At 40.3% G+C, this 57,671-nt stretch carries 43 protein-coding genes and 1 pseudogene (1 of these 44 running past the window's edge); 22 read left to right on the top strand and 22 right to left on the bottom strand.

Features of this window, described 5'->3' with window-relative positions:
- Positions 1 to 265 precede the first annotated feature (265 nt).
- Together O3603_RS07050 and O3603_RS07055 are read right to left on the bottom strand one after the other, a co-directional pair.
- Positions 266 to 628: a DUF1304 domain-containing protein gene (locus O3603_RS07050; RefSeq protein WP_371521791.1), complete on the bottom strand. Its 363-nt coding sequence runs from the start codon at positions 626 to 628 to the stop codon at positions 266 to 268.
- A gap of 241 nt (positions 629 to 869) precedes the next feature.
- Positions 870 to 1,730, bottom strand: coding sequence for an OmpA family protein (locus O3603_RS07055; protein ID WP_287315404.1), 861 nt, complete (start codon positions 1,728 to 1,730; stop codon positions 870 to 872).
- Positions 1,731 to 2,201: 471 nt separating this feature from the next.
- Between O3603_RS07055 and purL the strand changes: the two genes are divergently transcribed.
- On the top strand, positions 2,202 to 5,948 hold the full coding sequence (gene purL, locus O3603_RS07060; protein WP_371521793.1) for a phosphoribosylformylglycinamidine synthase: 3,747 nt from the start codon (positions 2,202 to 2,204) through the stop codon (positions 5,946 to 5,948).
- 198 nt (positions 5,949 to 6,146) lie between these two features.
- Here the strand turns inward: purL and O3603_RS07065 are convergent, their stop codons facing one another.
- From O3603_RS07065 to tsaB, 9 genes are all read right to left on the bottom strand, one after another.
- Positions 6,147 to 6,611 carry a DNA-binding protein gene (locus O3603_RS07065; RefSeq protein WP_371521795.1) on the bottom strand — a complete coding sequence of 155 codons (465 nt, stop codon included), beginning with the start codon at positions 6,609 to 6,611 and terminating at the stop codon, positions 6,147 to 6,149.
- A gap of 233 nt (positions 6,612 to 6,844) precedes the next feature.
- The gene (locus O3603_RS07070; protein WP_371521797.1) at positions 6,845 to 8,449 is read right to left on the bottom strand and encodes a hypothetical protein; all 1,605 of its coding nucleotides are present in this window, start codon (positions 8,447 to 8,449) and stop codon (positions 6,845 to 6,847) included.
- 33 nt (positions 8,450 to 8,482) lie between these two features.
- Positions 8,483 to 8,689: a hypothetical protein gene (locus tag O3603_RS07075; protein ID WP_371521799.1), complete on the bottom strand. Its 207-nt coding sequence runs from the start codon at positions 8,687 to 8,689 to the stop codon at positions 8,483 to 8,485.
- 559 nt (positions 8,690 to 9,248) lie between these two features.
- Positions 9,249 to 10,649, bottom strand: a complete 1,401-nt coding sequence (rseP, locus tag O3603_RS07080; RefSeq protein ID WP_371521801.1) for an RIP metalloprotease RseP — start codon at positions 10,647 to 10,649, stop codon at positions 9,249 to 9,251.
- A 13-nt stretch (positions 10,650 to 10,662) separates the two neighbouring features.
- Positions 10,663 to 11,820, bottom strand: a complete 1,158-nt coding sequence (locus O3603_RS07085; protein ID WP_371521803.1) for a 1-deoxy-D-xylulose-5-phosphate reductoisomerase — start codon at positions 11,818 to 11,820, stop codon at positions 10,663 to 10,665.
- A 23-nt stretch (positions 11,821 to 11,843) separates the two neighbouring features.
- Positions 11,844 to 12,365, bottom strand: coding sequence for a ribosome maturation factor RimM (gene rimM, locus O3603_RS07090; RefSeq protein WP_371521805.1), 522 nt, complete (start codon positions 12,363 to 12,365; stop codon positions 11,844 to 11,846).
- A gap of 183 nt (positions 12,366 to 12,548) precedes the next feature.
- Positions 12,549 to 13,862: a UDP-N-acetylglucosamine 1-carboxyvinyltransferase gene (gene murA / locus O3603_RS07095; RefSeq protein ID WP_273540556.1), complete on the bottom strand. Its 1,314-nt coding sequence runs from the start codon at positions 13,860 to 13,862 to the stop codon at positions 12,549 to 12,551.
- Between the two features lie 3 nt (positions 13,863 to 13,865).
- Entirely contained in the window at positions 13,866 to 14,465 is a 600-nt protein-coding gene (locus O3603_RS07100; RefSeq protein WP_371521807.1) for a DUF4290 domain-containing protein, read from the bottom strand.
- Positions 14,466 to 14,539: 74 nt separating this feature from the next.
- Positions 14,540 to 15,232, bottom strand: coding sequence for a tRNA (adenosine(37)-N6)-threonylcarbamoyltransferase complex dimerization subunit type 1 TsaB (gene tsaB, locus O3603_RS07105; protein ID WP_371521809.1), 693 nt, complete (start codon positions 15,230 to 15,232; stop codon positions 14,540 to 14,542).
- 87 nt (positions 15,233 to 15,319) lie between these two features.
- Here tsaB and O3603_RS07110 point away from each other — a divergent pair, with 87 nt between their 5' ends.
- From O3603_RS07110 to nadD, 3 genes are all read left to right on the top strand, one after another.
- Positions 15,320 to 16,198: a YicC/YloC family endoribonuclease gene (locus O3603_RS07110; protein ID WP_371521811.1), complete on the top strand. Its 879-nt coding sequence runs from the start codon at positions 15,320 to 15,322 to the stop codon at positions 16,196 to 16,198.
- 70 nt (positions 16,199 to 16,268) lie between these two features.
- The gene (gmk, locus tag O3603_RS07115; protein ID WP_371521813.1) at positions 16,269 to 16,886 is read left to right on the top strand and encodes a guanylate kinase; all 618 of its coding nucleotides are present in this window, start codon (positions 16,269 to 16,271) and stop codon (positions 16,884 to 16,886) included.
- On the top strand, positions 16,887 to 17,543 hold the full coding sequence (nadD, locus tag O3603_RS07120) for a nicotinate (nicotinamide) nucleotide adenylyltransferase (RefSeq protein ID WP_371521815.1): 657 nt from the start codon (positions 16,887 to 16,889) through the stop codon (positions 17,541 to 17,543).
- Here the strand turns inward: nadD and O3603_RS07125 are convergent.
- Positions 17,534 to 18,529 carry a helix-turn-helix domain-containing protein gene (locus tag O3603_RS07125; protein WP_371521817.1) on the bottom strand — a complete coding sequence of 332 codons (996 nt, stop codon included), beginning with the start codon at positions 18,527 to 18,529 and terminating at the stop codon, positions 17,534 to 17,536. The genes nadD and O3603_RS07125 overlap by 10 nt on opposite strands.
- Positions 18,530 to 18,894: 365 nt before the next feature.
- On the opposite strand from O3603_RS07125, the gene O3603_RS07130 reads away from it, so the two are divergent.
- On the top strand, positions 18,895 to 20,337 hold the full coding sequence (locus tag O3603_RS07130; protein WP_371521819.1) for a lipopolysaccharide biosynthesis protein: 1,443 nt from the start codon (positions 18,895 to 18,897) through the stop codon (positions 20,335 to 20,337).
- Positions 20,338 to 20,348: 11 nt separating this feature from the next.
- On the opposite strand, the gene O3603_RS07135 is transcribed toward O3603_RS07130, so the two are convergent.
- The 9 genes from O3603_RS07135 to O3603_RS07175 form a co-directional block, all read right to left on the bottom strand.
- On the bottom strand, positions 20,349 to 21,311 hold the full coding sequence (locus tag O3603_RS07135) for a glycosyltransferase (RefSeq protein ID WP_371521821.1): 963 nt from the start codon (positions 21,309 to 21,311) through the stop codon (positions 20,349 to 20,351).
- 7 nt (positions 21,312 to 21,318) lie between these two features.
- On the bottom strand, positions 21,319 to 22,743 hold the full coding sequence (locus O3603_RS07140; protein ID WP_371521823.1) for a DUF6080 domain-containing protein: 1,425 nt from the start codon (positions 22,741 to 22,743) through the stop codon (positions 21,319 to 21,321).
- Position 22,744: 1 nt separating this feature from the next.
- Positions 22,745 to 24,094 carry a DUF6080 domain-containing protein gene (locus O3603_RS07145; RefSeq protein WP_371521825.1) on the bottom strand — a complete coding sequence of 450 codons (1,350 nt, stop codon included), beginning with the start codon at positions 24,092 to 24,094 and terminating at the stop codon, positions 22,745 to 22,747.
- Positions 24,095 to 24,166: 72 nt separating this feature from the next.
- Positions 24,167 to 24,553 (bottom strand): GtrA family protein, encoded by a 387-nt coding sequence (locus O3603_RS07150; protein WP_287315392.1) that lies wholly within the window; start codon positions 24,551 to 24,553, stop codon positions 24,167 to 24,169.
- Position 24,554: 1 nt separating this feature from the next.
- Entirely contained in the window at positions 24,555 to 25,166 is a 612-nt protein-coding gene (locus O3603_RS07155; protein WP_371521827.1) for an HAD family hydrolase, read from the bottom strand.
- A gap of 12 nt (positions 25,167 to 25,178) precedes the next feature.
- Complete coding sequence (locus tag O3603_RS07160) at positions 25,179 to 26,057, bottom strand: decaprenyl-phosphate phosphoribosyltransferase (RefSeq protein ID WP_371521829.1); 879 nt, start codon at positions 26,055 to 26,057, stop codon at positions 25,179 to 25,181.
- On the bottom strand, positions 26,057 to 27,082 hold the full coding sequence (locus O3603_RS07165) for an acyltransferase family protein (protein WP_371521831.1): 1,026 nt from the start codon (positions 27,080 to 27,082) through the stop codon (positions 26,057 to 26,059). Before O3603_RS07165 ends, O3603_RS07160 begins: the two co-directional genes overlap by 1 nt.
- A gap of 29 nt (positions 27,083 to 27,111) precedes the next feature.
- A complete protein-coding gene (locus O3603_RS07170; RefSeq protein ID WP_371521833.1) occupies positions 27,112 to 28,230 on the bottom strand; it encodes an acyltransferase family protein in 1,119 nt (372 codons plus the stop codon).
- Complete coding sequence (locus O3603_RS07175) at positions 28,227 to 30,062, bottom strand: sulfatase-like hydrolase/transferase (RefSeq protein ID WP_371521835.1); 1,836 nt, start codon at positions 30,060 to 30,062, stop codon at positions 28,227 to 28,229. Before O3603_RS07175 ends, O3603_RS07170 begins: the two co-directional genes overlap by 4 nt.
- A 501-nt stretch (positions 30,063 to 30,563) precedes the next feature.
- Here O3603_RS07175 and O3603_RS07180 point away from each other — a divergent pair.
- From O3603_RS07180 to O3603_RS07260, 17 genes and pseudogenes are all read left to right on the top strand, one after another.
- Positions 30,564 to 33,935, top strand: coding sequence for a leucine-rich repeat protein (locus O3603_RS07180; protein WP_371521837.1), 3,372 nt, complete (start codon positions 30,564 to 30,566; stop codon positions 33,933 to 33,935).
- An 81-nt stretch (positions 33,936 to 34,016) separates the two neighbouring features.
- Positions 34,017 to 34,217, top strand: a complete 201-nt coding sequence (locus O3603_RS07185; protein ID WP_371521839.1) for a hypothetical protein — start codon at positions 34,017 to 34,019, stop codon at positions 34,215 to 34,217.
- A gap of 1,015 nt (positions 34,218 to 35,232) precedes the next feature.
- Positions 35,233 to 35,576 (top strand): annotated as a pseudogene (locus tag O3603_RS07190) (transposase); the annotation flags it as partial.
- A 346-nt stretch (positions 35,577 to 35,922) separates the two neighbouring features.
- A complete protein-coding gene (locus O3603_RS07195) occupies positions 35,923 to 39,375 on the top strand; it encodes a leucine-rich repeat protein (protein ID WP_371521841.1) in 3,453 nt (1,150 codons plus the stop codon).
- A 149-nt stretch (positions 39,376 to 39,524) separates the two neighbouring features.
- Entirely contained in the window at positions 39,525 to 39,752 is a 228-nt protein-coding gene (locus tag O3603_RS07200; RefSeq protein ID WP_287315384.1) for a hypothetical protein, read from the top strand.
- Positions 39,753 to 40,390: 638 nt separating this feature from the next.
- Entirely contained in the window at positions 40,391 to 41,221 is an 831-nt protein-coding gene (locus tag O3603_RS07205) for a phosphorylcholine transferase LicD (RefSeq protein WP_371521843.1), read from the top strand.
- Between the two features lie 36 nt (positions 41,222 to 41,257).
- On the top strand, positions 41,258 to 41,992 hold the full coding sequence (locus tag O3603_RS07210; RefSeq protein WP_371521845.1) for a 2-C-methyl-D-erythritol 4-phosphate cytidylyltransferase: 735 nt from the start codon (positions 41,258 to 41,260) through the stop codon (positions 41,990 to 41,992).
- Between the two features lie 14 nt (positions 41,993 to 42,006).
- Complete coding sequence (locus tag O3603_RS07215) at positions 42,007 to 43,047, top strand: NAD-dependent epimerase/dehydratase family protein (RefSeq protein ID WP_371521847.1); 1,041 nt, start codon at positions 42,007 to 42,009, stop codon at positions 43,045 to 43,047.
- 2 nt (positions 43,048 to 43,049) lie between these two features.
- On the top strand, positions 43,050 to 43,955 hold the full coding sequence (locus O3603_RS07220; RefSeq protein WP_371521849.1) for a hypothetical protein: 906 nt from the start codon (positions 43,050 to 43,052) through the stop codon (positions 43,953 to 43,955).
- A 185-nt stretch (positions 43,956 to 44,140) separates the two neighbouring features.
- Entirely contained in the window at positions 44,141 to 46,168 is a 2,028-nt protein-coding gene (locus O3603_RS07225) for a M13 family metallopeptidase (protein WP_371521851.1), read from the top strand.
- Positions 46,169 to 46,509: 341 nt separating this feature from the next.
- Positions 46,510 to 47,397 (top strand): diaminopimelate epimerase, encoded by an 888-nt coding sequence (dapF, locus tag O3603_RS07230; protein WP_371521853.1) that lies wholly within the window; start codon positions 46,510 to 46,512, stop codon positions 47,395 to 47,397.
- 14 nt (positions 47,398 to 47,411) lie between these two features.
- A complete protein-coding gene (locus O3603_RS07235) occupies positions 47,412 to 48,644 on the top strand; it encodes an LL-diaminopimelate aminotransferase (RefSeq protein WP_371521855.1) in 1,233 nt (410 codons plus the stop codon).
- Positions 48,645 to 48,851: 207 nt separating this feature from the next.
- Positions 48,852 to 49,310: a thioredoxin-dependent thiol peroxidase gene (gene bcp, locus O3603_RS07240; RefSeq protein WP_009434778.1), complete on the top strand. Its 459-nt coding sequence runs from the start codon at positions 48,852 to 48,854 to the stop codon at positions 49,308 to 49,310.
- Positions 49,311 to 49,351: 41 nt separating this feature from the next.
- Positions 49,352 to 50,128 carry a TIGR02757 family protein gene (locus tag O3603_RS07245; RefSeq protein ID WP_371521857.1) on the top strand — a complete coding sequence of 259 codons (777 nt, stop codon included), beginning with the start codon at positions 49,352 to 49,354 and terminating at the stop codon, positions 50,126 to 50,128.
- A 430-nt stretch (positions 50,129 to 50,558) separates the two neighbouring features.
- A complete protein-coding gene (locus O3603_RS07250; protein WP_371521860.1) occupies positions 50,559 to 52,712 on the top strand; it encodes a helix-turn-helix domain-containing protein in 2,154 nt (717 codons plus the stop codon).
- Between the two features lie 193 nt (positions 52,713 to 52,905).
- Complete coding sequence (locus O3603_RS07255; RefSeq protein ID WP_234422921.1) at positions 52,906 to 53,883, top strand: AraC family transcriptional regulator; 978 nt, start codon at positions 52,906 to 52,908, stop codon at positions 53,881 to 53,883.
- 580 nt (positions 53,884 to 54,463) lie between these two features.
- On the top strand, positions 54,464 to 56,653 hold the full coding sequence (locus O3603_RS07260; protein WP_009434770.1) for a glutamine synthetase III: 2,190 nt from the start codon (positions 54,464 to 54,466) through the stop codon (positions 56,651 to 56,653).
- A 492-nt stretch (positions 56,654 to 57,145) separates the two neighbouring features.
- Here O3603_RS07260 and O3603_RS07265 read toward each other — a convergent pair whose 3' ends face one another.
- On the bottom strand, positions 57,146 to 57,671 hold the 3' portion of the coding sequence (locus O3603_RS07265) for a GNAT family N-acetyltransferase (protein WP_371521874.1). It continues 464 nt past the right edge of the window; 526 of the gene's 990 nt are visible here — the last part of the coding sequence; its start codon lies beyond the right edge, outside the window; it ends in the stop codon at positions 57,146 to 57,148.

Consider the following 57,671-nt stretch of genomic DNA (forward strand, 5'->3'; position numbering starts at 1 on the left):
ATGGCTTATTTCGTAAAAGCGAATGCAAAGGTATACAGAATTTCCGTTCCTTCCAAATGTTTTGAAGATTATTTTTCAAAAAACTTAAAAATCACTCAAAACCTTGACACAAATCAACCAAAACAACACCCAAAACACCTCTACCACGCTCCTAGAAGCTATAAAAACTAAAATAGCGTTAAAAAAACCACAAAGCAAGAAATAGCCCCTTAAAAGCAAAATCGAAAACAAAGGAAGTTTCAATTTTAGCAAAAAAAACAAATACCTATAATAGAACAAAACTATATATTAATGCTACCAAAGCAGGCGTGCCCTGCTTTAAAATAATAGCTGGACTACTTGTAAAACCGCCATAAATAGCCACCAATGCTACATACGTCAAAAGACAACGCACCCAAAACAAATTATTCGTTACCCAAACAGCTATTAAAATCAGCACTGCCAATAAAAGGTTATAGACACCTTGATTTTTAAATAACGTAGATACAGATGGGCGACTTAATTCCTCCACATCCATATTAAAAGTACGCGCAGTTGTTCTCGATTTAGTAAATATCGTTTCAAGACACATTATATATATGTGTTCGACAGCTACCAATGTAGCTAAAATCATAAAAGTAATATCCATATACAAGCCTTATATTATTATAAAGGAAAAATCTACACCTTGCCAATATTAAATAGACAAGATGCAGATTTATATTTATCAACATTTTCTGTTCTATCAATGTAATAAATACCACAATGCTTCTCCGAAACACTTTCCACAGAAATAAATCATATATACAGAAAATACAGCCAAAATCCACCTATACCTCCGTGAACATCGCTGGAGAATCAAGGACAGAACGTCATTATTCATAATCAAATTACTTTGTAGCCTTAGTCTCTGGAGCCTCACCAATGAGATCCATAAACTGATCAAGCTTTGGAGTAATGATAATCTGTGTACGACGGTTACGCTGCTTACCCAACTCAGTATCGTTAGTTGCAAGTGGGTTATACTCACCACGACCACCAGCTGTCAAACGCTTAGGATTAACATTGAAATGATCTTGCAGATATTGTACTACAGATGCTGCACGCAAACAAGAGAGATCCCAGTTATTGCGGATATTCTTCATCTTGTCATTTGCGGTATTGATTGGCACATTATCAGTATTACCTTCGATTAGAACATCATAATCTTTATAATCGGTAATAATCTTTGAAATCTTACTTAAAGTCTGCTCAGCACGATCGTTAATCTCATAAGAACCACTCTTATAAAGCATATTATCAGCTAAGGAGATATACACAACACCCTTCAGAACTTGTACATCAACTTCCTTCAACTCCTCACGACTCAACGAGCGAGTCAGGTTATTCGTCAGCACCATATTCAATGAGTCACTCTTCGACTTCACCTCTACTAAATGGCGAATATACTGATTACTCTCATTGATTTGATCAACAAGCTTCGAAATATTTATGTTGTTCGAATTAGCATTTCTCAAACTATTGTCAAGACTTCCTTGTAATGCGGCAGCACTTTCTCTTGCCTGAGCCAACTGATCCTCCAAGCTCTTAATGCGAGCATTATTGGCTGCAATTGTTTCCTTCGCACTCTGATAGTCTTCCGTAAGTTTACTATTCTCTGTACGACAATTCTCCAAATCCTTTTTGCTGGCACAGCTACTGAAAGCAAGCGCACCAACGAATAAAGCACCTATAAAAAGACCTTTTTTCATAATAGTATAATCGTATTTGTTTGTATTCTGCTACAAAGATATATCATAAACTAGTCCAAAGCAAGTGATTAGACGTATGCTTTAGTTATTTTAACTTTCATCTGTTGTATTCATGATACAATTTGATAAAATTATACAGAACTTGTTGCAAGAGAATAAAAGAGCACATATTACGATTCAAAAGGGCATCTTCTTGAGGCTAGAAGAGCACCTTTTCAAATCAAAAAGGGTATCTCTTTGTCTGCCTATAAACTTACCCCCAATTCCACTTACTATCTCCGCTGATGAAAAACTCATATTTAAGAAAAATAACCCCTTCGTCATCAAAGCACATAGAAGATAAGTGTAAGAATACAAAAAACACACGCTAACATCATTCCATACACCAAAAAAGCCACAACAAGCTACCATATATCCAAAGTAATTAGTACCTTTGCAAGCATAAGTTACACCAATTTTTATATAAAGACTATGATTCTTTTCTTCAGAACTCAGTCCAAGAGCGTGATTGCTACAGAAGTAGATCATGCTTTGTCTAACGCAGAAATCAACGAACTTTGCTGGCTTTACGGCGACGCAACCTACTTGCAGAATGAAGAATCATTGCAAGGTTACTATGTAGGGCCACGTCGTGAAATGATAACTCCATGGAGTACAAATGCCGTCGAGATTACTCAAAACATGAGTCTTGACGGCATTTTGCGTATAGAGGAGTACTTCCCTGTGAAGAGCAAAGAGGCTGATTATGACCCAATGTTACAACGTATGTATGATGGATTAGACCAATCCATCTTCACTGTTAACCATGAGCCAGAGCCCATCAAACATGTGGACGACTTAGAGAAGTTCAATGAAGAAGAAGGTCTTGCGCTCTCACCCGAAGAGATGGAATACCTTCATAAGATTGAAAAGCAAAATGGTCGCCCTCTAACAGACTCTGAGATATTTGGTTTCGCACAGATTAACTCCGAGCATTGTAGGCATAAGATCTTTGGCGGAGAGTTTATCATTGATGGCAAAGTAATGGAGAGTAGTCTCTTTAGCCTCATTAAGAAGACAACTAAAGAGAACCCGGGAAAGATTCTGTCAGCCTATAAGGACAATGTCGCCTTTGCACAAGGACCTGAGATAGAACAGTTTGCTCCAGCCAATCAAAGTGTATCCGATTACTTCCGCGTAAAGCCTATTGAGAGTGTTATCTCTCTGAAAGCCGAGACTCACAACTTCCCTACTACGGTTGAACCATTCAATGGTGCCGCAACAGGAACAGGTGGTGAAATACGCGACCGCATGGGTGGCGGTGTTGGATCATGGCCTATCGCAGGTACTGCAGTATATATGACTGCCTACCCACGACTTAAAGAGGACGATAATTCTACACCAGCTCTTAGAGATTGGGAAGACATATTGCCCGTTCGTCAATGGCTCTATCAGACACCAGAACAAATCCTCATCAAGGCATCAAATGGTGCTAGCGACTTCGGTAACAAGTTCGGTCAACCATTGATTACGGGTTCGCTCCTCACCTTTGAACACCAAGAGAATGGCGAGAAATATGCTTATGATAAGGTCATCATGTTGGCAGGCGGTGTAGGTTATGGTACCAAACGTGACTGCCTAAAGGGCGAGCCACAGGCAGGGAATAAGGTTGTTGTTGTAGGTGGCGATAACTATCGTATCGGTTTAGGTGGCGGTTCTGTTTCATCTGTTGATACGGGTCGTTACTCTAATGGTATCGAATTGAATGCCGTACAACGTGCTAACCCTGAAATGCAGAAACGTGCTTATAACCTTGTACGTGCATTGGTTGAAGAAGACACCAACCCCGTTGTTTCCATCCATGACCACGGTTCTGCAGGTCACTTAAACTGCTTGAGTGAGTTAGTAGAAGATTGTGGTGGCAAGATAGATATGACCCAACTTCCTATCGGCGACAAGACACTTAGTGCGAAAGAGATTATAGCCAATGAGTCGCAAGAGCGCATGGGCTTACTCATTGATGAGAAGCATCTTGAGCACGTAAAGAAGATTGCTGAGCGTGAGCGTGCACCGATGTATGTTGTTGGTGAGACCACTGGCGATGCTCACTTCTCATTCGTTCAGGGTGATGGTGTTAAGCCTTTCGACCTCGACGTAGCGCAGATGTTCGGTCATTCTCCTAAGACAATTATGAAGGATGAGACCGTCGTTCGCAAATATGAAGACGCCTCTTATAATATAAATAAGGTGGAAGAGTACATCCAACGTGTGCTCCAACTGGAAGCCGTTGCATGTAAGGACTGGTTGACAAACAAGGTCGACCGCTCTGTTACGGGTAAGGTTGCAAGACAGCAATGCCAGGGTGAGATACAACTCCCACTATCGGATTGTGGTGTCGTAGCATTGGACTATCGGGGGCATAAGGGTATAGCCACTGCACTCGGTCATGCGCCTCAGGCAGGTCTTGCATCACCAGAGGCAGGCTCCGTACTATCCGTTGCTGAATCATTGACGAACATCGTTTGGGCACCATTGGCTGACGGCATGGACAGCCTCAGCTTATCGGCTAACTGGATGTGGCCTTGTCGGTCACAGAAGGGTGAAGACGCACGCCTTTACAGCGCAGTTAAGGCGCTATCCGACTTCTGTTGTGCTATCGGTGTGAACGTTCCAACAGGTAAGGACTCACTTTCTCTGACCCAGCAATATCCTAATGGAGACAAGATTATCTCTCCAGGAACGGTCATCGTGACGAGCGGTGGCGAGGTGAGTGATGTTCGTCAGGTGGTTTCTCCAGTACTTGTGAACGATGAGAAGAGCCACATCTATCATATCGACTTCAGTTTTGATGAGCAACGTTTAGGAGGTTCCGCATTCGCCCAAAGCCTCGGCAAGATAGGTAGTGACGTTCCAACTATCAAAGAGCCACAATACTTCTGCGATTGTTTCGATGCCATTCAAGAGCTTATCCGTCGTGGATGGATACTCGCTGGACATGATATCTCGGCTGGTGGTTTGATTACAACCCTACTTGAGATGACCTTTGCCAACACAGAAGGTGGATTGCATATTGACCTTCAGAACATCCAAGGCAATGATGTTATCAAGAAGTTGTTCGCTGAGAATCCAGGTGTAGTCATACAGGTTGCGGATGAGCATAAGGACGATGTACAAGCATTCTTACAGGAGAATTGCATTGGATTCGCATGTATCGGTGCTCCACGAATCAATCAACGTGTACTTAACATAGCTGATGGCGAATGGAAAGTAGAACTCGATATTGAAGCTCTACGTGACACATGGTATAAGACCTCTTACTTGCTCGATCGTAAGCAGAGCATGAATGGTATGGCGAAGAAGCGTTACACGAACTATAAGAAGCAGCCTATAGAAATGAAATTCAACGCTGACTTCACTGGAACGCTCAAACAATATGGATTGGATGCTGACCGATGGAAGTCATCAGAACCTGCCACGAACCATGCAACGCCAAAGGCTGCTATTATCCGTGAAAAGGGTACTAACGGTGAAAGAGAGATGGCTTATGCACTTTACTTAGCTGGATTCGAGGTGAAAGATGTCACTATGACCGACCTTATCAGCGGTCGTGAGACGTTGGAAGAGGTGAATATGATAGTCTTCTGCGGCGGTTTCTCCAACTCTGACGTGCTCGGTTCTGCTAAGGGATGGGCTGGAGCATTCCTCTATAACCCTAAGGCTAAGCAAGCACTCGACCGCTTCTATGCACGTGAGGATACCCTTTCACTCGGTATCTGCAATGGTTGTCAGTTGATGGTGGAACTGAACCTCATCAATCCAGAGCATAAGCATCGTGCACATCTATGCCATAATACAAGTAAGAAGTTCGAGAGCACCTTCCTCAATGTAGCCATTCCACAGAACAATAGTGTGATGTTTGGTTCATTAAGTGGTGATAAACTCGGTATATGGGTAGCACACGGAGAGGGACGCTTCTATCTCCCAGAGGCAGAAGACAAGTACAACATTGTTGCGAAATACAACTATGCAGAGTATCCAGGCAACCCTAACGGCTCCGATTATAACGTCGCAGGAATCTGCTCACAGGATGGTCGTCACCTCGCAATGATGCCTCACTTGGAGCGATCTATATTCCCTTGGCAGCAGGCTTACTATCCTCGTGAGCGTCGAAAAGACGAGATAACGCCATGGATTGAAGCCTTCGTCAATGCACGTAAGTGGGTTGAGAGTAAGTTGTAAGGAGCCTCACCCCCACCCTCTCTACTGCCTCTCCCCCGCCCCCTCTCCGAACCAACGGTCACTGACCGAAGGGAAGTAATGGAGAGGGGCTTGGGATGAGACCTGGGAAGGCTTTCCGTAGGACGTTCCCTAACTAGCCCCCGTAGGCACATCCCCTCCTCCGGAGGGGCTTGGGGAGGCCTTTTGGGGAGGTTGTTTTTACCCTACCTGTGGCCCAGGGTTCTCTTCACTCCCCCCTCCTTTTGGCTCGGGGGCGGGACCTTTTGCCTTCTTCCGCGCAGGATTATCCACATCCACCTGCAACTCCTTTAACGCCTTGCGCACCGGATTCTTCCAGGTCAATGTCAACCTCGGAGCTTTGAGGCTCTTAGCACACACATCCCTTTCGTTTTCCTCCATCTTTGAGGGCACGTTGACACGCAAAGAGAAGATGTCGCCGAGGTCTAAGCCTGTTCCCATACGTGCACAGTCCGAGATAATGTTACGCAATGTGATAATCACATTCCGTGCATCTCCCTCCGTCAATGAGGTTTCACGAACAATACGTTCCAACACCATTTCGGGTGAGATCTTTTGTTGACCTTTCGGTACCGCGATATACACCGTCTTACCCTTCATTTTTCCCATTGTCGCCTTACGAGGCGCAACTTTAAATACAATCATTGTGAATCAGATTTAAATTAAACATTATATTCATAATAACATCATTTTGATGTCCTTTTTCATGTATTTTATACCCAGCGGTTGGGTCGTCTTGTACCCAGCTGCTGGGTAGCATCGTACCCTGCCCGTTGGGTAGACTCCTACCCATTCGCTGGGTACGATCGTACTTCTTCGCTGGGTACAACTCTACCCATTCGTTGGGTACAAAAACAGACCACGAACAACTGCAAGGACTACTCGAATGTTGGCTCGACTCTGGCCCCGAGGAGGCGGCCGTAGCCGCCGCCATTCACGATGACGTTACCACTGGAGAAGCTCAGGTGGTACGCGTCGTAGCTGGTCTGCGGGAGAGCACTAGACGACCAATAGTCGCCATCGTCGCCAATGCTGTACAGCAGACCATAGGTGTAGTAACCCAAGGCGGGCAGGTAAAAGTAGTTGCCTGCGTCAGCAGCGGAAGGAAGGCCAGAGTAGTTGATACTACTGTTGCTGTTGCTGTAGCTCCTCTCTGTTGTACGCATATCGGTTGTACCGTCGGCAGATTTCTCGGTGTCGTAATGCCCCTCGCCTTGCAGCACAGACTTCTTCTTAAACCACATGCCACCTTTATATAAATGACCCATAGTTGTCCATAATTCGTCACCATCCCAACGGGGATCGCCAAACATGCAGTACCAAGACATCTCGTTCACGTTGGGAAGGTCTTTACATGGTGTGTGAGTAGCGGGGTTATCTACGCCAGAAGTAAATGCTTCGTTACAGTAACGGGAGTCGCTGTTGTTCCGGGGGTAGTTGCCTCTTGGCTGAGTACCAAGTGTTGGCTGACCTACACCTGCTCCCAAGTTCTTTGTCCATTCGTAACCGTACCAATATTGTTTCTGGGCGTCCCACATATAATAATGGTCACCATCGTAATTAGTTACGTCAAGGTTAGCAGTAATGTTATAATATTTATTCTGGTCGTAGGTAGCTGATGCTAATGTCTTGGTTATAGTTCCCTCTACGTGTGTTGCAACGTCCTTCACCCAATAACGTATCTTGAGTGTATGGGTGCCCGGCTTTATAACAACGTAAGCACCATTGGTGGCTGCGCTTGCTGTGCTATTGGTCAAAGGGAAGCCATTGTAGTTGCTACTGCCCCATGTTGGGTCTTTTGTGGTTAAGACTATCTGTTTGCCTGTACCTGTACCTGTTAGTTTGCCTGTTGCTGGGTCAAGGGTGTAAGTATCGGTAATATCATTGTCAGAGTTTACCTCTACCTTAGTTAAGTAACAATCATGCAGAATAGTGTTGCTGGTACGTGGCAAGAAGAGGAGATAAGCTGCCTTATGGTCTAAGGTGAAAGCGAACTGCTGTTTACCTGTCACTTTAGTTGCCGTTGCCATTCCACAATCGCCTGCTGCACCGAAGTGAGTGGTTGTGTTTGGCTCTGCTTGACTTTGGCTGGCAGCGATAACAGCTTGGTCATTGCTACCGCCTTGACCTGGATAATAAACCTCGTATGACGTGTGGGCTGTGTAAGTGCCGGGCACTTTGAACTTAAAGTTATCTGTCTTGCCTGTTGGCGAGTTGCTACTTGCGTGCCATGCACCGTTATCGTCCTTTACGTAAATCTTATCGCCTGCTTCCCAAAAGAACTTACCATCGCTCTCCATTGAGGTGCGGGTGGTGGGAGTGCCTGCTGCAAAGGTGGTCAAATTCTTATCGTCGTTAGGGATTGTTGGGTTCTGTGCTACGTCATCATTCGCGCAAGAACCGATTGTCAAAGCCATGCTGCATAATGCCATCAATGACAGAAGCCTTGACTTAAAAGAATGTCTTTTCATTGTTTTCTTCATTTTTACTTTGTTCTCTTTGTTAATAACTCTCTGTTAGTCTTCCCATGATGGGTTTTCGTCTTCGTCTTCACTTTCAGACAACCACCCTGGTGCTTGCTTTGCATCACCCATACCTCCACCTGGCTGTGCTGGATGGTGCTGACTTGGGAAAGACGTGTCCATCAAATTCGTGGTTTCGCTTACTTGGATTATCATGCAACGAGGTGCAGAATAATCCTTCTTAGTTTGTTCTTTTCTCATAACTTTATTGATTAAAATAGCTGTTATTTTGTTCTTATTTTGCTTTAAACGGAGTTCGCAAAAGGGCATAAAAAAGCGAACAAAGGAAACTCCTAGAAGTCCTTTGTTTACAGGGGTTACGGCACGCTTCGCGCGCGCGTATGCGAGAAGAAAAAATGTGTTATTAGACGCTAGGTGCGAATGTGTGTGTGTGTGTTAGCAAATTATTTGGATTGACCAAAGATAAAGTGCAAAAAGATGCAAAGAATCGAATAATTCTTTGCAGTACGTCATTGCCTTGATATGTCATTGCTAACTGTTTCACGGCGGCAAAGGTAAGAAGAATAAATTAACTAGCCAAATAAATTAGGAAAAAAGAAGCCCTCAACAATCGCCCCAACCAGCCTCACCCCCGCCCCCTCTCCGAATGGAGAGGGGAGTAAATAGTAGTATTAACTGAGGTTAGAACCTTTATAGATAATGCTTATTTACAGCACTGTTCACGCCCCTCTCCATTCGGAGAGGGGACGGGGGTGAGGCTTTCTCTTCCCCTTTCGTAGGGCTTTGTGGAGGCTTTTTATCACATCACATGCAGCCAGCGAAGGATGTCATTAAGGTTGGCAAACACCATTAATATAATGAGAATCGTTATACCAGCATACTCTGCCCAAACCATAAACTTCTCTGATGGCTTGCGACGTGTAATCATCTCATAAAGCAAGAATACCACGTGACCACCATCTAACGCAGGGATAGGAAGGATGTTCATAAAGGCTAGAATAATGCTCAAGAAGGCTGTCATCGACCAGAACATATACCAGTCCCAATAAGGAGGGAAGAGGCTACCAATCGATCCGAAGCCGCCAATACTCTTTGCTCCATCTGCCGAAGCAAGGTAACGGAAGTTGCCAACATAGCCTCGTAGAACGTTCCAACCATGCTTTGCACCAGCGGGGAAGCTCTCAAGGAAACTATATTGAACCTGCACTGGCTTATAGAAAGAGGCTAAGCTCGACTGATAAACGCCTAGTTTCAAGTCGGGAGTCATAACCATTCGCATGGTATCGAGCTTTGTTGCGCCCTTATGCTGCACCGTTAAGACAACGGAACGAGCTGCAAGTGAATCCTTATGGGTGTTCTTCACTGCCATAACATCATCTAAGACGCCTGTCTGATAATTCATGTCTGACCACGTCTCAACAGCTTTTCCATTGATAGACTTGATAACATCGCCTGCCTTCATACCTGCTTTAGCGGCTGGAGAACCACTCATAACGCTGTCAATCTGTGCTGGAATAAATGGCTCAACGAAGTAAGGACGGGTCTTAATCATGGATAACATATCCATATCTCCTGGTAGCTTAATGCTCTGTTTCTTACCATTACGCAGCACATCAACACGCTTTGCCTGTGCAATCTGGCGGAAGAAATCGCCATTGACATTAGCGAACTCACGGAAAGCACCCTGGTCAGTACCCAACATAACGTCATGGTCTTTGAATCCCAAAGCCTTGGCATCAGCATTGAAACGCATTCCCATGGTCATATCAGATACCTTGAAGTAGCTGTCTCCCCATGTGAACATAATCATCGAATAGATGAATAATGCGAGGACGAAGTTGACTAACACGCCACCAATCATTATTAAGAGTCGTTGCCATGCTGGTTTAGTACGGAACTCCCATGGCTGTGGGTCCTTCTTCATCTGTTCCCTATCAAGGCTCTCATCTATCATTCCCGATATCTTACAGTAGCCACCAAGTGGCAACCAACCCATTCCATATTCGGTATCGTCCTTCTTCGGCTTCCAACTGAAGAGTTTACCTGACCACTTACCGATATTTACATCGAAGAATACAAAGAACTTCTCCACGCGAACTCCAAAGAGTTTCGCAAAGAACATATGTCCGCCTTCATGTAGCAAGACAAGTAAAGAGATTGCCAGAACGAACTGAAGCAATCTGATTAGAAATGTTTCCATTGTTATATAACCATTATTTATTGTTCATAATTGATTGTGCCACACGACGCGCCTCAGCGTCTGTTTGCACATAGATATCGTAATCAGGATTCTTATCAAAGGCTACACGCTGCATCGTCTGTTCGATGATGTCGCCCATAGCAAGGAATGAGCACGCACCTTGACGAAACCCAGCATTGACAATCTCATTGGCTGCATTAACGATACACGGCATATTGCCACCTTTATTAATAGCCTCATACGCCATTGCTAAACACTTGAACTTCTCCACATCGGGCTCGAAGAACTCTAAGGGATGAGAGAAGAGATTCAAACGGTCGCCATTGAGCGGCAATCGCTTAGGGAATGAGAAGGCATATTGTATAGGAAGGCGCATGTCGGGCACTCCTAATTGTGCCTTCACACCGCCATCCACGAATTGTACAGCACTATGGACTATTGATTGCGGATGTATCAATACCTGGATTTTATCTGCAGGAACGCCAAAGAGCCACTTAGCTTCTATCACTTCAAAGCCCTTATTCATCAATGAGGCGGAGTCGATGGTAATCTTTGCTCCCATCTCCCACGTGGGATGTTTAAGTGCGTCAGCAGCTGTGACAGACTTCAACTGTTCGTGCGTGAAGGTACGGAAAGGGCCTCCTGAACAGGTGAGAAGTATCTTCTCTATCTCGTTATTATCTTCTCCCACCAGGCTTTGGAAGATAGCACTATGTTCGCTGTCGACTGGTAAGATGGGTGTGTGATATTGCTGAGCAAGCTGCAAGATAAGCTCTCCCGCCACCACTAATGTCTCCTTATTAGCCAAGCAAATCTTCTTCTTTGCCTTGATAGCATGTATAGTTGGAGCTAGTCCCGAATAGCCTACCATCGCTGTAAGTACCATATCAATAGATGGCGACTCGACGATTTCTTCCAATGCTTTCGCACCAGCATATACCTTTATATCGGGCATATCGGATAGCGCAGAAGACAGCGATTCGTAATAGTTCTCATCGGCTATGACCACAGCAGATGGATGGAACCTGCGGGCTTGGTCAGCCAGTTCTTTCCAACGCTTATTAGCTGTTAGCACATAAGCCTCATAGAGGTCGGGGTGCTGACTAATGACATCAAGCGCCTGTGTACCGATGCTACCAGTGGAACCTAATATACAGATTTGTTGTTTCATTTGTATTTCCTTTATACGATGAGTTATAGGTCGAGCAGTCCAGCAGGAATGCGCATGGTTATCGTCTGACCTACTGTATCAGCCTTAACGATTAAGTCGTTGCTTGCAGGAATTAGAACATCATTCCCCTCAGACGTAACCACTTCGAAGAGCGTATTTACTGTTGTCTCATCAACGGCAGTAATCTTTCCGATGGTTCTCTTTGTTTGCTCGTCTATTAATGAGTAGCCCACAATCTGCGCCCAAGACACATCTTCGGTTCGCTCTGCCGCCAACTTGCGCGGAAAGAAAACATCATAACCAGTAAGTTCACGTGCTTGTGCCTCCGTATCAATATCACAGAATTTCATAAGCGCTATCTCATCCGAACGGAAACGATACTCTTCCATAAAGAAGGGAACAAGTATTCCATCAATATCCAATACTAGGTAATCGGCATCAACAGCATCAAAAACGTCATCGGAGAACTGCAGTTGCAACTCTCCGTGTACGCCATGAGGTTTCCCTATGCGCCCTATCTTATAGACTTCTTCCTTCTTTATCATCTCTTTATCATATATCAGCAACGCTGATAAAACTATAGCTTACTTCAATACTAAATGGCGTGTTCTATAAAAGGGTAGACCTTTTTATGAAAAAGGGTAGACCTTTTTGAGAAAAAGGGTAGACCCTTTTTGTTTAAAGCTAACACCTATTTTCCTCAAAGGGTAGCTTCAGATACGACGAAGCTAACAAATTTCTGCTCTGCGAATCTTTGCTCCCAGCGCATTTAGTCGCTCTTCTATATTCTCATAACCACGATCGATTTGAGCAATATTATCGATTCGGCTTGTTCCTTGTGCTGATAGAGCAGCTATCAACAAAGCGATACCTGCACGAATATCAGGACTTGACATACGCCCAGCACGTAATATCTTAGCATGGTCATGACCGACTACCACAGCACGATGAGGGTCGCAAAGAATAATCTGCGCACCCATATCAATGAGCTTATCCACAAAGAATAATCTACTTTCAAACATCTTCTGATGGAAGAGAACACTGCCTTGTGCCTGCGTTGCTACAACGAGTAACACAGAGATAAGGTCTGGTGTTAAGCCTGGCCATGGTGCATCACTGATGGTCATAATCGTTCCATCAATGAAAGAATCTATCACATAGTGGTCTTGACGTGGGATGATAAGATCGTCACCATCCACTATTATCTGTACACCCAATCGATGGAATGTATCGAGAATCAAACCGAGGTTCTGGATAGAAACATCCTTTATACGAACGCCATCACCGATCATTGCAGCCATACCGATAAATGAGCCGACCTCAATCATATCGGGTAGTATATGGTGTTCGGTTGCTGACAACTTCTGCACACCTTCGATGGTTAGCAAGTTACTTCCTATGCCCGTAATCTTCGCACCCATAGCATTCAACATCTTACAAAGCTGTTGGATGTAAGGCTCACAAGCTGCATTGTAAATCGTTGTAGTGCCTTCTGCCATGACAGCCGCCATAATGATATTAGCTGTACCAGTTATGGAAGCCTCATCCAAAAGCATGTATTGTCCAACTAACTTATCGGCCTGTATCTCATATACATCACGATCTTCCAATCGAACAAAACGCGCACCTAGATTCTTAAAGCCAAGGAAGTGTGTATCTAAACGGCGTCTTCCAATCTTGTCACCACCTGGTTTTGCAATCGTTGCTTTACCAAAGCGACCCAACAAAGGACCAATCATTAACACACTACCACGCAATGACGAACACTTCTTAACGAAGTCTACACTCTCCAAATAGTCTAAGTTTACCTCATCAGCCTGGAATGAATACTCATTCGGGGCACGCTTCTTTACCTTTACGCCAATATCCTGTAACAACTTGATCAAGTTATTGACATCTAGGATATCAGGGACATTGTAAATAATTACCTCTTCAGTTGTTAACAATGTTGCACATATCACTTCCAAGGCTTCATTCTTAGCACCTTGCGGCGTAATCGTACCACTTAAGCGATGTCCACCTTCTATAATAAAAGACTCCATGTACTATCTCTTCTTCTTATTACGAGGCTGAGCAAGCTCCCTCTCATTTATTTTATCAAACTTAAAAGAGTCCAGATCAAGTTGTATCTGACCATTTGTAAAACGCGCAAGGTCTGAAGCTACCTTCTCATCATCGCTGGATCCATGTCCCCATTGTACCAGACTCCGTTTCATCTGGTTAGCAATTGAACGAACGAAAGCATCTCGCTCTGCTCCTGGCTCCATTGTCTTCAACTTGTCAAAAGCCTCGAAAACTAACTTACCATAATGCCGAACTGGTATCCTCGATGTTGAGTAAGACATTGGTTCAGGCTTCGTTGCTATCTTCAATGCTTGTGATACATCACAAGGATAATCAATATCTAACTTAAAATTAGACATCAATGCCAAGTGATCCCACAGCTTATCCATGTGGTCAACATTCCCCCGACTTAGTGGATTCATCCTATCCATGATAGAAATGATGGTCTCCGCACAATGCTGTCGTTCCTCCTTTGTAGGCAAACTAACCGCATAATCAACCATATCTTGAATCTCTCGTCCGTATTGCGGAAGCACGAGTTTCTCTCGTTGGGTATTATAATCTAATCCTTCAATATTCATCTTTGAGGTTTGAACTTTTGAACTCTGAGGATGGAACATAAAGCCCTTCCTCATCAACAATCATAATCTATTAATTACAACAGAGGCTTTGCCTGTTTAGCAACAAAGTCTTTCAAATAGAATGGAACGAAGTAAGCTACATCCTCAAACTTACCTTCTGCCATTCGTTTCTCTGCTAACGGGAACATGTTCTTAGCCACTGGTTCGATATTCTTAATCAAATGGGCATTAGGATGATTGATAACTTCCATGCACTTCTCTGCACCATCTCCAAAGAAATAAACTGGTCCTTTATCAAGGAACTCTTTGTATGTATCACCATCAACCACATCAGCTTGAATCGTACGAACAGCCTTTAAACTACGGTCATAAACGGCAGAATAAACCTCCATACGTCGTGCATCAATCATCGGAACAAGCAATGCTTCCTCTTCTATTGACTCATGATGTAAAAGAATAGGAACAGCTAATAATTCCAAAGTGGGCACTGCCAACAACTTTATATTACGTCCATAACAAATGCCCTTTGCCATAGACACACCTATACGCAAGCCTGTATATGAACCTGGACCACAGCTAACAGCCACAGCATCGAGCGTTAACTCGTGGCTATCAACAAAGGCTAAGGCCTCATCAACGAATGTTCCTAACTTCTCGGCATGATTGGGACCACTATTATCTACCTTATCAAAGATGCAAGTCCCATCCTGACTTACTGCAACAGAGCACACATTTGTGCTCGTATCAATGCTTAATATACAAGACATAAAATATAATTATGTTCTAAAAACATGCAAATATACTCTTTTTTCCCGCATTATTTGTACATTTGCAGAAATTTAACTTGAAAACTAATGATACTATCAATGACAGGTTACGGTAAGTCTGTTGTAACCTACAAGGAAAAGAAAATCAATGTAGAGGTTAAGTCTCTTAATAGCAAGTCACTTGATCTTTCTACACGCATTGCCCCACTCTACCGAGAGAAAGAGATGGAGATTCGTCGCTTACTTGCACAGAAATTAGAACGAGGAAAGGTTGATTTCTCTCTCTGGATAGAGAAGGAAACCATTGTTGATGCGACTCCAATCAATGCTGCTCTCGTCGAGAACTATTATAAACAAATAAAGACTATCGCAGAGAAAACTGGTATTCCAGAGCCAAGCGATTGGTTCACCACCTTGCTCCGAATGCCTGATGTGACTGCAAAAATTGATGTTGAGGAACTTGACGAGGCTGAATGGGAGGCTGCAAAGGAATCCATTAACGAGGCTATCAACAAGCTCATTGACTTCAGAACACAAGAGGGAGCTGCGTTACAAAAGAAGTTTACAGAGAAAATTGATAATATCTCTGCCCTTTTAAAGAGCATAGAACCCTTCGAGAAGAGCCGTGTTCCAAAGATTAAAGATAAGATTGTCGATGGTTTAAAACATATCCCTGAGGTTGATTACGATAAGAATCGTTTAGAGCAGGAACTCATCTACTACATCGAAAAACTTGATATTAGTGAGGAGAAACAACGCTTAACTAACCACTTGAAGTACTTCCGTGAAACTATGGCGGAGTGTGGTCATGGCGTGGGAAAGAAGCTAGGCTTTATCGCACAAGAGATGGGACGCGAAATCAATACGACTGGTTCTAAGAGTAACCAAGCCGAGATGCAAAACATTGTCGTTAAGATGAAAGATGAGTTAGAGCAGATAAAAGAGCAGGTTCTTAACGCTCTTTAGATAGTTCAACTCACATCAATAGCAATCCATAAAATCAATCCAGAACAAGACAAACACCCAACTCAACAATATGTCGAATCAACTTTCTACCCCCCAGACAGAAGTCTCTAAGGATGCAAAAAACACTGGTAAACTATTGATCTTTTCGGCTCCATCAGGTGCAGGAAAGAGCACCATCGTTCAGTGGTTAATGCAAGAACACCCCGAACTAAGGCTTGCTTTCTCCATTAGTTGTACCACTCGTGCGCCACGAGGTACCGAACAAGATGGTGTTGAATACATCTTCCTTTCACCCGAACAATTCAAAGAGAGAATCAAAAATGATGACTTTCTCGAGTATGAGGAGGTGTATAAAGATCGCTTCTATGGTACTTTGAAAGAACAAGTAGAGCATCAATCTTCTGCTGGACAGAACGTTGTCTTCGATGTAGATGTTAAGGGGGGATGCAATATCAAGAAGTTTTATGGGGAGCGCGCATTGAGTTTCTTCATACAACCTCCATCTCTGGACGAACTCCGCCGACGCTTGGTTAGCAGACAAACGGATAGTGCTGAAGCAATAGAAAACCGCCTTGCAAAAGCTTCCTACGAGCTTACTTTTGCTAACAAGTTCGATAAGATCATCGTCAATGATGACCTCGACAAAGCTAAACAAGAGGTTTACGAGATGATTAAAGCGTTTATATAAATGGTTCCAAAAACCCAACAAACACCAGACTCACCTTCTTCTTTTAAGGAATTGCACCCCTCCTCTATTCCTTCTAATGAAGAGGGAGGACTGAAGGTGGGCATCTTTGGAGGTTCTTTCGACCCTATTCACAATGGGCACATAGCTCTTGCTAAAGCCTTTCTAATAGAGAAAGAACTTGACGAAGTATGGTTCATGGTCTCTCCACAGAACCCTTTTAAAGTGAATCAAAGACTCTTGGATGATCATCTCCGACTAGAGATGGTAAGGCAAGCTATACTCGACGAACCGCATTTCAAGGCTTCCGACTATGAGTTCCACCTATCGAAGCCTTCTTATACATGGAACACTTTAGAACATTTAAAGCATGACTTTCCTCATCATACCTTCACACTTCTTGTTGGAGGAGATAATTGGAAAGCCTTCAACCATTGGTATCATGCAGAGGATATCATCACTCATTATCATATAGTGGTGTATCCTCGTCGTGACCATACTCCGTCTTCTTCCCTCTTACCTAAGAATGTTAGCATACTCCAAACACCACTAATTGATATCAGCAGTACAGTTATCCGAGAAAGAGTGAAGCAAGGCGAACCCATCACAGGATGGGTTCCTTCCAGGGTTGAAAACGCTATCTTACAATATTACAAATAAGGACCTTCTCCCTTACTCTTAGCTTTCTCCAAATTATATAAGGGTAAGCTCTCTTCGTGCTGATTATCGGGCATCGTCCTATATTCCGATGCCGTTACTCCTGCACAACGCTTAAAGAACTTACAAAAGGCACTTAGTGTGACGAAATGAAACTCATCAGCTAGCACTTTCAAAGGCTTATTTGAATATCTAAGTTCCAGCTTTATCAAGAGAAGCAAAGCCTTATCAAGGATTGCTTTTGCCGTCTCTCCTGTCTCTTTCTTTACTATCATCCCCAAGTAATGAGTACTTACACACAGCTTTGAAGCATAAAAGTCAAGTTCATGCTGAGTCTTTGCATACTGATCAACAAAGTACAGGAAGTGCTCTATCAACTCTTTGCTACGTGACCACATATCGTCGTTTTGAGGCATTCTCGACTTATAAAGCGACATAGCAAAAGCCATTGCCGATCCAAAGAGGGCTTTCATCGCTTCCTCATTTGCCATCGATTGAATGTTAGCTAAGCTATAAAGCTGACGAATATATTGGCTCCAAATATCTAACTCAAAGTCCTGCATATGGAAAGAGAAGCAAAGATTAGGAGACAAGAATCGTTTAGGAAGTCTTCCATGAAATATCATCTTCAGGTATTCTTGCGTCATCATGAATCCATCAAAGGTTATATCACGCCCTAAAGCATCCTCTTTAATAGCAACACCCCAGTTGATGAATAGAATGTCACCAGGCCCGCAACGATACTTCTTAAAGTTGATGACAGGTTCACACCACCCACTTTTAATGATGATAACACGTAGAACATCCAACCTAACCAAGTCTGTCTTATCATGGACTGGACTAAAAGGAGGAAGACAACCAAGGCCTATAGCAAACTCAGTCCCTACATATATATCACCTCCAAGATTAGCTTTGTTGCTGGCTAAATAGGATACAATTTTCTTAAAACTAGTGGTTCTTACTCTTGAAATTAGTTTATTCTCTCTCATGCTGTTGTATAAATCGGAGCAAAAATAAACCCTTTCTACCAAACAAGCAGCAATCATGTCCCTTTTGGGATATTCATTGTCCTAAATGAGAAACATCCTCTCTTTCGTATAAATATGTACTTTTTGTGTATGAAAGAGACGCCCTTCTCTATTTGAAGAGAGCCTCTCTTCCATGTGACAAGGACGTTTCGTTGCTATGAGAAGGGCCTCTCTTCGATTCTAGGAAACAAACTGAAGCGATTAAACAAACAATCTCTTTGGTTTCTCATGAGAATACCTTATATTTGCAACTCAAATATTTTTTGTTATAACAAAGGCTATCGAACAAGAGAACTAGAAGTTTGCTGATAGCTTAAAAGACAATCATGGGAAAAGAGACACTAAGGGAGAAGACTGCAAAAGGACTCTTTTGGGGGGCATTGAACAATGGTACTATGCAGCTTCTCAATATAGTTATTGGAATCTTCTTAGCACGTTTGCTCTCACCAGCCGACTATGGTTTGGTGGGGATGTTAGCAGTATTCACAGCCATAGCTAGTGCTTTACAAGAGAGCGGATTCACCTCAGCTCTTGCTAACATGGAGCATCCAAAGGATAATGACTACAATGCTGTGTTTTGGTTCAGCACCTTCGTTGGGTGGCTATCTTACGCTGTCTTATTCGTTTCAGCACCTTTGATAGCCTCATTCTTTCATCATCCAGAACTCATAAACTTATCTCGCTTTATATTTGCATCGCTGTTATTCTCATCCATAGGGACTGCTCCTGCGGCCTACCTATTCAAGAATATGATGGTGAAAGAGACCACTCTTTTACGCATCACCTGCTTAGTAATATCGGGCGTGGTGGGTATTGTACTTGCACTGAAAGGTTATGCTTATTGGAGTTTGGCGTGGCAACAGGTTCTTTACATTGCTCTCACCAGTCTATGGCGATTCTTTATTATTCCTTGGCGACCCACGTTTCACATCGACTTCACCCCTATCAAGCACATGTTCTCATTTAGTTATAAGATCTTAATAACCACTGTTGTGAACACAATAAGCCAAAACATTCTGACCTTTATATTCGGTCGTTTGTATAGTGCAAAGGCTGTTGGCAACTTCTCGCAAGCCTTCAAATGGGACACAATGGCTAGTACCTTCGTCTCAGGTACTATATCACAAGTGGCGCAACCAGTACTCGTTGAGGTGAATAATGATACCTGCCGTCAGGTAAAAGTATTCCGTAAAATGCTCCAATTCACCGCTTTCTTAGTCTTTCCAGCTATGTTTGGTCTATCGATGGTTGCACATGAATTCATCATTCTTCTAATATCTGATAAGTGGATGGATAGCATTCCCTTACTACGAATCCTTTGTATTAGTGGAGCCTTCCTACCCTTTTATACTATGTATCAAAACCTTATTCTCAGTCGAGGAAGATCCACTGTCTATATGTGGTGTACAATATTACTTATCGTAGCACAGGTTTTCTTCATTGTTCTTTGTTATCAACAAGGTATCGTATTCATGGTGAGTGTCTATACCATCATCACAATTCTTTGGCTCCTTGTTTGGCAATATTTCGCAAATAAGGAGATAGGTATTAGATTGCAAGACATACTGAAGGACATTAGTCCTTACCTATTAGTTTCTGCTGCAGTGATGGTTATTACCTATCTTATTACATTATGGATACACAGCCTCATCATCCTCTTGTTGGCAAGAGTTGTTATAGCCGTTTCACTCTATTATGTCGTTATGAAAGTAGGAGGCTCGCAAATACAACAGGAATGCATCAACTACTTTCGTCATAAGAAAGGCTGATTAAAGAGTTCTTAGTGGTACATATATAATTGCATGATGGGATAGAGAATTGCCCGAAAAAGCTTCATCAAGCCACCACCAGGTGTATGAAATAGTTTCTTATAGTTCCTTGTTAGCAAATATTGTAGGCGCAAGAATGCCATGAATCCACCCCTTGTTTCCATCCTCATAGCCTCTCTTGCTTCGATGAAATCGTGCTTTTCTGAGGACAAATCATCCATCAATTCTAGTTTACCTCGATAGACTGGTAGGGCATTCTCACGCATCTCATGATAATGTAGAAGGCACCATTTCAACTCGTGTACAGCATTCTTCCATGATGGTAAACTCCTACTATAATCATTGTAAGTAGTGGCTTCTACATGACGACGGAAGTTCACTAACACTTGATTACAGAATACAACACTATCATAGGATGCCGCAATAATGCTCAAAACAGCATCATAGAGAGTAACCTTAAAGACGGGATGTTCGATGGGTGGTAACAAATGAATCAACTCTTGCTTACAAAGTAGTGTGTGCCCAGGTAAGCCTAGGAACATCATACGAAATATGTTCACATTGCGTTCTCTACCATCAAAATAAGCAAAAGAACCATCATTTGAGAAAGGACGAGAGTGCCCACTACAAAGCATCTTATCTCCAATACAATTCATTTGATTGGCTATCTTGTCAACTTCCCACACATCATCTTGATCAGAGATAGCAATATAATCACCCTCTGCGCGGTGTATGGCTGATAGGAAGTTAGGATTTACACCATGCTTCCCTTCGTTTCGATAGATTCGAATGAGGGGATTCTTTATGGCGTACTCCTCTAATATATCCCACGTAACATCTGCCGAATTATCATCCTGAATGACTATTTCATGAATCGGATATGACTGCTTGAGGATGGAATCAAGCTGCTCTCTCAAATACTTCTCACCATTATAAGTACAGAGAACGATTGATACTGTAGGCTTGTTACTCATAACTTTTTCAGAGTGTAAAGATGGTTAGTACACTATTATAAACGATGAGATAGAAGGCTATTAATGCTGTAAACAACGTGATGGCAGTACGCTTTCTACCCGAAGTGGACTTTATCAAGAATCCAATACACAAAGGAATGACATACGCCCAATGCGCAGTCATGATGTAAACTTCGTTTATTCCAAAGCCTAATCCTATATGGAGTATCATGTCAAGAGCAAAGAATGACAGCGTCATCCACATTAACTTACTGCGCTTTCCAGCCCATATACCACACAAGAAAAGTAATACAATGAACGCTTCAATGACGTAATTAAAGAACCAATTATAGCTGACAAAGACTGGACGATCACGCATCACATCCCCTAAGGTGTAGCTCTGGTGTAATTGTAAAGACTCACCAAAGAGATTCTCCACAATGGTTTTACTACGTGAGGTGGTTATGTCTGTCCAATTTAAGAAAGGCTGTTTACTGACTGGATCACCCGAGTGGGCATAACGTGGAGCACTATACTTTACCTTTAATTGTGCCTGTCGGTGCCTTTTCCATAACTGGTCGAACACAGCCTTCTGTTGCTTATTATCTTTGATATGAGTCGTGTCACAAAAGGCTGTCCATAATCTAGTTCTATCTTTCTTTACTGCTTGTCTCTCACTCATCTTGCGCTCTTTAACGCTATCAGCAACGAATGTTTTATACTCCCAAGCACCAAAGAACCATATAAGAACAGCTGGTAAGACAACAACAAAAATAAGGTTGTAAGGGCGAAAGAAACGCTTTCCTTTTGAGAAGAAGTCAGCAAGATACACCTTTAATCCATTATTGAGAGAAACGCCAGCAGTGAGTAGAAAGAGGATAATTGCTTGTTTCTTCTTTAGCGGTTTGCCCTCTGCCATCTGTTTACCAGTAATGTATATCACTAGGAGAAGGAGGAAGAGTGACAGTATGAAATGGTCTGGTGAGACAGCAGCCAATAGCACATAAGCAAAAGAGAAGAGCAAAAAGGCAATAACAGCAGACTCTCTTTGTGATAGATGGAGCAGGTCTTTACCAATTCTCATCATCAATAGGAAAGCATAGAACGAACTAATAAGAAGAACGAAAGCAACTAAGAATTGCACACAATTAACACCTAACCAACTTGTCAACCCATGGTTAATAAGATACAAGGGATAATAGAAGAAAGCCAGTAAAGGGTGCCTATGCACATCGTAAGCTGTCGACCAATCGGTGACAACACAATAAGTTAATGGGTCAAAGCCTGACACATGGAACCAGTCAAGGAAATTCTTACGATAATTCGAAGAAACTACCGAAAACACCGAATAATATGGTACGATGACTGTAGCCTGCATAATAATCTGCCATAGAAGAAACAGACAAGCAGGTAGACGTTCTGCCTTTCTTACTTTTATAAACTGAGCCCACATATTATGATATTAGATATTTGAATGTTTGTCCTGCATTATATATCCACAAATAAGCCGTCAGTAGAATGAGTGTTACACGCATGATTCTTTGCCAATTCATCGGTAATCTTTTCAACAAGAAACCATAAGCTATTGGGATGATAAATGCCCATCCTGCTGTCATAATATATACTTCCGTAATACCAAAACCAAGGATGAGATGCAAAGTGATATCGCATGCGAACCATGCAAGTAACATCTGGAAGAAGCGTTGTTTACGGCTAATAACAATGCCAATAACGAACAATAAGACGACAAAAGCCTCCACTATATAATTCAAGACCCAGTTATAAGACACAAAAACAGGTCTATCCCATGACACATCTTTCAATAGATAATGCTGGTGAAGTTGGATGGATTCACCAAAGAAGTTCTCTACCAACGTTGGTACTCGTGGTGTAGATACATCCATCAACTTAGTTATAACCCCATCACCAACAGGTTGTCCGAGATGTGTACGTTGCCATTCATTACGCTGTCGATTATGCTCTAAAACTTTTTGCGGGTCTTTCTTTAGATTCTCCTTTTCGATATGATGGATAACAGCCTGTTGTGGTACTTCTAATAGGTAGTACTGGGATTGCTGAATACCAAGCAACAATAAGAAGGGAAGAATGACTCCTATGATGATAAACTTAGTAGAGAATATCTTCTTTCCATTGGTAAATAGACCTGCTAAAAGCGTCTTTGCACCATTGGAAGTAGCCATCCCTGCAGTGAAGAAAGTTAGTACTAGAGATTGCCAAGGCGTCAATAATAGTCCTTTCTTCATCTTCATTCCTGCAATATAAAGCGTCATTGAAAGCAACATCAGCGATACGATGAAGTGATCGGGTACCATTGAAGGAATAAGGATATGCCCAAAAGAGAAGAGCAAGAGCGTTAGCAGTGTGGCATCCTTCTGCTTCATCTCCATCACTTCACGAAAGACACGATACATAAAGAGTACTGCATAGAAGGCTGAAAAGATGATAATAGCAGCCATGAAATACACAGCAAAGTTATAACCAAAGGTTTGTATGAGCCAATGATTCAATAGATAAAGCGGATAAAGGAACGTTAAGTAAAGTGGATGACGACTAGTTTCAAAGTGAATACGCATCCCAGAGATGGTTATCCACGACCAGTTATCATATCCAGACATACGGAAATGCTTGGTAAAAATGCTCCAGAAACCTCCATGTGCACCCATTGTATAGGTGTGATAATGGCTTGCTATTAATAAGCCATTAAACAGAATGAACACAAGAAGCATGGAAAGAGCAAGCCAACGTTCCTCTTTTCTTACCTTAAATATATTGAATATACGCATTAAAAAACTGTTAATTAACCGCTGCAAAGGTACTAATTAAAGCAGAGCCAACCAAATGTAGTAATGTGTAAGTTACTTTCTATGCAAGAAGAAGCGCACCAATACGAAGTTAATTGGGACACATATAGCAAACATTGGAATCATGGCTATCTTCTTATCGAGCCCTAACATCAGAAAAGCATGCAATGTAAGGGTTTGCAGGAGATAGTTTACTATATGTGAGAAAACAAAACCTAAACCTCGTTTGGCAGTTGATTTAACACGGAAAGTATAGTGAGTTGAGGCGATATAATTAAAGGTGAAGCTCACAAAGTAACCAATAGTATTTGACAAGAGAGGCTGTAACCACAATAGCATAAGTAAATAGATACCATACTGGATGGCTGTTGCTAAACCACCAACAATGATGAATCTAACGATTTCACCGAGCTTCTTCTTATCTAAAACATCCTTTCTCATCCTATTCCTCATTCTCTCTAAAAGGCTTATAAAAGCCTTGATCGGCATAAGCTAATAGTTCTTTATCTCCACGACTATCGCCGAAAGCGATTAAAGTATAGGCATTGCGCTGTGGGAAGAGTGCTTGCAAGCGTCGCACTTTCTCTACTCCATAACAATTATTAGTAATGAATTTGCCCGTTAAACGGTTATTAAGAACTTCAATCTTAGTACCCACAACGATTATATTATTATCCATTTCATCGAAGAAAGGACGCACCCAGTTATCTATACTTGCGCTGATTATCACAACTTGAGCACCTTCCTCTATTGCTTTCTTTATTGTCTTCACTCCTTTCGGACGCAGGAGTTGCTTATTATGAAAGGCAAACTCTGTACAAAGATGGTTGAAATCATCTATCAGCATACCTTTAAAGAACCATGAGAACACCCGTTGTTTTGCCTTCCAATTAGGATAGAGTTTTAACTTCATGAGCACCAGTAAGGGAGAAAACAATAAGAATCCGAACAAGAAGGCAGTATTTCCTCTAGCAAAGCGAATGAACTCTAAGAGTGTATCCTTCGTCGTTAATGTACCATCGAAGTCGAAAGCATAAACCTTCTTTACCATCATCTGCCCCCCTTCTTATAGTACATAAATAATGAAAAGGAAAGCTAATCCAAAAGCCAAAACGACAAATTGCATGAAACGGTCATGCAACATCACCTTCGTCGGATCGCCACTTCTCTTATCAACAACAGCGATTTGGATATAACGCAATAGACCAACAAGAACAAAAACACTGGTCAGATAGAGGTAATCCGTGTGGAAGTTATGTATTGTCTCAGGGCTAACAGTGTACATGATATAGCACACGAGGGTCACACTAGACGTTATTGTTATTGCTTGATTGATGAAAGTTAGGTTGTAACGAATGGTGTTTTGGCGTGGTGCATGCCCTGTTTCATTCATTCTAACGACATCATCTCGTCGCTTAGCAAAGGATAAGAAGAGCATGAGAAGAAAGGTCATTAGGACGATCCACTTACTTAGATGAATGCTTGTAGCATATCCACCCGCAAGGATTCGAAGAACAAATCCAAAGGAAACAACACACACATCAATGATTGCATACTGCTTCAACTTTAGGCAATAGGCTATATTTAGGATCCAATAAAACAAGATTACGAATGCTGTCTCCAGTTGGTTGTGAGGCAACAAAAAGGTCGAAAGCATCGAAAGAATGAACATCAAGAACATAAGTATATAACCTTGCGTGATACTGATTGCACCTGACGCCAAAGGGCGATGGCACTTCACAGGATGTCGCCTATCGTCATCTACATCGACAATATCGTTCAGACAATAGATAGAAGAGGCTGCAAAACTGAAACAAAGGGCTGTGACAAGTCCTGCATAAACGGATTCTATATGCAATAACGCACCTCCGAAAAAGACAGGAAGGAGTACTACAAGGTTCTTAACCCATTGATGTGGGCGTATTAAACGGATGAGATTCTTCATTATTTCAGCTTATTCTCTAAGGGTGTTATAATTCTTTCTAACAACTGATGGACAATCCATGCAGCGCATAAGGTTATGCTGGTAGTTAATAAGAAGGTGGGCCAATATGTCCAATGGAGCTGTTCCACATACGCTAATACAAAATGGTCATGGATAAGATAAGCCTCTAGACTTAACGTACCAACAAACTTGAAGGCCTTATTGATGGCTACTGGTGTACGACGGAACACTCGATTCAACAATAAGATGGTTGTAATTGTAAGCGGAATATATAACATTCTCTCTTGAAAAAGGGGGAATTGACCATGCTTCTCTTGCTCTAAAAAGATGCTAGAAGCCAATGCCATGATGAATATTAACCATATCATCCATATTGAAGTACCATCCATTGTATCTTTCCGTTGCACAGATGCAGCCATATTAATGCCTATGAAGAAGATAGGAACCCTACTCCAAAAAATTTCCAAATGCCCGACTGCATTATTAATGGGTGTAACGTATTGTACTAATATGCACCACATCAACATCACAACAGGCAACCATTGGTAAATGGGGTGCGTGAGGATGAGCTTCATGTAGAATGGACTCAACAGGTAAAGGAGCATAATTGCAGGGATATACCAGAACGTTAACTCGTCATGTAACCAAAAGTCCCAATTAATCAAGATATCTCCTATCAAATCAATAATGCTTACGCTATGTCCACTATGTTGTACAAAGGATAAGTCGAGGTAATCGGGAATATAATACAAAGAGGCTAAAAGCAACCAAGTTGGATAAATGCGTAAGAACCTACGAGTGAAGAAGTGGGACAAAGAGGGGCGTTTGGTCCATGAGAACCAAAGTCCCATACCACTAAGAAAAAGGAAGATATCAACACCGATATTACCCATTCTTCTCAATCCAAAGAACATGTCTTCACGAGGTAACCCTACATGGAATAGGATTACAAAGAGCATGGCTGCACCCATTAACTCACCTCGATAGCGGCTGATATTAGCCAATTCTATGTCCTTTATCTTCATATCTTTTCTTCGATGAATCCGTTAATTTATTACTTATAATTCTTTAGTCGAGGGCTGGGAATACGCTTCATTAATTCTTTAAAGAACCAAGCTAGGCAGATGGAACTGATAATATAGAGTAGAAGTCCCGTCCAGTAATCCCCTTCACGAGACAATGGTATAAAGATCTTACGCGTGATGGGATGACAAACAAATAGGGCTGCTGAAATGCTACCAACCCACGTAAGCATTGCCATAAAGCCCGTCTTATATTCTTTTTGTGCAACTTGCAATCTACTGGCTAGCTTTACAAAACTAACAGAAGCTATACAAACAGCCAACGGAACGAAGTACCATGTGATGTAATTAAAGCTCATCAAGACGATAGCAAATAGTGAGAGAAGAAACAAAACAAGGTGAGTTGCTGTATTCAAAGGGCGCATATAACGAGCATAAAGCACACCAAAACCAAATGGGAGCATACCTCCAATAAAGTTATAACGCCATCTATTCAAGGCTTCCCCCTCGGGGTCACAAGCTAACTGGATGACTGCACAGATAACGATTAACAATACATTCCATAGCCAATGACGCCGATAAAGGCAAAGCCGATAAACAATATAGAACTGAATCATCAGTCCAAAGAACCAGTAAGGACCGGGCCATATAATGTCATCAGGGTGTGGCAATAGGTTATTAAAAAGTCCCATTTGACCGATAATATCCATCACTGCATAATGATGTGGGCTCGGTGTAATAGCATCCAACATGGTAAATGCAACAAAACCAACTATCATCATGCTGAATAACTTTAGCCAATGATACTTAATAAAGCACCAAACTGGTAACTTTTCCTGCATGGGTTGGCAATCTCCCTGTGGCACTTCCCTCTGTTGCTCATACTTCATTGTCAATCCATAAGCCGAAAGGAAGAGGAAAACAGGAACTCCATAATGACCGAAAAAAGACAGAATATGAAAGAAGAAGAGCGTATCCAACGGACTATGTACCACATGATAGAACCAGTTAACATTCTCTTGAAAATACTGATACTCGTTCTCCTTCACCACAGGAGCTAGCCAGTGGCAATAGTTATGGAGGAATATTCCTATGATGGCAAGGCCTCTCAAGGCATTACACTCTGCTCTTGTCAAGAGTTCTCTTTTCATTTCTTTGCTTCAACAAGTTTATCGTAATCGGTCGTATTCTTTAATAATCGAGGTCGTCTCTCATCATACTTCGAACTCAAAATATTATATTCAGCATGATAATCCTTCGTATGGATGCCTGCTAAATACAATAACATGTGAGGCAAGGCATCTGTCATAAAACGACGATTCTTCGCTGCTTTGATCTCACGGAACACTTCTGGATGATTTGCAATATACTTCTTTGAACAATAAACCCAGAATGGTATCTCGAATTCAAACCTAGCCAAATCATAGTCAATAGCGGCTGAATGCTTCCTACAAATAAAGCCTCTATTTCCTTCGTAACACTCTTCTCCATGGTCAGGCATATAAATGACGATGGCATCTTGGTTCTTGAAACGTTTGACGATTTGGTTTACTATTGAGTCATTGTATAGTATTGCATTGTCATAATGCGCCAAGACGCTACGCTCACTCACATTCAGATCACTCCGTTTGTTGGTATAATCATCTGCATGAAAGTGTCTTCTATCGCTTGGATAGCGTTGTTTATAAGCCACATGTTGCCCAATTAGATGAAAGATGATAAGGTTATGATCGGTACTCTGCTGCTTCTCTTTTTTATCGAAGTCATCGAGCAAACCACTATCATATTGATATAATTGATCATTACGAGTATCAAACATGGCTTGAGAAAGCTCTGGATGATTTAAGAAGAAACCGCCACTAAAATCATAAACAGCCTCCTTTGCCTTTGGTAAGAACTGATTGGTAATGAATGTCACATGGTAACCAGCCTTACGGAAAAGCTCTGGGAAGAGAGGATAATCGCACCACTCGCCTTTCTCTCCGACCACATGTAGAGAAAAGACATTCTTAAAGACAAAGCTAGTAAGATTCCATGGCGATACAACATCACTGAATGGAACGAGTAAACCAGACTTCTGTAACTTTATCTGTCGAGGCGTTGTTGGCATGAAGTAACCATACTGTTGCGAATGATGTTTGCCATAACTTTCACCGATGATAAGGACAATATTAGGCGATTTAAACGTACAACTATCCACTTTCACCTTGTCTTTTGCCTCAATCAATCGGTCTATCTGCTGTGAAGCTAACTCATTTGCAAAGATGCTAAAGGCAAGTCTATACACGGGAAGATAGAACTGTGCGCAATCACTTGTGGTCAGTTCATGTTCGACAGAACCTATCGTATCCATCGAGAACATCTGTACCATTTCCTTCTTATTATGCGCAGAAGTACAAGCAGACCACACCAATAAGCCCAAACTTAACGCTCCTAATACTGGTTGAAGACGATTAATACCTTTGCAAAGAACCGCATAACTCTTCTGCAACTTATCAGGTAACTGCATCCTTACTTTGCCCCAGAAAGCACAAAGAATATGGATAAGCATAATCAACAGAACCAGCCCGACACCAGAAAAGAGTAGATCAGCACTGAAGTAACTACTAAAGAACTCACTTGCTTCTCTCCCATCTGTTTCCCCTACAAGCAGCAACATTGAAGGGTTTAATGTCGATTGGAACTTCTCCCAACAGAATGCATCTGCCATCGTCGTTACATAGGCAATAACATATAAGAAAGCACGAATCCATCGACGTACACGTATCGGGATGAATGTAAGCAATAGACATACAACGTACAAATCAAGGAAGAGTTCTAACCAAAGATTACCATAGACACAAGCATCCGGATTGTCTCTTGGCAACTCTTCATACGTGACTAACACACCGATGAGATACATGAAGAAAAAGAATCGGGCATTCTCCTTAATAGGCTGATACACCTTATTTAATAAGCAAGCTACACTTCTCAAAATTTTCATATACACACTTTCATTTCCTTGCAAAGTTAACTTAAATTTATGATATGTCAACTTTTAACAACAGAATTAACATTATACTCTTTATATAAAGGTGCTTTTTCCAATCTCAATATACCCAATAAATAAAGTGACAAGGGCGCCTCATGTATACTTCAAAGGTAACAAGTAGACATCATAAAGATACTTTTCATCACGACACATAACTGACCATTTCAATTACACAAAACACCTTCTTATTCTTTTAACAATAACCTTTTAAATTAACAGAATCAACACCTTGTGATTATAAAACTTACAAATTAGAAACAAAAAGCATTATCTGGAAAAGAATACTGACCATATTGACAACTAAAAGGAAACAAAAATTCTCTATATTTGTACCAATAGACTAAAGGCATAAATACAATCACTTAACGAGCACAAGACCTACGTCACAAAAATTATCAGATAATTAACAAGTTAGAGAGAACTAATCCCAAATAATAACTAAATATGAACCAAATGAGAAGAACGAATTTTCTATTACTACTTTTGCTTGGCTTATTCCAAGTAACAAACATTCATGCCGTGGTAAAGGGAGACCGAATTACCACCTATGGTAAAACTTATGTCGTGACTGCAAAACGTGATGCTGGCAACGGACACCCTGCAGCTTACGAAGTTGCTTTTATATCCTCTGGTCTTATGACTGTGAATATTCCAAGAGAGATACAGGACACTGCAAAGGAACACAAATGGAAAGTTACAGCCATTATGGACAATAGTCGTGTACCGAATGCAACATCTGTTACGATCCCAAACACTGTACGAACGATAAATGCCAATTGTTTGATAGGTAAGAAACTCACAACTATTCACATTCCTGAATCTGTAACAAACATCCAAAACGGAGCCTTTGCTTTTACCTCCGCGCTAACATCCATCACTGTAGAAACAGCCAACCCCTATTATTATTCACAAGATGGCGTACTCTACTCAAAGGAAGATTCGGGCAATAAATGCCTTGTTGCTTACCCTGTAGCAAGGCAAGGAACAGACTACCATATCCCCGATGGAATCGTTGGTATTCGTCCCAATGCATTACAATGGAGCCAGTTTTTAGAAATAGTATATCTACCTAGTACACTTACAGAATTACCTGCGGAAGATGGATACAATGGTTTTACGAGTGCTTTGAAACTAAAGGCTATACAGGTTGATGACGCTAACCCGAAGTTTTCAAGTGTAGATGGAGTCATCTTATCTAAGGCAAAGACAGAGCTTGTTGTCTATCCTAATGCAAAAGACGACGACCCTTATATCATCCCTTCTACTGTCATAAAAATCCTTGAAGGGGCTTTTGGTAGAGTATGCAATATCAAGAATATCGTAATGAATCCACCGCTAAAAGAGATTGGTAAAGAAGCTTTCAAAGATTGTGTACAACTCTGTTCTGTCTCCATTCCTGCTTCTATCACTAAGATTGAGAATGGTGCTTTTTCAGGGGCATACAAGGTAAATAGCTTCCATGTTGATAGTGAAAATCAAGTCTACAAAACCGATGAAAAGGGAGTTATCTACACATTGAATGGAGAAGAACTTGCCCACTTCCCTGCAGGATTAAAGGGGTCTTACAAGACATTACCGACTACTAAGAAGATCCTTGAAGATGCCTTTAAAGGTGCGCCGAAGATCGAAAAGGTTGTATTTAATAGTGGCTTGGAAGAGATAGAGAAAGACGCTTTCCAATACACCACATCATTAAAGGAGATAACCTTTGCTGCACCAGCCACAATTACTAAGATTGGCACCTTTTCCTTCACAGGTGCAGCCTTGGAGTCATTGACCTTACCCTCTTCCTTAAAGTCACTTGAGTGGTCGGCTTTTGCTAATTGTAGCAAGTTACAAACCGTAAAGATTGATAATGGAACGAAGTTAGAAACACTTGGTCGCGAGGCTTTCGCCAACTGCAATAGTCTTGAGTCATTCACTTTTGAAGGCAATAGTTATGCAGAAACGATTGGTAGCAACGCTTTTAAAGGCGATAGCAAACTAAGCAGTTTCACCTTTCCTGCTAAAGTGAAAACCATCGAGGAAGCAGCTTTCAATGGATGTGAGAATCTAACATCTATCACCTTTCCAACCAATGCAGAGATAACAACCATTGGTAAAGGTGCTTTCCAAAATGCGCTTGCATTAACAGGTATTGAATTACCGGCTTCAGTAAGAACCATCGAAGAGTCTGCCTTCAATAGTTGCCAAAATCTGAAAGAGATAAAGATTCCTGCACAAACAAATAACATCAGTCCACAAGCCTTCCAATTCTGTGGCAAACTAAAATCAATCACTGTTGACGAAGATAACCAGACCTACTCTAGTGTGGACGGATTCCTCTTGAGCAAGGATAAGCACACTCTCATCTCCTTCCCTCCAGGAAAGGCTGACACTTACTATACCCTCTTGCCTCCTACTATTGAGAGGATTGGAGACTACGCATTCTACTATAATAAGGATCTTGAAAACATCACTCTCCCTGAGAATGTCACGAGTATTGGACAATATGCATTCGACAAGTGTGCAAAGTTGAACACGATTGCTTTCCTCAACAAAACACCTATTCAAGAGGTAAATATTGGACACAAGGCTTTCAATGAAGAGAACATCGACAAGTCAAAGATTGATATTAGTGTGCGTCAAGATGCTTACAATTCCTACAACATAAATACATTTTGGAATGCTTTCCACCAAGTAATTAGTTCTTTCAAGACTGATAAAGGGTATGGAGCAACCGAATACTTCATTCTCTCAAAGAAGGCTGTAATGGTAGTCGATGTGCAGAGTGACGTTTTCACCTATGTTGTTCCTCAAAAGGTTCAAGCCCCTAACATTCCTAATCATGACTATGAGGTGCGTCTATGGAACGACCGAGCAATGGCAAACAACAACACCAATATACAAGAAGTAGTATTTAATAGCCAACTTGATTACATGGGGATTGATGCTTTCAAAAACTCTAATGGAACAACAACTGTCACTACTCTCTTCTTCACAGGTAACCCTCCTAAAGATATGAGTTCTAAGAAGTGGGACTTAGGAACTGCTTACTCGGAATTCGATAACCATATAACAAAGATCTATGTAAAGAAGACTAAAGTTGAAAACTATCGATCAGCTATAGGATGGACAGACTATGCTAATCGTGTTGACTATCAGATTAAAGACTTAAAGATAACTCACAAGTATGGTACTTTCTCACGTGAGTTTGATACCGACCTAAACGATTACTTCCGCACGAAAGGAGCCTGTAAACTAGCTGCATTTGTCGCTTCTGGAACTGGTATTGTAGCTGGTCATGCTGACTATAACAGCAATAAGGCGGATAAGATAGTAGTCATGCGCAGTATTGATGGATATGGTGGTGTACCTAACGACTATGGTTATCTTCCTGCCGAGACTGGAACTCTTTTAAAGATATTAGATATAGAGACTTTGCCCTACGATTACTATTACACCATCGGAGAAAAGGATCAGAACTCTTATAACATAACGTCAAATATTATGCAGAAAGTTACAGAGAAAGGACGCACTATCACAGCTGGCACAATCCCTCTCTATGTCATCCATGCCAATGAAGGAATCTTCTATAGAGTTCCAACATCTGTTGATATGCCTGTTCATAGGGCTTATGCATTGATTCCCTACACTGCAGGTCATACCAAAGTGAGCTTTATGTTTGAAGGAGAAGAGCAACTCAATAGTAATCCTACATCTATCAACAACATACAGACAAACGACTTTAATAATACACCTTATTACAACCTCAATGGTCAACGGGTAGAGAAACTACAACGTGGTGTCTACATCCATCAAGGGAAAAAGGTGGTTGTTAAATGATTAAAGTAATGGACTTCATGTCTATTCTACTTATTGAGAATACAAAAATTAACTGATAACAAACAATCAATAACAGCCATCATGAAAAAGAATACATATATAACTCCGCAAATAGAACACATCATATTACCAACTGAAGCTATGATGCTGACAGCAACGCCAGGTGTTTCTAGCCAACCATATAACCCAAGTATTCCCGTAGGAGCTAAACCCATTCCCTTCGACGAGGATGAGATTGCCCCCGAACCAACGCATTACTCTCTATGGGATGAGGCTGAGTAATAAGACCAACTATACCCCCTTATCTTCTTAAAGAGTGTTCTTGTATTAGGAAAATAGATTAAAAATTAGCAGGAAACAAACTAATATTTTAAGATTTATAATCTATTTCTCTAATACAAGAGTACTCTTTTCTATGTTAACAACGGGCATCCATGAACATGGATAAGCGTATTTTGTAATTGTGTAAGTTCCATTGTTTCTTTATTTTAAAGTTTCCAAATACAAAGATAAGAAAAATATGGGCTTACACACTTTTTTAAGACAGTACCGCCATTATGTTTATCTTGTTATTATGATATTTAGGAAAATCACAAAATCACAATCACAAAATCACAAAATCAATTATGGTAGTATCATGCTTTTTCTTTATGTAGATAATATATCATTATGTATTATTATTTATTAATAAGGTATTATATTATATTAGGAATCCCTTTTACACATTGAAAATCCTTTTTGTGATTTTGTGATTGTGATTGTGTGATTGATATGATTGATTGAACTTTATCCCATTAGGCAAAGGGCAAAAAAACAAATCATTCTGTCTTATCGTTCCTCATTCTTCATTTGTTTATCTCTCTGTAACATAAGTTATTACAGAGCCATTTGCAATACTTGTTATCCCAGTACCTCGAAAAACTAATGTTTTCTTAAAAATTCTACTTACCTTTGCAGCACAGAAAAGAAAAAGAAGCACCATCCTCTACCTCCAACCGCTGACTCTTAGCCTCTACCTAATGCATGAAACAGCTACAATGGAAGAAAGTCGTAAGTTCAAATGTTAATGATTAAAGTTCAAAAAGGTTAGCATTAATAGGCTCAGAGGTTAGTGTTAACAGGCTTAAAGGTTAGTATTAATGAACAATAGGTAAAATAATGAAATTCAAAGACCAATGCAAGAAACCTATGTCTAGGTTTATACAGATATTAAAAACTGATTTCATCCATTCAAGGGGTTCCACAGAGTCATAATAGAGAAAAGTAAACACACGACAAAAGGGCTTGATTTATCTAACTTGGATTCAAAGGCTACATCGAAAAGAACCTCTTTCAAAGGCATTTCGTTGACGAAATACAGCTTATTACTAAGTTGAAAAGTAACATAGAAGGAGCTTTAATGAGTGTTTCTGACAGGCTTTTACTCAAAAAAGAGCTATTATAGAAACTGTGAATGATGAACTTAAAAACATTGCACAAGTAGAGCACTCCAGACATAGATGCTTTAACAAATTCATCGTCAAATTGTTAGGAATCATTGTCGCCTATTGCCTGTTTCCCAAGAAGCCGTGCATCAATCTACAAAGAACCATTGACACACAGCTTGTATTGTTCAGAATTCGTCGAACTCACATTATTTAACACTTTACTGCCTCATTTAGATAGATTAATACCCCATTAAAATCATCGTGTGTCAAACAAAGGAAATCATTAATAAGAGAAGAAGAGTCTATTACTTAAAACAAAACTAACGATTCGTATTATACCTAAAAAGGAAATAAAAAAACAATAAAGGCAATAAGTGTGCCTAAAAGGGAAACTTATTTCTATTTGAAGAAAGACGTATGTAAATAATTGTAAATACCTTTGCAACGACAAAAACCACTCACGTTTAGACGTAAGGATTAAGTTAGGATAAAAGCAAACAATCGTAGGATAAAAAACAAATAATCACTAGTTAAATAATTAATATAGATTTACTTAAATTATGAGAAAAATTAGATTCTTGTTGTTTGCATTGCTTGCATTGCTGTATGTGACCAATGTAAATGCAATTGTGAAAGGTAACCAGTTCACTCGAGATGGTATTACCTACGAAGTAACCCTTATGCGCCCAGCGGGCAATGGCTTACCTGAGCTCAATGAGGTTCAAGTCGTAAGTTCCACTGTAAGTGGTACTTTAACAATTCCACAAAGTGTTAAGGACTTAAACAATCAGTACACTTTTCAAGTTACTGCCATTGGTTCTGCTGGTACATACACCAATGTGACCGCAGTTAATTTGCCAAGTACGCTTAAGTCTATCAAAACAAATGCTTTCTCGAACTCGCAGATTACAACCATCAACATTCCTGCAGGAACCGATGATATCTATAATGGTGCATTTGCTCAGATAGAGAATCTTACGGCAATTACTGTTGATGCTGGTAATTCTAAGTATACAGCAGAAGATGGAGTCCTCTATGAGACTAATAGCGGTAATAAGTATTTGAAAGCTTATCCTGTAGCAAAGGCTGGAACAACATTCACAGTTCCTAGTGGTGTGTATGGTGTTTCTACTAATGGTTTCCAGCTGGCTAAGAATTTAACAACTATCAATCTTCCTGCTTCTATTCAGGATTTACCAACTTCTGCAGAAGCTAATGGTTTTACATCAGCTAAAAAGCTTACAGCTATCAAGGTTGATCCTGCTAATACGAAATTCAAAGATGAAGATGGTGTTGTCCTAACACAGGATGGCAAGACATTGGTTGCATACCCATTCGCAAGACATGGAGTTGTAAACCCAGCTTATGATGGTCCTTTAGTAACAATGCATCCGGGCGAGGTTTATACAATACCAGCCTCTGTTGAGACCATAGCCAAGGGTGCTTTCGCTCAGGTAAGTGAAATAACAGCAGTAAAACTGAACAATGTAAAGAAGATTAGCGCAGGTGCATTCTACTCTGTTCGTAACTTAAGAAACGTTGAGTTGGGTGCTTCTGTTGAGACAATCGAAGATGGTGCTATCACTGGCTCACCTGACTTTACTCGTTTTGCTGTTGATAGCAATAACCCAAACTATACTGCTGATGCAGAAGGTATTATCTATACAAAGAACAAGGAAGAGCTCGTACTCTATCCTTCAGGTAGAGCTGGTGAATATTCAACCTTACCTACTACAAAGAAGATTCGTAAACGTGCATTCTACTATGCACAGAAGGTTACAAAAGTAAACTTCAATAGCGCATTAGAGGACATTGATAATGATGCTTTCCAGGTTACTACAGCTCTTAACGAAATAACTTTCGCAGCACCTTCAAGCTTAAAGAGAATTGGAACTTGGGTGTTCTATATGTCTGGCTTAACAAAGTTGGAATTGCCAGCATCTCTTAAAGAGATAGGGTCATCAGCATTCCGTGCTAATAACAATTTGAAGACTGTTACAGTTGCAAATAATTCTCAATTGGAGTCAATCGGTACTTATGCTTTCTATAGTAATAGTAATCTTGAATCATTCACTTTCGAGGGTTCAACTGCTCTAAAGACTATTAGGGGAAACGCTTTCTCTAATGATACTAAGCTTGCAAGTTTCGATGTTCCTGCAAATGTTGAAACAATTAATAAGGCAGCTTTTGAAGGAACAACTTCTATGAAGCATGTTACATTCCAGGCTCCTGCGAAGATTAAAACGATTGGAGAGGGTGCATTCCAGAATGCTAGCGCCTTGGAGAATATCGACCTTCCTGAAGGTTTGTTAGAAATTAAAAAGGATGCATTCAACAAGTGTACGTCATTGACAGAGATTGGTATTCCTTCTACTGTAACTACGATTGACCCAACAGGTTTCCAGCAAGCTGAGAATTTGGAGAAGTTTACTGTTAATAAGAATAACACAGTTTATTCAAGCGTTGACGGCTTCTTGTTGAGCAAGGATAAGAAGACATTGGTTTCTTTCCCTCCTGCAAAGGCAAACACTTACTACACACTATTGCCTCCAACCATTGAGACAATTGGTGCACAGGCATTCTATGCTATCAACAAGTTGGAGAATATTACCATCCCAGAGAAGGTAAACAGAATCGAGAAGTTTGCATTCGACCAGCTTGTGAATTTGAATACTATTGCTTTCTTGGGTAAGCACCCAATCCCTGCTGCAAACGTAGATCCTTCAGCATTCAATCCAGACAATGTACATCCAAATACAATTGACCTTAGTGTACGCAAAGGTTCTGAGAGCGAATATGCAGCTAATAATGTATGGAAAAAGTTCCATCAGGTAGGAGTTTCATTCTTTGAAGAAACAAATGGTGCTGGTAATGGCGAGACAGAATATTTCCCATTGTCACGGAATGCTGTAATGATTGTTGGTACAAAGGCAGACGTATATACTTACGTTGTACAGCCTAAGGTAACAAATCATTTGGACACTAAGCCATATGAGGTTCGCCTTTGGGGTGACTATGCATTGAACGATAACACAACTAACATTGAAGAGGTTGTCTTCAAGAACACACTTGATTATGTTGGAATTGATGCTTTCAAGAAGCATGATGGCACTTCAACAGTTAAGCGCATCTACTTCACCGCTACTGTTCCTACAAAGGATATGAGTGCAACGAAGTGGGAATACATTGATAACGATGGTCACTATACTCAGAATGAGTTTAGCTCAGACTTGAAGATTTACGTTAAGAAGTCAGCTGAGAATGATTATAAGACTGCTACCGGTTGGGGACGCTATAAAAAGCAAATCTCTTATAAGATTCCAGGTGAAGTAACAATTCAGAACTTGTGGGGTACTTTCGCTCGTGAGTTTGATGCTGACCTTGGTATTTATAACCGTGAAACTGGTAAGGGTAAGGTTGCTGCTTTCGTAGCACAGAAGTCTGCTGACGTAAAGGTTGCTGACCCTGTTCACACATTCGGTATCTATAAGTTCAAGGTTGAGAGTATCGATATGCACGAAGGAGTATCAGGTGATGGTGATGAATCTTATGTTCCTGCAGACAATGGTGTACTCATCGAGGCTAGACAAGGTCGTACATTGCCAGCAGACTTCTACTACGCAATTGGTGAGAAGGACAACAAAACTTACACTATCACCAACAACATGATGACAGGTGTTACTGTAAAGAAGGCTGTTGTTAACTCAACAACCGCTGATCCTCTCTACGCAATGTCAAAGAGTGAAGGTTTGTTCAAGTTAATCAAGCCAGGAACTTCTTTCAACTTCCCTGTTCACAAGGCATACGCAAAACCACAAGATAACTTCAGTGGCGCTGCTAAGGTTCAGCCAGTCTTTGATGAGGAAGATAACAATGATGTAACAGGCATTGAGAACATTGAGAATACGACAACAACTGACAACAATGTTTACTACAACTTGCAAGGTCAGCGTGTAGAGAATCCACAACATGGTGTATTCATCCACAATGGAAAGAAAGTTGTTTTAAAATAAACATTAATAGTATCTTCATTCTGTAAGGAGTGTTGTTCTCTGTACTACACATCGCCAGAAATGTATGCAGAGACAACACTCTAAACAGGGAAGGAACTTTATCCTAAGAGAATTAAAATCTATATTCTACATTTAAAGAGGACCATACAATGAGAAAGAAATTATATATAACACCTGCCATAGAATACATCGGCGTTGAATCAGAGACATTGATGTTGACAGCAACAGCAGCTCGTACAACGACTAATCAAGAAGCTGCAACAGGTCAGCAAGGTGGTAGCCCAATACCACAAAGTGGTTATGCCAGTGAAGGCGATGTAGGCGCAAAGGAATCACCATTCCTCTTTGACGAAAATTACTCAGTTTGGAACGATTAAAGCTAAAGAGTGACATCTATAACTTTTTTAGGTTAGGAGCAGATTCTTCATAAAGAGTCTGCTCCTTCGTTTATAGTGTGCGTCACAATAGTACATATTGTCAATGACAAAAGTACATATTGTGGGGCACAAAAGTATATATTGTCAACCACAAGACTAATAAAACCTCAGTCCTATACTGAGATACCCTAGGTCCTATACTGAGATACCCTAGGTATAGAACCATGATAACTTGAGTAATATTGAGAAGGGTGCTTAAAAGTTTAATAGGACTTGTAAGGCACGAGTTATACACCCGTAGGGCACGGAAGTATAACCCGTATCCCACGAAAGTACATTTCGTCGTTGTTAACAATTAAGCCTTTTGCTTAGCAAGTTTTCTTTGATTTAGAATTACAGGTTAGACATCTAAGCATTATTATGCCTTCGGAATATGTAAATTAAAGAACAATTAATTGTAAATTAGAAAAGGATTGACGTTTAAGTTAAAGTACAAATGCCCCGTAAGTATAAGTACGATTAACGTATAAGTTAGAGAACAAAGGTACTTTAAATATCATATTTAATCTCTTTAGACAATAAGTATTTAAGGAAATCACAATCTTTTATTATCTTTGCAAAAGATATAAGGAGAAGAGATGATAGAAACATTCAACACGGGGGAGACTCAAGAGAGTCTGAGACAGGAATATAATCCAGATGGTTCGGTGCTACGTAAAGCACAACTAAGACTATTGGATATGGCAATCTATCTACAAGAGACTGCACGAAAGATAGGCGTTCCTTGTAGGTTGGATGGTGGTAATGTGCTCGGTGCTCTGCGTCATGGTGGCTTTATTCCATGGGATGATGACATTGATATGGTGGTGAGCTATTATGATTTCAAGCGTCTTTGCGATTACCTCAAAGCCCACCCTCACCCTCAATATGTGCTGCAAGACAATGATACTGACCCTGGTTTCTATAAAGAATGGGCTTGCCTGCGCGACCTAAAGAGTGAGAATCACAGTCATGAAGCAAATGACAGCGAGAACAGAAGAGTGCATGAAGCACAAAAGTTTAGGGGCTTACATATTGATATCTTTCCTTACGAAGGATATATGATACCCTCTTTACAACGCCTTGCAGCTAAATTGTCAGTGAATCTCAACTTACAATTTGCTGGCAGATACCCTATGTTAGCACAGCTTGGTTACGATTTCTTACACCACATTGTGTTTCCTGGTTTCCGCATCCTCGGTAGACTCTTTGGCAATCCCGACCTATACATGCACTCATACGGAGCATGGTTTTATGAACAAAATCCACGTCAATACATGATTCCTCACAAAGATATCGTCTTCGAAGGATATACTTTTGAAGGGCCAGCTGACCCTGAAGGACTTTGTCGGATTGCTTATGGTAATTACATGGACTTGCCTCCAAAGGACAAGCGAGACAGACATAAGATTGATGTTGAGTTCAAGTAGGAAGCAAAGGAATAACTAATCTTCTAAAAGTAACGTATGAATATAGCCGTAATCTTCGCTGGAGGCTCAGGGCTCCGCATGCACACAAAGTCAAGACCGAAGCAGTTTCTTGACCTCAATGGTAAGCCGATTATCATTTACACACTAGAGTTATTCGATAACCATGAGGCTATTGACGCTATTGTTGTAGCCTGTATCGAGAGTTGGATACCCTTCTTAGAAAAGCAAATACGCAAGTTTGAGATTAACAAAGTGGTGAAGATTGTACCTGGAGGAAGTACTGGGCAAGAATCTATTTATAATGGTTTGTGTGCTACCGAAGAGTATGCACAAGAACATAAGACTGATGCAAAGCAGACAACCGTACTGATTCATGATGGTGTGCGACCATTGATTACGGAAGAGACCATCACCGATAATATTAATAAGGTAGAAGAGGAGGGAAGCTGTATCACCTGTATTCCTGCCACCGAAACCTTTATTGTAAAACAAGATGATGGCAATTTAGAGATTCCTTCACGTGCTAGATCACTTATTGCTCGTGCTCCACAGAGTTTCCGTTTATCGGATATCATGGCAGCACATCGGCGTGCTTTGCAGGAAGGAAAACATGACTTTATAGACTCCTGTACGATGATGAGCCATTATGGACATAAGGTGGCAACAGTTATCGGACCCATGGAGAATATTAAGATTACGACTCCAACAGACTATTTCGTACTGCGTGCAATGGTTCAAGTACATGAAGATCAACAGATATTTGGATTGTAAGAACGAGGAAGAAGATGAATAACATACTGAAAGAAGATATACAGCTCTTTGCGTCTCGGTTTGCTTTAGCCACAGAGTTAGAGGGTAAGACGATAGCAATAACTGGTTCCACAGGATTGTTAGGAGCTTGTATGGTGCGTTGTCTATTGGCTTTGAAGGCACAAAGAGGCATCAATTTACATGTTGTGGCAGTAGCACGAAATATGGAGAAAGCTGTTCGCCTCTTTGGAGAAGAGCGTGAGGAGCTCAGCTATTACCAATATGACTTCAGTTCAACGGAACCTTTCCAACCGAAGAGAAAGGTGGATTATCTTTTCCACTTTGCAGCCCCCACCGCATCAAAAGACTTCGTTGAGAAACCCGTAGAAACGATGAATACGGTTTATATGGGTATGCAGAATATCCTCAACTATGCTGAACAAGCAAAGTTGGAATCACTTGTTTTAGCCTCAACATTGGAAGTCTATGGTACGATAACAGATGACTCTACCCCACTCACGGAGGACAAACAAGGTTATTTGGACCCGATGGCAACCCGTAGTAGTTACCCTTTGGCAAAGCGTGCAGCAGAAGGGTTATGTCATAACTACGCTGTGGAGAAGCAAGTAAAAGTAAAGGTTGCACGATTGGCACAAACCTTTGGCGCAGGAGTTAGCAAACAGGACAATCGTGTCTTTGCGCAGTTTGCACGTAGCGTTATCCATAATGAAGACATCATCTTACATACAACAGGCGAACTAAGTAGGTGTTATTGTTATACGACAGATGCGATCAGTGCCATGCTTTATATCCTATTGAAAGGTGAAGACGGAACAGCATATAATGTGGCAAATGAAGCAACTTACATCTCCATTCTACAAATGGCAGAACTCGTTGCCGAGACTTTCAATCCTAATCATGTGCATGTAGTGATTGATAAACAAGAGGGTTTAGGCTATTCACCTACCACCAAATTACGCTTAGACACGCAACGGATACAGACATTGGGATGGACACCTTATTATAATATGAAGGATATGTTTGGTCGCTTAATAGCCTCCATGAAGGAAGAATAGATATGAGTAACTTATATAAAAGAGTAAAAGACAGTATCTTCCACACATATAATCGAAAGGATTTGAGTGCATGGGAACACACGCCGTCTACCCCACTCCCTATCTATGGAGTTTATCATGTTATGTTAGATACAGGTTGGACTTCATTAGTTAAAAGTCAGATAGAAAACCTCAAGAGAAGTGGTCTTTTAACTGCAACTAAGAAACTATATGTCAGTTGTATAGCCTCTAAACAAGCGGATGTGGCACTTCTGAAACAAATTATCGATAGTGATAAGGTAGAGATTATATCAAATAGTTCTGACCCAAAAAAGTACGAATATCCTGCATTAGAATATATCAGACAACTTGCAGAAAACGAGGAATGCTTGATTTATTACTTCCATTCTAAGGGTATATCATACCAGTCTATTACCACAAGAGATCGTCAATTTCATTCGTTCAAGCGCAAGATTGATGCGTGGAGAGAGCTCTTAGAATACTTTATCTTTGACAAGTGGAAGGTGGCAGTGAATGTGTTAACAGCTGGATATGACACTTACAGCTGCTATCGATGGCCTCCACGCAAATATACCATGTACTCTGGTAGCTTCTGGTGGGCTAAGTCCGATTACATCAAGAGACTCCCACATTTCGACAAGAACATCATCTCTACCAATCGATTCTACTCAGAGGTATGGCTTTTCGAACTGTCTAATCACAAGCAATTCTCTGCTTTTGACACGATTGTCGACCTTTATTTCGTTCGTATTCCACGTTCGATTTATGCTGGTGAAAGCCCTAAGGTTTGGGATAAGATTCGTTTCTCTCTCGTTTATAACATAAGGAAGATTGAGAAACATGTATTCAAGTACAACTATAAACAACGTTGTCAACAACGCTTCCAAAAGCTGAAAGAGGAAATATAAAACAACGACCTACACTTGTATAAATCCCCTGTTAAAATAATCAAAAGTATATTTTACAAACTTAGTATTCGTCAAAAAAGAGCTTTATAAGTAAAACAATTACTCATTTTTGGCTATCTTTGTAAACTATTCGTAGCTTTTTAATAGGATAGAAGATAATATTCAACACATAAAACATTAAGCACATGAAAGCAAGAATGCTATTTCTAGCGGCTTCACTCGTCGCCACCTCGGCATTTGCCCAGGAGTTGAAATCGGGTATAGACCGCAACAACATGGATCTAAATGTCAAACCGGGAGAGAACTTCTATGAGTATGCTGCAGGTAACTGGATGAAGACTCACCCTCTAGACAAGGAACATCCAATGAACGGCGCATTTGTTGATCTAGAAGAGTTAAACAACAAACGCATTCGAGAAATGGTTGAGGATTATGCCAAGAAACCACAGAAGAAGGGTACTGTAGCACAGAAGATTGCTTCTATCTACAATCTCTACATGGACAGCACACGCCGCAATCGTGAGGGATACAACCCTATTAAGCCCGTATTAGCTAAAGTTCGCGCTGCTAAGACACGCAAGGAACTCATCAAACTGATGTATGATCTTGACGAAAAGGGCTATAACACTTTCCCAGTAGGCTTTGGGATGACTACTGACGCCATGAATTCTAGCCGATACATCATCGGAGTTTCACAGTCAGGATTGGGTTTGGATCCAGAGTATTACACACAACCTAATGAACAACAAAAGGCTGTTGTGGCTGCTTACAAGAGCTTGAAGAATGACTACCTAAAGATGGTTGGCAATGCTCCAGCAGTTGCAAAGAAGAAGATGGAAGAGGCTTTTGCACTGGAGAATCGTATAGCAAAGGTTAGTTATGACCAAGTAAAATCACGTGACCCACAGGCTAATTACCATCCAATGACATGGGAACAACTCTTAAAGGATTACCCAGGTATTGATTGGAACTACATCTTAAAGATTGCCGGCTATCCTAATAATGGTGGTAAAGTGGATGTTGGTCAACCGGAACCAGTACATGAGGTAGAAAAGATCTTGGCTACAGCTCCACTCGATCAGTTGAAGGCTTACATGGAATTAGCTGTTATTTCAAGTTCTGCGGGTATGCTCTCTGATGCTTTCTCAAACCGTAAATTCGAATACACAAAAGTTGCTTATGGCGTTCAGCAGCAACAGCCACGTTGGAAGCGTGCCTTATCTTTCGTACAAGGTATTATGGGAGAAGCCGTTGGTAAACTCTATGTTCAGAAGTATTTCCCTGAAAGTAGCAAGGAAAGAATGATTCAACTTGTTAAGAACTTGCAATCAGCTTTTGCACAGCGTATCGAAGAGAATACATGGATGACAGCTGCAACAAAGGCAAAAGCACTCGAGAAGTTACAGGCATTCGACATAAAGATTGGCTACCCAGATAAGTGGCAAAACATGGATAGTGTATTTGTTATTGACGACGCAAAGTCACTTCTTGACAATGTAAAAAACGTACAAGAGGCTGCTTCAAAATATATTATCTCTAAGCGTTGGGGCAAACCAGTTGATAAGAAACTATGGCACATGACACCACAGACAGTCAATGCTTATTATGATCCATCAACGAATAGTATCAACTTCCCAGCAGCTATTCTACAGCCTCCATTCTTTGATCCTGAGGTTGATGATGCCGCTAACTATGGTGCTATTGGTGCAGTAATTGGGCACGAGATGAGCCACGGCTTCGACGATCAAGGTTGCCAGTTTGATAAAGAAGGAAACATGAAGAACTGGTGGACAGACGAAGACAAGAAGAACTACGATGCACGTACAAAGGTGTTAGTAGACTGGTTCAACCAGCAAGAAGTTATACCAGGACTAAAGGTAAATGGCGAGAAAACACTTGGAGAAAACATTGGTGATAATGGTGGTTTGAACGTTGCTTATCGTGCATTAGAGAATAGTATGGAGCAAAATCCGCTTACAGACAAGGATGGTTTCACCCCTTCTCAACGTTTCTTCCTCGCATGGGGTCGAGTATGGGCAAGCAATGTTGCACCTCAATTTGTTGCTTACATTGTTAATTCTGACGTACATTCTCCTAACGTAAGTCGTGTTAACGCAGCCCTACCAATGATAGATTCTTGGTATAAGGCATTCGATATTAAAGAAGGTGACAAACTCTTTGTCTCACAGGAGAAGCGTGCTCACATCTGGTAAGAGATGCTTTCTTTGATTTGAGATAACGCCTTCTTCAAACTTTAAAGAGCCTCTTCTCCTGTATAGAAGAGGCTCTTCTTGTATCCCAGCATTGCTGATCAATCCTATAAGATAGCATTATATAGGTCGCAAATGATGTCACTTGACTTTACAATCGAAGCCTTTGTTTTAGGCATATCTGTAATAAATTAACATAGATAAAATCAAATGACACTTATCAAATATTTGCTTATTACGAACAATAAATGAGGATATTTATCTATTAATTCCATAAAAAGTAGTATATTTGCAGGCGATTAAAAGGTGTAGCAACTACCGTTTAGGTAAAAACATTTACACGGATGGCAAAGAAAGTAAAGTTTACTAAGATGCATGGTGCAGGTAACGACTATATCTACGTTAACACACTAGAGAATAATATACCTGACCCTACAGCAGCAGCCATAAAATGGAGTCGCTACCACACAGGTATCGGTAGTGATGGGTTGGTATTGATAGGTAAACCAACACAAGCAGGTGCAGATTATCGTATGCGCATCTTCAATGCAGATGGTTCAGAAGCAATGATGTGTGGGAATGCAAGTCGTTGTATTGGTAAATATCTGTTTGAGAAAGGACTTTGCAAAAAGACAGAGATTAATCTAGAAACAGCCTCTGGCATCAAGGTTTTGCAGCTCCATTTAAATACGAACAAACAACAAGTTGATTCTGTAATTGTAGATATGCTCGAACCCAAACTTGACGTTCCTGCACAATACACAGGTATAGCACCCGACTTATCAGAATTCCACCTCCCCTTAATCAAGGGTGCAAGCGTTCATCCAACCTTCGTAAGTATGGGTAATCCACACTTCGTTATCTTCCTTGATAAGGAACAGATAAAGGATACGAATATGCTTATCAGCAATGCAGAACTCACAGAGTTTGGTCATAGTCTAGAGCATAATACAGCTTTCCCCGAGCGTTGCAATATCGAATTCGCTTGCTTGACAGCTAATAATCACTTGCGTACAAGAGTATGGGAACGTGGTAGTGGAATAACAATGGCATGTGGAACAGGCTCATGCGCAACAGCTACTGCAGCTATACTAAATGGACTTGCAGATAGGTCGAAGCCTGTTGAGATAGAGATGGATGGCGGAACATTAAGCGTAGAATGGCGTAAAGACAATCACATCTATATGAGTGGTCCCGCAGCATTCGCATATGAAGGAGAAATTGATTTATAGATATATACAACACAATGGCACATATAAATGAGAATTTCCTAAAGCTTCAGAAGAATTATCTCTTTGCAGACATTGCTAAAAAGGTAAGTGCTTTTAAAGAGTCACATCCTCAAGCAAACGTCATCAGCTTAGGCATTGGTGATGTGACACAACCACTAGCACCAGCAGTCATCGAAGCCATGCATAAGGCTGTTGATGATATGTCGACAAAAGAGACATTCCATGGTTATGGACCAGAAGAAGGATATCTATGGTTACGTGAAGCTATCGCTAAGAACGATTATCTGGCACGTGGGATTCAAATAGAACCAACCGAAGTCTTTGTCAATGATGGTGCCAAGAGTGATACGGGTAACATTAGTGAATTGATTCGTTGGGATAACTCCATGGCTGTTACTGATCCTATTTATCCTGTTTACATCGACTCTAATGTAATGATTGGACGTGCAGGGGTATATGAGGATGGACACTGGAGTAATGTCACTTACATGCCTTGTGATGAAGCTAATCAATTCGTTCCACAAATACCAGACCATCGTGTAGATATGATTTATCTATGCTACCCAAACAATCCAACGGGTATGGTCATATCAAAGGAAGAGTTAGCAAAATGGGTTGATTATGCTATCAAGAACGACTCTATCATACTCTATGATGCAGCATACGAGGCATATATCCAAGACCCAAATATACCCCACTCTATCTATGAGATAGAAGGTGCGAAGAAAGTTGCCATTGAATTTCATAGTTATAGCAAGACTGCAGGTTTTACAGGAGTACGTTGTGGTTACACTGTCATACCAAAGGAATTGACTGCCAAGACAGCTGATGGTCATCGTGTGGAAGTTGCTCCATTCTGGGATAGACGTCAATGCACGAAGTTCAATGGTACGAGTTATATCTCACAGAGAGCCGCAGAAGCAATCTATACAACAGAAGGAAAGAAGCAAATCAAGCAAACAATTGCTTACTACATGGAGAATGCACGCATTATGCGTGAGGGTCTGGTCGAACTAGGTTTGACAGTTTATGGTGGTGAGAATGCCCCTTACTTATGGGTGAAAACGCCGAATAATGCTCCTTCATGGAAGTTCTTTGAGGAAATGCTCTATGGTGCTCAAGTAGTTTGTACACCAGGAGTTGGATTCGGACAAGCTGGTGAGGGATTCATCCGACTTACTAGTTTCGGTAATCGCGAAGATTGTCTTGAGGCTATGACACGTATTAAGAAATGGTTGAAAGCATAAAGAGATAAAGTATAGCAAATAGGTGTTATACGGAAGAGAAAACTACTAAATCCTATTTTCATAGGATATTTTTAGTTACCAGTGGGACTTCATCGTGAGATGAGGTCCCATATTTTTTAAATGTTTAAGAGCCTTTGCTTGTAATAATTCCACATCTTTCTGTATCTTTGTAAACCAATAAAGTAAAACATTAAAAACTATAAAATTATGAATGTAGGAGATAAGGCACCAGAGATTTTGGGTACTGACCAAGATGGTAAAGAGATTAAATTAAGTGATTATAAAGGGCAGAAGCTCGTACTTTACTTCTATCCAAAAGATTCGACATCAGGCTGTACAACTGAAGCATGTAACCTTCGTGACAACTATACGGAATTAAAGGCACAAGGCTATGCTGTTGTTGGAGCAAGTATACAAGACGAGAAATCGCATAAGAAGTTCATAGAGAAGAATGAGCTACCATTCCCCCTCATTGCTGATACAGACCTAAAGCTTGTAGAGACTTTTGGGGTTTATGGAGAAAAGAAGATGTATGGTCGAACTTACATGGGGACCTTCCGTACTACCTTTATTATTAACGAGGAAGGTATTATAGAACGTGTCATTGGTCCGAAAGAGATTAAGACAAAAGATCATGCAGCACAAATTCTTACTAAAAAGAAGTAACGGAGAATAAACATAATAAGTTTTTCCATAAGAATAAATACATGGTAAAAACAAAAACTACTGAGGGCTTGAAGAATAGACTTCACGCCCTCGCTGCTCAATACGAAACACAAGACTTTATAAAAGGCGACCCTTCATGGTTCATGCATCAAGTAATAGGAAAGCGCAACCAAGAAACCATTGCCTTCATAGCATCTTGTCTTAGCTATGGTTCTAGACAAGTATTCATGCCTCGTATTCAGTATATCCTTGATTGCTCAAGAGGTGAACCTTATCAATGGGTAAGGACAGGATGGTTTGCATTAGACATTCCCGATGATGACAATTGTTTCTATCGTTTATATACAAATCACATGATGTACGGTCTTTTCCAAGCCTTACAATCAATGTATGAGGAGCATGGGGACATGGAGGGTTACATCCGTTCGTATACTAAAAAGTACGATGAAATGGAGGAAATCGATGCTCTTACAGCCATAGATGCTATCTGTCAATACTTCCAAAAACACGAGATTACAGGTATCGTACCGAAGAATACAAACTCTTGTTGTAAACGCGTTTGTATGTTTTTACGCTGGATGGTACGCAAGGGATCGCCTGTTGACATAGGAATTTGGTCTGAACTCATCGATCGACTCACCTTGATTATGCCACTCGACACACATGTTATTCAGCAAGCTATGCAGTTGGGGCTACTTAAAAGCAAGTCAGCAACAATGGTTGCAGCACGTCGGTTAACAGAAGAACTTGCCACTTTCTTCCCCGAAGACCCATTAAAAGCAGACTTTGCGTTGTTTGGTTATGGTGTAAATCTATGATATTTACGTCATAAAACACCTATAAAACAAAAATTCCAAGCGCACTCTTGGTGAACTTGGAATATTGTTTTTACTCTCAAATTTCTAAACTTTGTCTAATAATTAGGCAGCCATGTGGTTGTTAACACTTACTGCCTTCGCTATTGTTGCTGCAATTACTACAGCTGATAATACTAATGAAACCATAATCATTTACGTTTAATAGAGACCCTTTGTCTCTGGTTCTTTAATATGTTATCCTTTATCTTTTACGAGTGCAAAGATAGCTAGTTTTCAACCGATATACAAACATTTGTTATACTTAAAGGATTATTGGCATGGTTTTATTATTATGCGTCAAGACGATTGATATTTATCAACTTGAGGTTTATTTGCTACTTCAAATTATTTCAATTACCTTTGTTCCTCATTATAAATAGAGGATTAGACAATGGAAAAGAACTCTGAATTAAGGCATGCCTGGGACTTTGTAGAGCACACAGGAATCAGTATATTTCTTACGGGAAAGGCTGGTACTGGTAAAACAACATTTCTCCGAACACTCAAAGAAAAGAGTTCTAAACGTAGTATTATTGTTGCTCCAACAGGTGTAGCAGCAATTAATGCGGGGGGAATGACCATCCATTCCTTCTTTCAATTACCATTATCTCCATTTGTACCAGAAGCAAACTTCAAGAATCGATTTGATTATAGCAAAGAGAAACGTAAGATAATAAGAACTCTGGACTTACTTATCATTGATGAAATAAGCATGGTGCGCTCTGATGTTCTTGATGCTATTGATTCTGTTCTACGCCGATTTAGGGAACACGAAAAGCCTTTTGGTGGTGTACAGTTACTAATGATTGGCGACTTACAACAGCTAACACCTGTCGTAACACCTGAAGACGAAGTAATACTTCAGCGTTATTATGACACATCTTACTTCTTTGGTTCAAAAGCTTTACGCAGTATTAGCTATGTAACCATCGAATTAACACATGTATATAGACAGCAAGATGAGGAATTTATCACCTTACTTAATAATATAAGAGAAGGACAGGTAAGTGAGACTGATCTAAAGAGACTAAACGAAAGATTCAACCCTAATTTTGAACCAGAGGTGGGAAGTGATTATATTCGACTAACGACTCACAATAAAATGGCAGAGAGTTATAATGAAGTACAACTACACAACCTACCTTCAAAGGCTTGTACTTTCACAGCAGAAGCTGATGGTAATTTTCCAGAATACAACTATCCAGCCGACTTCAAACTTACGCTAAAACGTGGAGCACAGGTAATGTTCATTCGAAATGATAATAACGGGCGTTATTACAATGGTCGGATTGGACACGTAACACACATTGACAATGAGAAAATACTTGTACTTTGTCCTGGTGATGACAAGGAGATAGAAGTTCAGCAAGAGACATGGGAGAATACTAAATACAGCTTAAACGAAAAGACAAAGCAAATAGAAGCAGAAGTACAAGGTACTTTCAAGCAATATCCCTTACGTTTAGCATGGGCTATCACTATACACAAAAGTCAGGGATTGACATTCGAACATGCTATCATTGATGCGCAGTTGTCCTTTGCCGCTGGTCAGGTGTATGTAGCTTTAAGCCGTTGTAAGACTTTGGAGGGGCTTATCCTTGCCTCACCAATAAGTAGTTCTGCCATTATTAATGATAATCAGGTAATGAATTATATCTCTCATCAAACGGAAGAAGCAGCAAAGAGCATAGCAGCACTACCTACTTTGAAAGCTGAGTATTACCGACAACTACTCTTAGAATTGTTCAGTTTCACCGACTTAAAAGCCTGTGAAGATGCACTCTATCGTGTTCTAACAGAATACTTTTATAAGTATCCTAAGATCATAACGCTTCATAAGATGGCAATTATTGATCTTGACGAACGGATAATGAGTATTTCTTCAAAATGGAAAAGTATTATCTGTAATATGACAACAGATCAATTACACGAAGATGACTTCTTACAACGTATGAAAAAAGGAGCTCTTTATTTTCATAGTCAACTTACTGAGATTTTTAGTCATCTACTTGATATGACAAAAGGTGTACAATCTAATAATAAGATAGCCTACAAACGCTTTGATAACAACTATGCCGATTTACTTCAGACTTATGTTGTTAAGCATGAGCTATTGGAGAGAATCATGGAAAAAGGGTTCTCCATTAATGGTTATTTAACCGCTAAACAAGAGGCAATACTTAATAGTTTAGAGGAGAAAACAGGTAGGAATAGAAAAAATAAAATCGAAGAAACAACTCCTAAAGTACCTAAAATTAGTACGGGTGAAGTCACATTTAATCTCTTTAAGACTGGCAAGAGCATAGAAGAAATTGCTAAGGAGCGTAATTTAACACCTGCTACTATACAGGGACATCTCATCCCTTATATACAAAAAGGAGAGATAAAACTAAACGAAGTAATCGATGAGGGAAAAGCAAAGACAATACTACAAAAAATACAGCTCGCTGGTAAAGAAGCGTCTTTAAAAGCCATTAAGATCTTGTGCCCAGCCAACATTACTTATACAGATATTCTATTGATAATGAAAACAACAATGACTTAATAAAGATAAAAATATAAGGTAGTATCAGTTTAAATCCTTATCTTTATCGTTCACAACAACACACAACACCATGATTATAAGTTATACAATAACGCTGGTTACACTAGTAATCACACTGATATGCTTCGCTTTAGTAGCACGTAAATACCGCAAAGCTAGGAGCGGTCCATTGACCATTAAACGCAGAGTAATTATGATTAATTACCTCTTCTTAGTAGGTTATCTGTGTAGCTACTTCATACATCAACATAACGATGAAACTGAGATTCTTTGCGTTCCATCGATGTTAATTCTATACCTACTTTGGGAGAGTTACCTTGCTACCTGTACAACATTTAGCAATGGACAAATCTATAAGAATCGTTATGCTTGGCTATTTTATAATATCGTTCCAGCGACCTTAATCGTTCCACATATCTTATTTAAAGTTATGGGGCAAGGGTTAGAAATACATAATTACACACAACTTATAGATGTATTAAATCAGCCATTTCCCTTGCAGATTTATACAAGGATAACCCTTTCTATGGGATTATTTTTTTGTAAACTCATCATGCTTGTCGAAATTATACATCAACAGTTTCGATATAAGAGGCAAATAGTTGAAGAAAGAGGAGAGCAACGAGGTGTAAAATTCAGAAGTATTATTTATGGAGCATGGGCGTTATTACTTCTTGCCATGACTATCGGTCAGATTGTACCATCAATGAGCTATCACATTATCTTAAGGGTTCTCATCATTGGATTTGTCATTTGCACAACAATCTTCTATCTCAGCTTTCATAAGAGCTTAATGGCAATAGAACACAATATTTCAGATGCAGATAATAGTATCAAAGAAAAGATAGACTCCTGGTTAGAACAGAGACCCTTTCCTTTATCGGAAGCTGACTTAACAATGGAAAAGACAGCAGAATCAATCGGTATTAGTACTTCTTCATTGTCTTATTATATTTATGAATTTGCAGGTAAAACATTCTTATCTTGGCAGAGTGAGTGTAGAATGAAATACTGTAAAGAACTACTGGAAGACGAAAGAAAGAATATATCCGAGATTGCCTATGAATGTGGGTATAGTGACCTTGCGGCCATGAGTAAAGCCTTTAAAAAACGCTTTGGGGTTGCGCCAACCATTTATAGAAGGAAGGTCATTGAGCCACCAACAACATAAACAAACACACAAGATTCAAAGACAAGAAACAATATAAAAACTCGATGAAAAGGGATAAAATCTTTGTTTGAATCGCATTTTTAAACTATTGACAATAATAAATTACACTTATAACAAACAAAAACTATTTATATAGACAGACTTGTTTGAGAAATATCTTATCTTTGCAATCGTTAATTCAAAGCTATTATTGAGTAGCAATCAAATTACGTTTAAATAGTTATTAGTAAGTTAATAGTCAAATTTAAGTACTTAGGTATTGTCCTCGTGACGAAGACTACCTAAAGAATATTTTGAGTCAAATAATTTTTTGAGTTATTTAGTTAAGTGGCTAAGTGCATGTCTGCGTGAGCAGATATGCACTTTTTTACTATTGAAGATGAACTCTTCTATATTAAACAAGCACATAACAACAGCCCTACTAAGAGAATCAAAGTAAGAGAGATTATATTATTCTCTGTTACAACCTATTAAATTATTACATCAAAAACTTTGCACCTTATATATTCTTAAATACTTTGCAAGATATAAGGAAAATGTTTATTTTTGCAACACGAAGTTTCACTTTAAGGTAAAAGATATGGCAAATTTAAGATTTGAAGCTATTGAAGAAGCGTTCAAGAAGCGACCAGTAGAAGTCAATGCACCAGCAGAACGCCCCTCAGAGTTCTATGGGAAATTCGTGTTTAATCGTGCTAAAATGTACAAGTATCTACCTGCTGATATCTACAAGAAGCTCGTTGATGTCATGGATAATGGTAGCCGATTAGATAGATCCATTGCAGATGCAGTGGCACAGGGCATGAAAAAATGGGCAGAAGAGAATGGGGTTACCCACTACACCCACTGGTTTCAACCATTGACAGAAGGAACAGCCGAGAAACATGATGCCTTCATTGAACATGATGGGAAAGGCGGAATGATTGAAGAGTTTTCAGGTAAGCTCCTTGTTCAGCAAGAACCAGATGCGAGTTCATTCCCTAATGGAGGTATAAGAAATACCTTTGAAGCTCGAGGATACTCTGCCTGGGATCCGACAAGTCCCGTATTTATTATTGACGACACACTCTGTATCCCAACAATATTCATATCTTATACAGGAGAAGCACTCGACTATAAAGCCCCACTACTAAAGGCTTTACGTGCTGTAAATGCAGCAGCAACTAAAGTTTGCCAATACTTTTATCCCGAAGTAAAGCAAGTTACAAGTAATCTAGGGTGGGAACAGGAATATTTCCTTGTTGATGAAGACCTTTACTTCGCACGTCCTGACTTAATGCTAACAGGTAGAACACTCATGGGGCATGATTCTGCAAAGAACCAGCAGATGGATGATCACTACTTTGGAACTATCCCCGAACGTGTTCAGGCATTCATGAAAGATTTAGAGATACAGGCTCTTGAGTTGGGAATACCATGTAAAACGCGCCATAACGAGGTCGCTCCAGGACAATTTGAGTTGGCACCTATCTTCGAAGAATGTAACCTAGCAGTAGACCACAATATGCTTCTGATGTCATTAATGAAGAAGGTTGCTCACAAACATAGTTTCCGAGTTCTATTACATGAGAAGCCATTTGGTGGTATTAACGGCTCTGGTAAACATAATAACTGGAGTTTAAGTACAGACACTGGCGTACTCTTGCATGCCACAGGAAAAACTTCTATTGACAATCTCCGCTTTGTTGTCTTTATTGTAGAAACACTAATGGCAGTGTATAAACACAATGGTTTATTGAAGGCATCTGTCATGAGTGCCACCAATGATCATCGCCTTGGAGCTAATGAAGCACCTCCTGCTATCATCTCATCCTTCCTTGGTAAGCAGATTAGCGACCTACTTGATCACATTGAGAAAGCTGATAAAGACGATTTATTTGCACTCACTGGCAAAACAGGTATGCAACTTGACATACCAGAGATACCAGAGCTTTTCATTGATAATACTGATAGAAATCGTACCTCACCATTCGCATTTACTGGTAATAGATTTGAATTCCGTGCTGTGGGCTCAGAGGCTAATTGTGCATCAGCAATGATTGTTCTAAATGCTGCTGTAGCAGAAGCTCTTGACAACTTTGCTAATCGTGTAAATGCATTGATAGCACAGGGAGAGGAGAAGAACTCTGCTATTATTGATGTTATTCGTGAAGATATCAAAGCCTGCAAGCCTATTCGCTTTGATGGAAACGGCTACTCTGACGAATGGAAAGTAGAAGCTGCTAAACGTGGACTAGATTGTGAGGCAAGTTGTCCTGTATGCTTCGATCGATACCTAGATAGCAACTCCATCAAGATGTTTGAAGCCACACATGTTTTGAGTCATAATGAATTAGAGGCTCGAAATGAGGTTAAATGGGAGACATACACTAAGAAGATTCAGATAGAAGCACGCGTCATGGGAGATCTCGCAATGAACCATATTATACCTGTTGCAACGCACTATCAGAGTCAATTGGCTAAGAATGTACAGAATATGATGGACGTCTTTGGAGACGTAGAAGGTAAGCAACTTAGTGAGCGAAATATCAAGATCATCCGTGAGATAGCAGAACGTACTACGCTCATCGAAAGTGGAATTGAAGAGCTTGTAAATGCTCGCAAGGTAGCTAATAAGATTGAGAATCAACGTGAGAGAGCCATAACTTACCATAACACGATAGCACCTAAGATGGAAAAGATTAGGTATCAAATTGATAAGCTTGAGTTGGTTGTTAGTGATGAGTTATGGACACTACCTAAGTATCGAGAGCTTTTATTTATCCGATAAAATATCACGATTCCATCGATAACAAGTATCTCTTAGATACTAAAAAACACTTTTGAGTAATATGAGTGCATTGAATGAGTCACATAAGGGACTTTTTGATGCACTCTTTTCATTCATCTACTTAAAGCATAAAGAGCATTAACTTTATTAATAGAAAACGCCAAGTAAACAAGATTAGATTACTTACCACACTAGAAAATAATCTATTATTATAAATTAAATAATCTATTATTATAAATTAAATAATTTATTTTCTATAACTTATTAATCTATTTTTAATTTAAAAAGATGCTTTCGCAGAATATTAGTCACCAATAATTTGATAAGAGAGAACCATCGAAAAGGGTAGAAACTAAGTTCAACACTCTCACTCATTAACTTTATTAAATGATTTCAAAGTATAATATAAAAAATAGAGAACCTCCTTTTCAAGGATTCTCTACCCTTTTCATATAAGTAAAAGGAATTATTCACAAAGAATATAACCCCACCCTATTTTTCCTTATAAATAACATGATTAGCGCCACTAGTAAACTCTAACGACTCAGGATGCTCATCCGCAAAACTCTCAATGTGGCGAATACGCTTCTCTTCAAATATCTCATCAACAGAAATTAAGATTCCCGTCTCTTCAACCTCACCAAATCCATAGTTGATTGCTGTGCCAAATAGCTTCATTGTTGGCGATAGATTCATATATGCATTGACAAGTGGTGGAATATTGTAACCTAATTTACGAACTTCACTATTCAGTATCTTATAATCAGCCTTGAAGTTTTTACCATTAAAAAGAGCGTCTAATTCATCAATTGGAGTATCTATTTTTAATGGTTTAATCGGTATAATTAAGTCTTCCTTATCATCAAAATACTTCTTTAAAAAGTATAGAATCATATCCCGACCACGGCGTATATAAGAAGGATACATTGTCATCTTCCCAAAGAAATACTTACAATCTGGATTCAAGACTGTCAATGCTCCAAGACCATCCCAAAGGTTATCTAAAGCAAAGATACTC

The organism is Prevotella sp. 20925_1_30 (assembly GCF_041433025.1).
Lineage (GTDB): Bacteria > Bacteroidota > Bacteroidia > Bacteroidales > Bacteroidaceae > Prevotella > Prevotella vespertina.

Coding starts and splice junctions, on each gene's coding strand:
- O3603_RS07135 (WP_371521821.1), bottom strand. CDS start 21,311: ATGAGTAACAAGCCTACAGTATCAATCGTTCTCTGTACTTATAATGGT.
- O3603_RS07205 (WP_371521843.1), top strand. CDS start 40,391: ATGATAGAAACATTCAACACGGGGGAGACTCAAGAGAGTCTGAGACAG.
- murA (WP_273540556.1), bottom strand. CDS start 13,862: ATGGAGTCTTTTATTATAGAAGGTGGACATCGCTTAAGTGGTACGATT.
- O3603_RS07225 (WP_371521851.1), top strand. CDS start 44,141: ATGAAAGCAAGAATGCTATTTCTAGCGGCTTCACTCGTCGCCACCTCG.
- O3603_RS07085 (WP_371521803.1), bottom strand. CDS start 11,820: ATGAAACAACAAATCTGTATATTAGGTTCCACTGGTAGCATCGGTACA.
- tsaB (WP_371521809.1), bottom strand. CDS start 15,232: ATGTCTTGTATATTAAGCATTGATACGAGCACAAATGTGTGCTCTGTT.
- O3603_RS07100 (WP_371521807.1), bottom strand. CDS start 14,465: ATGAATATTGAAGGATTAGATTATAATACCCAACGAGAGAAACTCGTG.
- nadD (WP_371521815.1), top strand. CDS start 16,887: ATGGTTCCAAAAACCCAACAAACACCAGACTCACCTTCTTCTTTTAAG.
- O3603_RS07195 (WP_371521841.1), top strand. CDS start 35,923: ATGAGAAAAATTAGATTCTTGTTGTTTGCATTGCTTGCATTGCTGTAT.
- O3603_RS07245 (WP_371521857.1), top strand. CDS start 49,352: ATGGTAAAAACAAAAACTACTGAGGGCTTGAAGAATAGACTTCACGCC.
- O3603_RS07065 (WP_371521795.1), bottom strand. CDS start 6,611: ATGATTGTATTTAAAGTTGCGCCTCGTAAGGCGACAATGGGAAAAATG.
- O3603_RS07110 (WP_371521811.1), top strand. CDS start 15,320: ATGATACTATCAATGACAGGTTACGGTAAGTCTGTTGTAACCTACAAG.
- O3603_RS07210 (WP_371521845.1), top strand. CDS start 41,258: ATGAATATAGCCGTAATCTTCGCTGGAGGCTCAGGGCTCCGCATGCAC.
- O3603_RS07055 (WP_287315404.1), bottom strand. CDS start 1,730: ATGAAAAAAGGTCTTTTTATAGGTGCTTTATTCGTTGGTGCGCTTGCT.
- O3603_RS07185 (WP_371521839.1), top strand. CDS start 34,017: ATGAAAAAGAATACATATATAACTCCGCAAATAGAACACATCATATTA.
- O3603_RS07070 (WP_371521797.1), bottom strand. CDS start 8,449: ATGAAGAAAACAATGAAAAGACATTCTTTTAAGTCAAGGCTTCTGTCA.
- O3603_RS07145 (WP_371521825.1), bottom strand. CDS start 24,094: ATGCGTATATTCAATATATTTAAGGTAAGAAAAGAGGAACGTTGGCTT.
- O3603_RS07165 (WP_371521831.1), bottom strand. CDS start 27,082: ATGAAGATAAAGGACATAGAATTGGCTAATATCAGCCGCTATCGAGGT.
- O3603_RS07160 (WP_371521829.1), bottom strand. CDS start 26,057: ATGAAGAATCTCATCCGTTTAATACGCCCACATCAATGGGTTAAGAAC.
- O3603_RS07235 (WP_371521855.1), top strand. CDS start 47,412: ATGGCACATATAAATGAGAATTTCCTAAAGCTTCAGAAGAATTATCTC.
- rseP (WP_371521801.1), bottom strand. CDS start 10,649: ATGGAAACATTTCTAATCAGATTGCTTCAGTTCGTTCTGGCAATCTCT.
- gmk (WP_371521813.1), top strand. CDS start 16,269: ATGTCGAATCAACTTTCTACCCCCCAGACAGAAGTCTCTAAGGATGCA.
- dapF (WP_371521853.1), top strand. CDS start 46,510: ATGGCAAAGAAAGTAAAGTTTACTAAGATGCATGGTGCAGGTAACGAC.
- O3603_RS07075 (WP_371521799.1), bottom strand. CDS start 8,689: ATGAGAAAAGAACAAACTAAGAAGGATTATTCTGCACCTCGTTGCATG.
- O3603_RS07260 (WP_009434770.1), top strand. CDS start 54,464: ATGGCAAATTTAAGATTTGAAGCTATTGAAGAAGCGTTCAAGAAGCGA.
- O3603_RS07175 (WP_371521835.1), bottom strand. CDS start 30,062: ATGAAAATTTTGAGAAGTGTAGCTTGCTTATTAAATAAGGTGTATCAG.
- O3603_RS07155 (WP_371521827.1), bottom strand. CDS start 25,166: ATGATGGTAAAGAAGGTTTATGCTTTCGACTTCGATGGTACATTAACG.
- O3603_RS07150 (WP_287315392.1), bottom strand. CDS start 24,553: ATGAGAAAGGATGTTTTAGATAAGAAGAAGCTCGGTGAAATCGTTAGA.
- O3603_RS07180 (WP_371521837.1), top strand. CDS start 30,564: ATGAGAAGAACGAATTTTCTATTACTACTTTTGCTTGGCTTATTCCAA.
- O3603_RS07215 (WP_371521847.1), top strand. CDS start 42,007: ATGAATAACATACTGAAAGAAGATATACAGCTCTTTGCGTCTCGGTTT.
- O3603_RS07050 (WP_371521791.1), bottom strand. CDS start 628: ATGGATATTACTTTTATGATTTTAGCTACATTGGTAGCTGTCGAACAC.
- O3603_RS07250 (WP_371521860.1), top strand. CDS start 50,559: ATGGAAAAGAACTCTGAATTAAGGCATGCCTGGGACTTTGTAGAGCAC.
- O3603_RS07130 (WP_371521819.1), top strand. CDS start 18,895: ATGGGAAAAGAGACACTAAGGGAGAAGACTGCAAAAGGACTCTTTTGG.
- O3603_RS07140 (WP_371521823.1), bottom strand. CDS start 22,743: ATGTGGGCTCAGTTTATAAAAGTAAGAAAGGCAGAACGTCTACCTGCT.
- bcp (WP_009434778.1), top strand. CDS start 48,852: ATGAATGTAGGAGATAAGGCACCAGAGATTTTGGGTACTGACCAAGAT.
- O3603_RS07200 (WP_287315384.1), top strand. CDS start 39,525: ATGAGAAAGAAATTATATATAACACCTGCCATAGAATACATCGGCGTT.
- O3603_RS07255 (WP_234422921.1), top strand. CDS start 52,906: ATGATTAATTACCTCTTCTTAGTAGGTTATCTGTGTAGCTACTTCATA.
- O3603_RS07220 (WP_371521849.1), top strand. CDS start 43,050: ATGAGTAACTTATATAAAAGAGTAAAAGACAGTATCTTCCACACATAT.
- purL (WP_371521793.1), top strand. CDS start 2,202: ATGATTCTTTTCTTCAGAACTCAGTCCAAGAGCGTGATTGCTACAGAA.
- rimM (WP_371521805.1), bottom strand. CDS start 12,365: ATGATAAAGAAGGAAGAAGTCTATAAGATAGGGCGCATAGGGAAACCT.
- O3603_RS07170 (WP_371521833.1), bottom strand. CDS start 28,230: ATGAAAAGAGAACTCTTGACAAGAGCAGAGTGTAATGCCTTGAGAGGC.
- O3603_RS07125 (WP_371521817.1), bottom strand. CDS start 18,529: ATGAGAGAGAATAAACTAATTTCAAGAGTAAGAACCACTAGTTTTAAG.